Raw genomic sequence first — 43125 nt, forward strand, 5'->3', positions numbered from 1 at the left:
CTGCAGTCCGCCCCGCGTAAGCGGGGATGAGCCCTTATACCGGGGCCACATTGATGGCTATGAGCTGTCCGCCCCGCGTAAGCGGGGATGAGCCCCGCCATAAACCGCCCTATACCGCCTTATTGCAGTCCGCCCCGCGTAAGCGGGGATGAGCCTTCCATTCTGGCTAAATAAGTGGGGATACCCGGTCCGCCCCGCGTAAGCGGGGATGAGCCCGCATCATCTCCAGATCGACGCCGGGGAACCACGTCCGCCCCGCGTAAGCGGGGATGAGCCCACTTGGTGGCTCGCGTGTGGGCTTCAAGGCGTGTCCGCCCCGCGTAAGCGGGGATGAGCCCGGGACGCCCGCTACGCAGCCCAATTCCACGCAGTCCGCCCCGCGTAAGCGGGGATGAGCCTAGGAAGGCGCTCCAATCTGGACGGCTTGGCCTGTCCGCCCCGCGTAAGCGGGGATGAGCCCCCCCAACCACCACAGAAAGGAACACCCACAATGGTCCGCCCCGCGTAAGCGGGGATGAGCCCGGGCTGTTGAGCAGGGCGTTTAACTAGGTTCGGTCCGCCCCGCGTAAGCGGGGATGAGCCCCCAGACTGAACCGCCCCCACAGTCAGACCCGAGTCCGCCCCGCGTAAGCGGGGATGAGCCCCACGTTCACGTGGCATCACAGCAGCCATTGGGGTCCGCCCCGCGTAAGCGGGGATGAGCCGTTCAGTCCCATCCTCCTTGTAATAGGAAGGCGGTCCGCCCCGCGTAAGCGGGGATGAGCCTTCGACATCATCACCGACGATGAAGGCAGGGCCGTCCGCCCCGCGTAAGCGGGGATGAGCCGGGGAAAGCCCCTAAGAAAGGAAAAGAAAATGAGTCCGCCCCGCGTAAGCGGGGATGAGCCTTTTGCTGCCATCAGCCACCGCCTTATCCACGTGTCCGCCCCGCGTAAGCGGGGATGAGCCCGCCATCAACCCATGCAGACCCCAGCACACGTGGTCCGCCCCGCGTAAGCGGGGATGAGCCCCCACCCTCAAATGTGGCAGTGGGTAGCAGGAGGTCCGCCCCGCGTAAGCGGGGATGAGCCCCCTTAAGGACTTCGAGAACGCGCCAGAGGGCAGTCCGCCCCGCGTAAGCGGGGATGAGCCCGCACAATGTCGCTCACCTCGCCTACCATGACGGTCCGCCCCGCGTAAGCGGGGATGAGCCCATACACCGCCCTAGTGGACTTCCTCACCAATCGTCCGCCCCGCGTAAGCGGGGATGAGCCCCATAGCAGTCCCTCATTTCAATATCGGCCAGCGTCCGCCCCGCGTAAGCGGGGATGAGCGCTTCCATTCTGCTGTGGAAGGTACAGAAAGAAAGTCTGACCTGTGAAACGTGGGGATAAGATTTTTCTGTTAAGAAATACCCGTTTGCCCCACAGTTTTCCGCGGATTTGGAAGAGTGTTTTCTGCGGAACGTAGTTTTCAAAATCGGACCACACGGTCCCTACATCCTCATCACAAGATGCGAGCAATCCTCATTTACGCTTTTTCGCAGAGGAAGCGGATGACCTGGACGTACTCGAGTCTGTTGGAAGAAATGCAACATGGTGCTGGAGTGAAACCCTATACAGCGTCGAAGCGACATTGGTTATCTTCGCATACATTGATGACGTCCATGTTGCTACTGGGCCAGTGGAAGATCATTGCTCTAGATCTTGAATTGAGTCACCGAGCGCTGCGCGAGGCGGGGTTGTGAGGATTAGCGGTCGGATGCTCAGTGTGGTTTTAGTAAATGTATTTATCTGCCTTGAAAGTTTGAGCCGTCCCAACTTTTAACCGCCAGGGGAAGAAACTTCTGCTGCGACTTTTTGTTCATTGCGGCAGCGCTACTTGGCCGCCGTAGCTGCGTAAACAGGCAAGGTTCCCAAGCGCTGCCGGCGCTTCGGTAACACTCAAATGAGTAGTAAGAAGGCTTAGCCGGAAAAAGCAGCCCCGACGTAATCCAAGCTGCCATGCGCTACGCGCTCGTTCCCGCTATCAAGGTTGTATTCCCAGATAGCGTGGTCAGGGCGGTACTCGGGGAATCCCGTGTGTCCAGTGCGCACAAAGTTGTGGAGCCACGAGTTGAGCGTGCGCGCAGACTCGCCGTCGCGGACGCCGAAGATGAAACGTAATTCTTCGCAGTGCAAAGCAGGGCGACCACTGCAGGTAAACTCGATCATCCAGGTCGGCCCGGGGGCGTCGTCAGCTGCTTGTGCCACCCAGCGGCGAATGTTGGCATCACCAATCATGCGTCCCAAGGGACGTTCTTTGTCGATGTAGCTTGCGATCTGGCGCCACGGACCCAACGAGTTGGGTGGGAAACCAAATTTAGGTGCCATCTGGCGTAATGCAAGGCCACGTAGTGGGCTGGAGTCGATTTTTTGTGCAACGGGAATGCCATAGAACTCGTCGCGGGTCGAGCCAACCACTAGGGGAATGTCGACCATCTCAGTGGCATCGAAAGGTGCCGGCCCCAACGCCATACCAAGATTGTGTTTTTTACGGAATTTGGAATAGCCGTCCGCCAGTTTGTCTTGCGGCAGCGCTGCCAAGGATTCTCTTGTGACAGGAACACCGAGTGCGCGGCGCAGGCTGGCCCTCCGCTTTTCATTGGACTCAAGAGGAAACGCGGGCGACAGCGCCACCACGCGGCGGAAAGCACCCTTGTAGTGGTCGCGGCGCATCAGCCACAGGGCGGTGGTGGCGCCGGCGGACTGGCCGATGACGGTGACGTTTGTGGGGTCGCCGCCGAAGGACTCGATATTGCTCTGAATCCACTCCAGCGCCAGCTGGCAATCGTCGATGCCGCGGAAGCGGAAGGACTCATCGTCGTGGAACTGTGCGAAGCCCTGCAGGCCCACGCGGTAGCCGACCTGGACCTGGATGATGCCGGCGCGCGCATTGGCGGTGCCCTCCGCGCGGGGATCCTCATGGGTGCCGTTCTCGTAGCGGCCGCCGTGGATGTAGACCAACACCGGCGCGTCAGTGGCCTGCTGGGGCGCGGTGATTGTCAGCGCCACGGCGTCGGGACGCGGCGTGCGTGCGTCCTGGTCGCGGGCTGCGTTGAGCTTTACTGCGTTCTCAAAATCGCCCGGGATGAGGGAGTAATCCACGGAGTGGAAATAGTTGACGTCGCCCTCGGTGTAGCCGGTGATGGTGCCGGCGGGGCAGGAGACATGAACTGGCGTGCTAGACATACCCGTCAGACTACCGGGCAGCGAACTGGGCTAGAATCTCGCCTTATGGAATGGTGGACAAATCTTACTGGCGTGCTCTCGCAAGCCATGGTGCAAGCGCCCGTGTGGGTGCAGATGTCCGTGCTCATCGTCATCGCCGTTCCGCTTCTGGCCATCGCGGCGTGGTGCCTGATGTTCGTCATCGATTTCGTGGGCCGCCCCCGCTTCCGTGGGGCCGCAACGGGGTCCGAAATCCAGAAAACCGACTCCACGCGCTAAGGTAGTAAATCATGTCAACGCCAGAACAACCGCGGCACGACGATCCGCGCGAAGGGCTCTGGGACCCAGAACGCACCGTCCCTGCTGCCCCGCGCAAGCGCGCCCTGCCCAAGTCACGCGTGAGTCTGACCCTGTGGGCGATGATCGCGCTCGTCGTCGTGGTGGCGCTTATCGGTTTGTTTACCTAGCGCTGGCCTCAGCCACGCGCTGGAACAGCTCGTTGCCCGCTAGGTCCTCGATGAGGATGGGGGTCCCGGCGGCGTCGCAAAGCGGAATGCACCAGTTAGGGTAGAGGTCCTTCGTGGTGCCTGGCTGGTTCTGCGCGCGCACGTCACCCACCATGTCCACCAGGCTCGTGCACGTCAGCGCGGAGGGGGTTCCCGCGACGTACTTGTGCAAAGCCACCACCAGATCCGCCTCACTGCCGCGGTCGCTGCGCTCTGCCGTGCGGAAGTCGCGCTGCGGCAGGAGACCGGCCGCCGCCACCTGGTCCAACACGCGGGCCTGCCACTCTCGGTCGTCGGCTTCTTCCTCCGCCACAGAGCGGGTGAGCATGCCCAAGCGAGCGCGCAGCGAAATGTGATCGCCGCGCAGGTAAGCCAAGGTCGGCGGAAGATCGTGCGTGCCCACAGAGGAAAGCGCTAGGCGGCGGTACTCCTGCTGCGGAAGCGGAGACTCGTTGTCCTCGGAGCGCTCGAACCACACGATGGAGGTGCCCAGCACACCGGTCTCAGCCAGCGCATCCTGTACCCATGGCTCCAGCGTGCCTAGGTCCTCGCCCACGAGCACCGCGCCGGCACGTTCTGCCTCGAGGGCGAGAACACCGAGCATGGCCTCATGGTCGTAATAGACGTAGGTGCCGTTGAGCGGCGAGGTCATACGCGGAATCCAGAACAGGCGGAACAAGCCCAAGATGTGGTCCACGCGCACGCCACCGGAGTGACGCAGGATGGTCTGCAGCATCTCGCGCCACGGGCGGTAGCCAGACTCCGCCAAGCGCACCGGGTGCCACGGCGGCTGGGACCAGTCTTGGCCCTGCTGGTTGTAGTCATCCGGGGGAGCGCCCACGGAGCTCTGCGGCGCGAGGTACTCAGCGAGGTTGATGGCATCCGCGCCGCCAGGGTGCACGCCCACGGCAAGGTCGGTGACCAAGCCGATGCGCATTCCCGCCTCCTTGGCGCGGCGCTGCGCGGCGGCCAGCTGCTCGTCGCACAGGAACTGCAGCCAAGCGTAGAACTGGGCAAGGTCGCCGGCTTCTTCCTCGATGGCATGGCGCTGGCCGGTGCGGCGCGCCAACTCCTGCTCCGCGCACCATAGAGCGAAAGCGCTTAAGCCCTCGCCCTCGCTGCGCTGGTACTCCGCGAACTCGTTTTGGCGCTGCGGGGTGAAGTTGAGGGAGAAGAGCTCCTTGAGTACCTGCAGCTTGGCCTCGAAAATTGTGTCGCGCTCGATTTCGTCGGCGCTGCGGTTGCGCTCGCGGAACTCGGCGGCGAGCTCGCGGACGTCGTCCTGCAGGACCGGGTCTAGCTGCGACAGCTCCGGGATGTCCTCGATGTGGAGGTAGAGCGGATTGATGAAGCGGCGGGTGGTGGGCAGGTACGGCGAATCCTCCACTGGCGGCAGTGGCTCTGCGGCATGCAGAGGGTTGATGAGCAGGAAGTCGGAATACGGTGCCAAGGTCTCCGCGAGGCTGCCCAGGTCGTGGAAGTCACCGATTCCCCAGGACTGCGCCGAGCGCACCGAATACAGTTGCGCCATGACGCCGGCTGCCGGCTTGTCCAGGTAGGGGTCCGCGGTGGTCAGTCGCGCCGGGGTGATGATGAGCGGGCAAGAGTAGGACCCGATCTCCGGGGAGGACATGTGGATCTCGTGGAAGCCCAGCGGCAGATCACCAGGGATGTGGAAGGTGGCCTCGCCCCAGTGGATACCGGCGACGTTGGCAGTTGGCGCGTCGTTGGGGTCTTGGTAGACATCGCGCGTGCCACCCTCTTCGAGCTCAATGTGGATATCCACCGGTTGGCCGGCATGCACGTGGACGTCGAACTGCTTCTCGACGCCCTGCTTGCTCACCACGCACGGGGGTAGCGGGCGGGAGGAGCGCTCGAGGTAGTCCTCGTAGAGCAGTGAAGTCAGGCGAGACTCGTCGGCGCGGTCCTCTACGCTGACGCCCAAAGCGCGCAGGGTATAGGCAATAGTTTCATCCGTTACATGGATAGGGTAGCCGGATTGGGAGGAATACGAGCTGGCAACGCCATGGCGCTGAGCTAGTTCTTCGAGCAGTTCACGGGTAGTCACAACGCCACATTCTGCCATGGCTTAACACCGCGTGCCCGGGGATCGATTGGTAGAGTGGGCTGGAATTACCTAGCTGTGCGAAAGGACACCCGTGACACTGCAAGAAGCGCACACTCCTGCGAAGTTTGAAATCGAAGACGGCGAAACCTGTCTGACCCGCATGATGGCCACGGCGAAGGCGCGCCCACATGGCGTGATGTTTACCCGCCCGGCCAGCTATGAGTGGGTTAACGTTACTGCCAAGCAGTTCGTCGAAGAGGTCTACGCAGTGGCAAAGGGCCTTATCGCTGCCGGCGTGGAGCAGGGCGATCGCGTGGTCTTGCTGTCGAGCACCCGTTACGAGTGGTCCCTGCTGGATTTCGCTATCTGGGCTGCCGGCGCAGCTTCGGTGCCCATCTACCCATCTTCTTCACTGTCCCAGATCCAGTGGATCGTGGAGGACTCCGGCGCTGTCCTGGCCATCACCGAGTCTCGCGAGCACTCCGAGCTGGTGGCGCACCTGAAGCTGCAGGATGACGGCAAGCCGGCGCTGAAGAATTCACCTTCGCAGCTGCGCCGCATCCTGGAGATCAACTCCTCGGCCATCGACACCTTGATGTTTGAGGGCCGCGAGCTTTCTAACGACGTCGTCGATGCGCGCATTGCTGCCACCAAGACCGACGACCTTGCCTCGCTGGTTTATACATCCGGTACCACCGGCCGCCCGAAGGGCTGCATGCTGACCCACCGCAACTGGCTGGCTGAGACCTTGGGTCTGCTGACCAACCCGATTGGCGGCATTGCGGTTCCGGGCAACCACGTGTTGACCTTCCTGCCGCTGGCCCACGTGCTGGCACGTGCAGTATCCCTGGCCGTTGCCATGAGCGGTGCTTCGCAGAATCACTGGTCTGATTTCAGCACCATCACCATCGAGTTCCAGCGCTCCCGCCCTAACCTCATCCTGGGCGTGCCGCGCGTGTTTGAAAAGGTGCGCAACGGAGCCGCTGCCAAGGCTAAAGATGGCGGAGCCGTCAAGGGGGCCATCTTCCGCGAGTCGGAGAAAGTGGCCATCGAGTACTCGCGTGCGTTGGACACAGCGGAGGGGCCAGACCGCGTGCTGCGTGCAAAGCACAAGCTCTTTGACCGACTGGTGTACTCCACCATCCGTGAAGCGATGGGCGGCGAGGTGAAGTACTGCATCACCGGTGGTTCGGCGATGAGCCATGACCTGCTGCACTGGTTCCGTGGAATCGGCGTGACGATTTATGAGGGCTACGGCCTAACCGAGGTTGCCGCGGCGGCAGCCGTGGACTTTGAAAACCAAAAGATCGGCACCGTTGGCCCACCGCTGGAGGGCACCACCATTCGCGTCAATGATGACGGCGAAATCCTCATCAAGGGTGACATCGTGTTCAAGGGCTACTGGAACAATCCGGAGGCCACCGCAGAGTCTCTCGAGGACGGCTGGTACAACACCGGTGACTTGGGCGAAATCATGGACTCTGGCCACGTGGTGATTACGGGCCGCAAGAAAGACCTCATTGTGACCGCGGGCGGCAAGAACGTCTCGCCTGGCCCAATGGAAGACATGCTGCGTGCGCACCCGCTTATTTCCCAAGCAATGGTGGTCGGTGACGGCAAGCCGTTCATTGGCGTGCTGCTGACCCTGGACGAGGACGCGTTGAAGCGGTGGAAGGCTGAGCACAACATCCCGGCCAACCGCACGATGAAGGAAGTGGCTACCGACGCCACCCTGCGCGCCGAGATTCAGGACGCCATCAACCAGGTCAACACCACCGTTTCTCATGCGGAGGCCATCAAGAAGTTCTTCATCTTGGAGTCTGACCTGACTGAGGAAGACAACGAGCTGACCCCGACCATGAAGGTCAAGCGTTACGTGGTGGCGCAGCGTTATGCGGCTGCCATTGACCAGATCTACTCCAGCGAGAAATAGTTGAGGTTCCTACCGCTTGCCGGTCCCGCAAAAATCACGCCTGTGAATTTCTTCGGAGTGTCGCGCAGATCCTTCACAGGATCTGGAATAAAGTCAGCACTCGTTACAGAAAGTCTCAACCTCAACTAGAGGTTAGTTTGCGGAAAGGACCGGCATGCACAAAATCGCCGCCGAACTACGTCACCGCGAGCTGACCCAAGAGATTTACAACATCGGCGACGAAGTAGTTGAGTACATCGAGCACCTCATCGAAGCGATTGAGGACTGGGACGATGAACTTGCACTCGACTGTTTGGCAGAACTCGGCGACATCGTCGAGGACGCCCGCGTCGATTCCGGCCGCTGCGTAGGTGAGCTCATCGGGCTGCGCCACGCGCTGGTCTCCGGAGTCCGCTCCGGCACCATTTCCGCTGCCGCTTCCGGCAACAACGACATCGCCGAGCCAGAGCAGCTCACCGCGCGCAGCCTCGACGCGCAGTTCTCCATCGATTCTCCGACCATCGTGGTCTCTGAACTGGCAGCCACCCTGCGCGGCCGCACCGAAGCCGTGGCGGCTTATCTGCGCGAGCTAGTGGACTACGTGCTCGATCAAACCGACGCAGTGGCCCGCAACCTCGACATGGTCTCCCTGCCGCACCTCTACAAGCGTGCCGGCCAGTCCGCGCTCATCGCGGTTCAGGCTTGGCGCCACACGGTTGTGGAGGCCCACCCGGCTTATGTCCGTACGATGCGCGGCCGCAACTCGCCGCCTTTCCTCGAGGAGCGTGCTCGCATCAACGCGGTAGTCGCCCGCGTGCGTGCCAAGCGTGAGGCCGCCCGCCAGGCTGCGACCACCGCGTAGGCCGCGTAGACAGTGCCAGAAATAGACTTCCTTGTTGCCAACACACAAGGAGACAGCAACACCGCCGAATCCCTCTTTCGGCGGTGTTTGTCTTTTCTCCTTCCTTTAGGCGACCTGAGCTTTCGCACGCAGCACCATACGCAGCGCTTTGAGCAAAGACTCCGGCTCGGCCAGCAGTTGCTCCGGCGTAAACTGCAGCACCCGGAAACCCAGTGCGCGCAGATACTCCGTGCGCTGGGCGCGTCGCTGGAAGACGCCGTGGTGTGCGACCTCAATGATGATCTTGCCCTCGACGAGCAGTTCCGCCTCGATTCCTGGGGCCACGTGCGTGCGTGGAACTGCGGCAAAGCCTGCGTCAAGGACAAGAGCGCGGGCAGATGATTCATAGGGGGAGCGGGGCAGGCTGCTGGCGGCGTCGATGACGCGGCGTACGACTGCTGCGCCATGCACGCGGCCGAGGCTCGCTAGGGCGTCGCGCAGCGCTTGCTTCGTGGTGCCCATGCGCAGGGCTGAATCTGCTGCGATCAGGCCGGGGTGGAAGCCGTGGTAGCGAGCGACGTCAACGACCGCGCGTTCCATCGTGACCACCCGCGCGCCGTCAATGCTAAGTGGCGTTCCCACTGTGGTCTTGCGGTAGTGGCGGCCAGGAGCATTGCGGTTGTGGCGGGGCAAACTGCGCCCGGGCAGCGCGAGTTCGACGGGCTCCTTGGCGGAGTCGGTGGGCAAGAGCCAGAGGTCGTGGAGGCGGGCGGCGGACTTACTAATGAGGACTGCGGAATAGGAGCTGCGCGCGACGGCGATGCACTCGAGGCGCTTGCGTTCGCAGGCGCTGAGGGCGAGGTAGGCGTCGCGGTCGACGGCCATGCGGGGTGCTAGCTGTAGGAGTGAGCCGGTCTTGACTTCTTCGTGGACGTGAGGCTTGGTGCGGTGAAGTGTTTCTAAAAGCGTCATGGGCTTAGCTTCGCGCGCGTTGTGGTGCTGGCGCTAGACCCAGTTTCTAAAGCTGTGGATAACTTGTTGTGTACGTCAACAAAAGGCGGCTTTCAGATCTGGGTATTTGCGGGGCCAAGCGTTAGACCTGCGGGCCCGGAGCCACCTGGTCGAGCTGCTCGGTAATCTGTGGCCACAGCTGACCCATGATGTCGTCCCAGGTCAGGATCCACATTGCCTTGTCCTTGTCAGCCTTGCCCACGGCCACGAGCTGCTCGTTGCGAGCGCGCATGTGGTCCAGCGTCTTCTGGACGGTCAGCGTCGAGGACACGGTGAGCGCCGGGCGGGAGAACTCGAGGACTGGGGTTTCGGGTTCGGCTAGCAAGGTATCGCGGACGTGCACGATGCGCGGGACGCGGGAATCCTTAGGGAAGACCAGCACGCGCATGATGGACTTGCGGCGCACCAAGTCATGTAGGTCGGCCACGGTGGAGTCGGATGGCAGCGGGACAACCTGCGAGCCGAGCTCACGGGCCAGCGCACCCACGGTGGAGGCCTCGAGCTCGATGACGCCGGTGATTTGGTTCGCGGAGTCGTCATCAAGCGTGCCGGTCTCGCGGGAGTGCTCCACCAAGTGGCGCAGGGTCTCGGCGTCGTAGCCGGCGGCGCCAGCGCGGTCGACGGGCTCTTCGCCAGCCCAGATGACCATCTTGTTTGCCATGGAGTTGATCCACTTCAGCAGCGGGCGGAAGAGCCAAATGAAGCCGCGGGCTGGCACAGCAATGAGCTGCAGGGCCGTCTCTGGGTGGGTAATAGCCCAGGACTTCGGGGCCATCTCGCCGATGACCAAGTGGAGGAAGGTGACCACGAACAGGGCCAAGATGAAGGAGACCACGTCGGCCACGCCCAGCGGCAGGCCGACAGCCTCCAACGGGTGCATCAGAAGGTGGTGAACCCACGGCTTGGTCACAGCACCCAACACGAAGGTTGCGGCCGTAATACCCAGCTGGGCGCCGGCCAACATGATGGTCAGCTCGTTGAGCGAGCGCAGGCCCGCACGCGAGGCGCGGGAAGACTCAGCGGTTTCCTCCAAGCGGTTGCGGCGCGCACCCATCAAGGAGAATTCGATAATGACGAAGAAGGCTGAGGCCGCGATGATGAGCAGCGTGACGCTGACATTAAACCACCAGGTATCAGTCATTATGCTTTCTCCTCTTCCGGCTCGTGTCCGTCGGGGTATTCCTCAATCAGCTCCAGCGCTAAGGTCGACGGCACGTGGCGGTCAATCTCCTCGACGCGCATGTGCAGCTTTCGCACTGGGGCGTCGTCGCGCTCTACCCAGTCATCCGGCTCCGCCTCGAGCTCAATCGTGTACTCCTCGCCCTCCTCAGGCAGCGCGCCGGAGTGGGAAATCAGCAGGCCGGCCACGGTCTCGAAGTCGCCTTCCGGCAGGTCGTGGCCAATGGCGCGCTCGATCTCGTCGATTGGCGTATCGCCGTCGACCAACCAGTGGGAGTCATCCTGCTCGGTGATTTCCTCGGTCTCTTCTAGGTCGTGCTCGTCGGTAACGTCGCCCAGGATTTCTTCCGCGAGGTCCTCCATGGTCACGATGCCCACAAAGCCGCCATATTCGTCGATGACGCAGGCGAGCTTTTCGCTGGCGTCGCGTAGTTCGTTCACGACGTCGGGAAGCGGCATGAGCTCCGGAACCACAACGGGTTCCTGCATGACCGCGGTGGCTGCGGTGGCGTCGGGAAGCTGCGTGCCCAATACGTCGAAGAGGTGGACCACGCCGATGGGGTTGTGCTCGTCGTCGATGATGGGGTAGCGGGTGTGGTTCACGGACATCATCTCGCGGACTTCGCCAATGGTGGTCTCCGGATCGATGACGTCAACGCGGGAGCGCGGAATCATCGCGTGTCCCACGTCGTGTTCTGGGAAGTCCAGCAGGCGGTCGAGGACCAAGTAGGTGGCCTCGTCCAGCTCGCCGGCCTCGTGGGAAGCATCCACGATGGATTCGAGGTCATCGGTGGTGGCAGATGAGTCAACGTCCGCTACCGGCTCGATGCCGAAAAGCTTCAGAATGGCATTCGAGGAGTACTCGAAAAAGTGGATGAGCCAGCCGAAAATGCGCAGGTACCACATGGTGGAGGTGGACAGCCACAGGGCGGTCTTCATCGGTGCTGCGATGGTGTAGTTTTTGGGGAAGAGCTCCGCAAAGAGCATTGTGGCAATGGTGGAGATAAACAGTGCGGCCACCGTACCGATGGTGACGGAGACGGCGACGGGAACGCCGGCGTCGCCAAGCAGCTCGCCCAAACCACGGCCCACAAGGGGTTCTGCCACGTAACCGATCAATAGGCCGGTGATGGTGATACCCAGCTGCGCGCCGGAGAGCATGAAGGACGTGCGTTGGGTGATGTGCAGCGCTCTAGCTGCGGTTTTATCCCCCTCAGCGGCCTTCGATCGCAACTGCGTGCGGTCCACGGACATGAATGAAAATTCCTGCGCAACGAAGTACGCATTCGCGACGATAATCAGGCCAATGACCACAAATCCCGCAAGGATTAAAAGGATTGCTTGCAACATGGCCTACCCCGCCTGCCAATCTTTAAGGCGGGGACATCGACTCGGAGGTTCCACTGAAGGTGCCTTTCTATTTGTGAGAAACTGCTGAATAGACTACATGCTTAAACGGCGCGGTGGTCTAATTAGTTCCCTGCCGCGCTAGGCTTTAGGACATGACCGCTCCCTTTGGCCTTTATATCCATGTCCCATTCTGCTCCTCACGCTGCGGTTATTGCGATTTCAATACCTATACGCCAGGCGAATTGGGTGGCGACCTGACCGAGGAGTACCTCGACGCCTTGGAGCGCGAGCTGGGGATGGCCGCGCAACAAGTAGGCAGGCCGGCCGAGACCGTGTTCATCGGCGGCGGCACCCCAAGCATGCTGGGAGCGCAGGGGCTCGGCCGCATCCTAGGCCGCGTCAAGGAGACCTTTGGCTTGGCGCCTGGAGCCGAGGTGACCACGGAGTCCAATCCAGAGTCTACGAGCCCCGAGTACTTCGAGGGCCTGCTGGAATCGGGCTTTACGAGGGTGTCGTTGGGGATGCAATCGGCGTCGGATAGCGTGCTGCGAGTGCTTGAGCGTGCGCATACCCCGGGCCGGGCTTTCGACGCCGCCCGCGAGGCCCGCGCCGCAGGTTTTGAGCACGTCAACCTCGACATGATTTATGGCACGCCCACCGAAACCGACGACGACGTGCGCCTGACCCTGGATCGCGTGCTGGAGACCGGCGTGGATCACGTCAGCGCCTACTCGCTCATCGTGGAAGATGGCACCCGCATGGCGCGCAAGGTCAACAAGGGCCTGCTGCCTGCCCCCGACGAGGACGTGCTTGCAAGACGCTATGAGGCCGTCTCTGCGACGCTCGAAGCGGAAGGCTTCGAGTGGTACGAGGTCTCCAACTGGGCCAAGCCCGGCGGGGAGTGCCAGCACAACCGCATCTACTGGGTGGACGGCAACTGGTGGGGGGCGGGGCCTGGCGCTCACTCGCACCTGGGCAACGAGCGCTTCTACAACGTGAAGCTGCCCCGCCGCTACAACGAGATGCTGGGTCGCGGCGAGCTGCCGGTGAAGGAACGCGAGACGCTAACCGACGCCGAGCGGCACATGGAGAAGGTCATGCTCGGCCTGCGCCTGCGCGAGGGAATCCCGGCTGGCTGGCTGGGCAGCGGCGCGGAGCCGGTCATCGCGGACTACATCTGCCGTGGGTTGCTGCAGCGCGCCGGCGACCGGCTGTGCTTGACCAAGCCCGGGCGCCTGTTGGCAGACGGCATCATCACCGACTTGTTGGTTGCCGAGGAAGCTTAAAGGCCACCTTATAGGCCACAGTGAAGGTAGGTAACATAGGACGCATGTCCAATTCCACTGATGCTCGCCGCCGCGAGGTACTGCGCGCCATTGTGGCGGACTATATTGCCTCCCAGGAACCCGTGGGGTCCAAATCCCTGCTGGAGCGTTATCAGCTGGGCGTTTCCTCTGCCACCATCCGCAACGATATGGCGGTGTTGGAATCGGAGGGGCTGATTGCTCATGAGCACACCAGCTCCGGGCGCGTGCCCACGCAGAAGGGCTACCGCCAGTTCGTCGATTCGTTGCATGACGTAAAACCCTTGTCTGCTTCCGAGCGCCGCGCCATGCTGACCTTCTTGGAAGGCGGCGTCGACTTGGAGGACGTCCTGCGCCGCAGCGTGCAGCTGCTGGCGCAGGTGACCAAGCAGGCAGCGGTGGTGCAGATGCCCAACCTCAAGGTTTCGCGCGTGAAGCACTGCGAGGTCGTGGCGCTTTCCCCAGTGCGCCTGTTGTTGGTGCTCATCACGGATAACGGGCGCGTCGATCAGCGCAACGTCGAGCTCGACAGCATCATCGACCTAATGCAGACCGCGCGTCTGCGGGAGTCTCTCAATAAAGCGCTGGAGGGCAAGACGCTTACCGACGCCTCCGTAGAGCTGGCCGACCTCGTCGAGAACTCCCCGCCGGATATCCGCCCGCACGTGCTCAATGCGGCCACGACTCTTATCGAAACACTGGTGGAGCGTCCCTCCGACCGCCTGATTCTGGCGGGTACCTCTAATCTCACGCGGATAGCGCGCGATTTCCCGGAGGGGCTGCCCTCACTCATCGAGGCCCTTGAAGAGCAGGTCGTGGTGTTGAAACTTTTGGCCCGCGTGCCGGACCTGGGCAACGTCTCTGTGGTGATTGGCGAGGAAAACGAAGAGGATCAGCTGCGGCAGGCCTCCGTGGTCGCGACTGCGTACGGAGCTGGACGTGAAACACTCGGCGGCCTTGGCGTGGTGGGGCCCACGTATATGGACTACTCGGGAACAATCTCCAAGGTCTCTGCTGTTGCACGCTATGTAAGCGAAGTTTTGGCCGGCGAGTAAGCTGGCACGGATACTTTCCCGTGACTCTATATTTAGAAGGACTTTTGTTAAGTGGCTCGTGATTATTACGGAATCCTTGGTGTAGAAAAATCCGCTTCCGACGCCGAAATCAAGAAGGCGTATCGCAAACTTGCGCGCAAGTACCACCCAGACGTCAACCCGGGAGATGACGAAGCTGCCGAGAAGTTCCGCGAGGCCTCCCTCGCGCAGGAAGTGCTCCTCGACCCACAAAAGCGCCAAATCGTGGACATGGGCGGTGACCCCATGGAGGAACGCGGCGGTGGAGCAGGCTTTGGCGGTGGCTTCGGTGGCGGCGGTCTTGGCGATATCTTCGCTGAGTTCTTCGGCGGCGCGGCCGGCGGCTCGCGTGGCCCGCGTTCCCGCGTGCAGCCGGGCAACGACGCATTGCTGCGCACCACCATCACCCTGGAGGAGGCGTTCTCCGGCCTGAAGAAGCAGGTCACCGTGGACACCGCTGTGATCTGCGATCGCTGCGAGGGCACCGGCTCTGCTTCCAAGGCCAAGCCAGTTACCTGCCAGGGGTGTGGCGGCATAGGTGAAATCCAGGAGATGCAGCGCAGCTTCCTGGGCAACGTCATGACCACCCGTCCGTGCCCGCAGTGCCAGGGCTTCGGTGAGGTCATCACCGACCCCTGCAATCACTGTGGCGGCGACGGCCGCGTGAAGAAGCGCCGCGATCTCACCGTGAACATCCCGGCTGGCATCGGCGACGGCATGCGCATCCGCATGGCCTCTCAAGGCGAGGTCGGCCACGGCGGCGGCCCTGCTGGCGACCTGTACGTGGAGGTCTCCACCAAGCCGCACGCAGTCTTCGAGCGCAACGCCGACGACCTGCACTTGACGGTGCGCGTGCCCATGGTGGACGCAGCGCTGGGCACCAACTTCACCATCGATCAGCTAGATGGCGAGGAGCTCAACATCGACATCGAGCCGGGCACCCAGCCGGGCGAGTCCATCAAGGTCGAGGGCAAAGGCATGCCGCGCCTGCGCACCGATGGCTTTGGCAACCTGTTTGCCCACGTTGATGTCGTGGTTCCGAAGGAGCTCGACAAGAAGACCCGCGAGCTGCTCGAGAAGGTCCGCGATTCCCGCGACGAGGGCGCCCGCGTGCGTGAGTCCGGCGACGGCCAGGAAGAATCCTTCTTCTCCCGCATCCGCGATAGGTTCCGCCGCTAATGTCGCTGCCGGTCTTTATCCACCCCGATCTTTCGCAGGCCCGCGTGGGCGAGCCGGTGGGGCTCGAAGGTCCCGAGGGCCGCCACGCGGTGACGGTCAAGCGCCTTAGCGTAGGGGAGCGGCTCAAGCTCATCGACGGCACGGGCACCGCCGCCCTGGCCACCATCCAGTCCATTTCGGGCAAGGATCATTTGGCCGCGCTTGTCGACGCCGTGACTTTTGCGCCCGAGCCCAACCCCCGCGTGGTAGTGGTGCAGGCCATCCCGAAGTCTGAGCGCTCCGAGCTCGCCGTGGACTTGGCCACCCAGGCCGGCGCCGACGAAATCATCGCGTGGCGAGCCGATCGCTGCGTGGCCAAGTGGGATGCCAAAAAGGCACCCAAGGCCTTGGCCAAGTGGGAGGCGGCAGCGATTGCTGCCGCGAAACAGTCCCGGCGCGACCGCATCCCGGCGGTCTCTGGACCGCTTACCACGCCGCAGGTCGCGCAGCTCATCGCCGGCCAAACCGCCTACGTGCTGCACGAGGAGGCCACCGCCTCCATCAAGGACGTCCCGCTGGAGGGCACGGTCTACCTGCTCGTCGGCCCAGAAGGTGGCATCGGTGCGGAGGAGCTGGAGCGCCTCGGCGCACAGTCCATCAAGCTTGGTCCTGAGGTCTTGCGCACGGCGTCGGCAGCCATGGTGGCCCTTGCTGCAATCGGCACCCGCACTGACCGCTGGTAGCCTGTGAGAGTGCCTATTATCACCAAGAAGTTTGAGCTCGACTCCGCCTACGTAGCCACCGTGTTGGGCAGCGCGGACGATAATCTGCGCGTGCTCAATAACCTGCTGGACGCGGACCTATTCGCCCGGGGAACCACCGTTACGGTTACCGGCCCTGACTACGAGGTAGCCCGCGCCGCAAAGGTCCTTGAGGAGCTCGAGGCCATCGCGCGCCGCGGCCACTCCGTGAGCACCGATACCGTTAAGCACACCGTGGACATGGTGGCTGTTGACGCCCCGCAGTCGGTCTCCGCTGCGCTGGCGGCGGACATCGTCAAACGCCGCGGCAAGTCCGTGCGCCCGAAGACGGTAGGCCAGTCCGAGTACGTCCAGGCCATCGATGACAACACCGTGGTCTTCGGCATCGGCCCAGCCGGCTCCGGCAAGACCTACCTGGCCGTGGCCAAGGCGGTTCAGGCCCTGCAGACCAAGCAGGTCTCGCGCATCATCTTGACCCGCCCGGCAGTCGAGGCAGGAGAGAAACTGGGCTTCCTCCCGGGAACCTTAAATGACAAGATTGACCCGTACCTGCGCCCGCTTTACGACGCCCTGCGCGACATGCTTGACCCCGAGATGATTCCGAAGCTCATGGAGGCCGGCATCATCGAGGTCGCCCCGCTGGCGTACATGCGTGGCCGCACGCTGAACGACGCCTTCGTCATCCTCGATGAGGCCCAAAACACCACCCCGGCGCAGATGAAGATGTTCCTGACCCGTCTGGGCTTTGGCTCCAAGATCGTGGTCACGGGTGACATCTCGCAGGTGGACCTCCCACGCGGTCAGATCTCCGGCCTGCGCTTAGTGCGCCGCATTTTGGAAGGCGTGCCGGATATTCACTTTGCGGACCTGGGCTCGGGAGACGTGGTTAGGCACCAGCTCGTGAGCCGCATCGTCAACGCTTATGATGCCGCTGAGGCGAAAAGCGCCGCTAAGAACGCAGCGTCCAAGTACGTAGAGGAAGGCGAATAAATGTCCATCGAGTTCATTAACGAGTCCGGCTTTGAGGGCGTCAACGAGGAGATGCTCATCGACGTTGCATCCTTTGCCTTTGGAGCCATGGACATCAACCCGGACGCCGAGTGCACCATCACCGCGGTCGACTTGGAGACCATTGCGGACCTGCACGTGCGCTGGATGGACCTTGAGGGCCCAACCGACGTCATGAGTTTCCCCATGGATGAGATCACGCCGGGCGCGTTGGGCACGCGTCCCGACGCCCCCGAAATGGGCCCGGCCATGCTCGGCGACATCGTGCTCTGCCCCGAGTTTGCCCTGCGCCAAGCCAACGCGGCGGGCCACTCGCTGGGCCACGAGCTCGCGTTGCTGACGGTGCACGGTTGCCTCCACCTGCTGGGTTACGACCACGCCACCCCGGCGGAGGAAAAAGAGATGTTTAGCCTGCAGAACGAGCTGCTGGCTGATTGGTACGACGACCTCGCGGCCCGCGGTGTGAGCTACCAGCCCAAGCCCTCGGGCCCCAAGGCCTTCCCCGACGCGGCCGAGCGCGCCAACCTCGACAAAGAGGTCCCCGGCGGCGGCATCCCCCCAGTTGCCGAGCCGCGCCGCAAGGATTAGTCGAGCGGCTTAAAGCGGCGGCCATGGGCTTGAACCATGGCGGTAGTTAGAGTGACCCGCTACACAGATCGTGAAATAGCCGTGATTGCTTCTGACGGAGCATCAAACCAGACCTGCACGTGGTTGACATGCGAAAGCTGTTCCTTCTGCCACGGCCACTTTGGCGCTGGCACGAGCAGTGGCGATGCAAGCTCGATGTGAACGTTGCTCCCGTCGCCGTTTCCTAAAATCAATGTGTCTTCATCAATTGCATATCTCTCATGGTAGTAACCCCGTGACAGGGTGATGTTCGCGATTTCTCCCGCGGCAATGCTCGCTACTTCCTTACCCGCATGGCGCAGCACCAACGTCCCATCAACGAAATGTGGATAGGTGTAGGCGGCGCCAAAGACTCCCCACAGCAAGATGAGCGAATAGAGGGAAACAACGAGGATTAGCGCGCGCAGCCATGCCCACGGCACCAGAAGCTCGATCGCAATGCATTCAATCCCAGTCGCTCCTGTAACCGCAGCCGGAATCACCCACCAACCGCGATGGGAGTCGAGTACTTTGCCCGAATACCGCCGCTGCCGTAGTAGTACGAGTACACATGTCTTCAACATACGGAGCTCGGCCCTCACTGCTTGTACCGGCGCAATATCCTCGTCGCGGTTGATGAAAAGAAAAGCGGCAGCCAGAAGAAGCTCTAGAGCGATGACTCCCGTAACGATCACGGTTCCTCTTCCGCCGCCAGCAATGACGACATAGAGTTCTGCCGCCAGGACGGCACCAATGAGGACCGCGAAAACCAGCGATCTAGCCTTCATCGCCGTACCAATTCCAAGGCCACCAATTGGCCTTTACGGGCTGAGATGTCGCGCGGCTGGAGCTCCAAATATCCGGGCCGCAACGTTGCGAAAACTCCGTTCATGACGCCTTCCTTATAGGACTTGAACCACTGTTCTGCGAGTTCATCGCACTCCGGACCAGGTTCGGTCTCACCGAGCTGTTTCCACCGTTGATGCTGCGCCCTAATCCTTGAGACACATTGAGGCGAACTCAGATTTGTCTCAAGCACGCGCCACGTCTGAGCCGTAGCAACTCCGGAATAAGCCATGAGACTCCATGCATCAACTTCTTGTGCAATCTCGACTTCCGACAGCCCACTTTCGGCGAGAACTTCTTTCATAAGAACCATCAATCCGTGGGGAGCTGGCCCTGGCGGATTATCCCTGAGCCGAATGAGTCGCGCACGTTGCTCTTCCAGATTTGCGACTCGTCGCTCTATTTCTTTAAGCGCCGCATCGTACAACGTATCTTCGGGCTCCGCGGTCAGGGATTTGAGCGGAATCCCTGCCACGGCCAGCTGCCGAACCTTCACTAACGCAGCAAGGTCTGCGAGCGAATAGTCGCGATATCCGTTTGCCTTACGCTCCGGCTCCGGAACTACGCCCCGTTGGTGATAGTGGCGAATTGTGCGCACGCTGCAGCCCAACGCTCGAGCGACTTCTGAGATCCTCATAAGGCTTTTATAAACTATGACGCCGCGTCAAGGTCAAGAGATTTCAAGAATGAGCGAGGCAAACGTCCCCGAACTTCCGTGGCTTAGTCGAATTCGTAGACGAGGCTGTCCTCCCTCTCCTGCGGGCACCCGAGAAGAATTAAATCCGCGATTTCTTTTGTGCGGTCCGTGAAATAGAGCAAGATGGGTGCCATGAATATTCTTTCGATCCAGTCCCATGTCACCTACGGCCACGTCGGCAACTCTGCTGCAGTCTTCCCGCTCCAGCGCGCGGGCCACGAGGTATGGCCGGTTCACACGGTGAACTTCTCCAACCACACCGGCTACGGCGATTGGGGCGGACCACTCATCCCAGCTACTGATGTCACTAGCATTATCGACGGCATCGAGAAGCGCGGCGCCTTTGAGAAGATCGACGCAATCCTCTCTGGCTACCAGGGTGGTCCGGATATTGCAGGCGCTATTGTCGACGCCGTGACCCGCATCAAGGCCGTCAACCCCAAGGCCCTCTACGCGTGCGACCCAGTCATGGGCAACGCGAAGTCGGGCTGCTTCGTCTCGGACGAGATTCCGCCGCTGCTGCGCGATAAGGTCGTGCCGGTGGCTGACATCATCACCCCGAACCAGTTCGAGCTGGGCTACCTGACTGACCACGAGGTCGGCACCTTGGAGCAGACCCTCGAGGCCGTGAAGGCTGCGCAGGAAATCGGCCCGAAGACCGTGCTGGTCACCTCGGTAAAGCGCCCGGAAACCCCGGAGGAGACCATCGAGATGCTCGCCGTGGACGGCGACCGCGCCTTTATCGTGGCCACCCCGTTCCTGCCGTTCAAGCGCAATGGCTCCGGCGACGTCACTGCAGCGCTGTTTACCGGCCACTACGTCGAAACCCATGACGCGAAGCTGGCGTTGAAGCGCACCGCGTCTTCGGTGTACGACTTGCTGCACAACACTTATGAGGCAGACTCGCAGGAGCTGCAGCTCATTGAGTCCCAGGACGTGTTTGCGAATCCGCAGCTGCAGTTCCACGTCGAGGAGCTCTAGCGCACCCGTCCCACGCCTTTGGCAAATACCCAGACCTGGAAATGCAGCTTTCTGGTGGAAAGCGGGGCGTCGGCAAGCGCGGCGAAAAGCGAGCAGGAGGTCTGGGTGCCCAGCCCTGGGAATTTGACCATTCTGGCCGCACTTGCCGCGCGCCAGCACCCACCGCCGGTTAAAAGTAAGGCATGGACAACGCGTTACTTTTTGACACAATCGACGCCCACCTTATTGACCTTCGCCAACTATCCAACGAAGACCCGTGCTGGCTGCAGATGCACCACGGCAAAATCGTGCGTGCGGCCTGGTGCTTCGCGCTGCCGAAGCAATTCTGGAATCGGCTCAAACCCTGGGAACGCGACATAGCGCGGGTGTATATCCACGCACGGACCGTGCATAAAGCTGTGCTGATCGGAAAGCCCGCGGCTCTGATACACGGCATTCCCACCATTAGCCGCCCCACCGAATACCCAGCAGTGCTGCCCTCGGGCTCGGTGCCGCAGAAATCCAAGGGGCATTTCTTCGCTTATAAAGCTGCCCGCCTGCACGGGCAAACCACCACGGTCCACGGCATTAAACTCACCTCGCTGGAGCGTACCGCGATTGACATGGCCCGTCTGCACGGCTTCGAAGAGGGGCTGGTCGCCGCGGATTATGTGCGTGCACAGGTGGGCCGCCGTCGCATGCAGGATACGTTGGGCGCGCTGGGCCGCGTCAAGGGCGTAGCGACGGCACGCGCCGTGGTGGCTGCGACCGTGGTTGATTCTGAGTCGCCGTGGGAGTCCTATGCCCGCGCGTTGTTGCTGCGTGCGGGCATAAACGTGCGCACGCAGTACGTTGTGGGCAAGTACCGCGCTGATTTGGCAATTGACGGCTGGTTGCTCATTGAAATCGACGGCGATGTCAAATACCAAGACAAGCCTGTGGAGGCGATTCGCGCGGAGCACCGCCGCCAGAAGGAGCTGCTCAACATGGGTTATGTGGTCCTGCGCTTTAGCCCGGAGGAGTTGCGCGCCCGGCCGGAGGAGTTTGTCGCGACGGTGCGCCGAATGTTGGCGATGGGCCCTAGGCGCGCCGCATAGTTACCCAGCCCTGGAAACCCAGAGGTCCTGTTCGCGTTTCGCCGCGCTTGCCGACGCCTTCCATTCCACCAGAAAGCTGCATTTCCAGCCCTGGGTATTTGCGAGAGGAGAACGCCGGTGAAGAGGCCCACGGGCAGCCGCAAACGCGTATGTACTACTGTGACGCGGCTGGGCTATGATGACTAGCAATGAGTACCGATTTTGACGCCGCCTTTGAGAACCTCCCCGCCGACGGGGAGGTTCTCGACTACACCGACTACACCGACACCCCGGAGGGATTCCGCTCCGGCTTCGTGTCCTTCGTGGGCCGCCCTAACACGGGCAAGTCGACTCTGACCAACGCGCTGGTAGGCCAGAAGATTGCCATCACCGCCAACCAGCCGGAGACCACCCGTCACCCCATCCGCGGCCTGGTCCACCGCGAAGACGCCCAAGTTATCGTCGTGGATACACCGGGCCTGCACCGCCCCCGCACCCTGTTGGGCGAGCGCCTCAACGAGATGGTCAAGGACACGTACGCGGACGTGGACGTCATCGGCCTGACCATCCCCGCCGACGAGAAGATCGGCCCAGGTGACCGCTGGATTCTGGAGAACGTCCGCAAGGTAGCGCCGAAGACCCCGATCATCGGCATCGTGACCAAGCTGGATAAGGCCAGCAAGAACCAGGTCGGCGCGCAGCTTTTGGCGCTGCATGAGCTGCTCAGCGAGGACAACCCCGACGCCGTGGTCATCCCGGTTTCGGCCACCCAGCGCGTACAACTGGATGAGCTGACCCAAGTCATCGTCGATCACCTGCCGGAGGGCCCTAAGTTCTACCCGGATGATCACATCACTGACGAAGAGCAGGAAAAGCGCATTTCCGAGCTCATCCGCGAGGCTGCGCTGGCTGGGCTCAAAGACGAGCTGCCGCACAGCGTGGCCGTCTCCGTCGACGAGATGCTGCCGGATGAGGCTCGCCCCGACGTCCTCAACATCCACGCCGTCCTCTACCTAGAGCGCCCCGGCCAAAAGCGCATCATCGAGGGCAAGGACGGCCGCCGTTTTATGCGCATAGTCGGCACCGCCCGCAAGGAAATCATCCAGCTGCTCGGCCAGAACGTGTACCTGGACCTGCGCATCAAGGTGCTCAAGAACTGGCAGTCGGACCCGAAGATGCTCGGCCGCCTCGGCTTCTAAGCCCGTGGCGAGGGAAAACTTCCGCGACCGCGCCTTGGTCATCCGCAGCTATGACTTCGGCGAGGCCGACCGCGTGATCGTCCTGCTGACCCGCAACCATGGCCTGGTCAGGGGAGTGGCCAAGGGAGTGCGCCGCGCCAAGTCACGCTTCGGCTCCCGTCTGCAGCTGTTCGTGAACCTCGACGTGCAGCTGTATCCCGGCCGCAATCTCTACACCATTTCCCAGGCCGACACCGTGGACTACTTCGGCGCCAACATCATCGAGGACTACGAGCGTTATACCGCGGCTTGCGCAGCCCTCGAATCGGCCGAGCGCCTGGCTTTCACCGACGCCGACTCCGACCCTTACCTCTACACCGCGCTGGTCCACACCCTGCAGGTCATGCAGTACGACGACCCACTCCAGGCCCTCGACGCCTTCCTCTTGCAGGCGATGGCGCACGCCGGCTGGGCGCCCAGCCTCTTTGACTGCGCGCAGTGCCAAAAGCCAGGGCCCCACCACGCCTTCCACCCGGCTGTGGGCGGTGCGGCCTGCCACGAGTGCCGCCCACCGGGCGCGGCGGAGGTGGACCCGGAGACACTGCATCACATGTGGTTGCTGGCGCACGGGTGCCCCAGCAATCCGACCCATGAGCAGCGTCAAGAGGCACACCAGCTGACCCGCGCGCACCTGCAATGGCACCTAGAGCGCAAGGTTACCGCGTTAGGGGTTATGGACCAGTAAGATAAGGCGCGTGATTACGCCAGACCCGAACCGAGTCCTTAACCCACCCGCCATCCCGGAGGAGTTCCTGCCCAAGCACATCGCGCTGGTCATGGACGGCAATGGCCGCTGGGCCGAGGAGCGCGGCATGAAGCGCACCGAGGGGCATCGTCGCGGGGAGGCTGTGCTTCTCGACGTCGTCGATGCCTGCCTGTCCATGAACATCCCGTACCTGTCTGCCTACGCCTTCTCCACCGAGAACTGGCGCCGCAGCCCCGAAGAGGTGCGCTTCCTCATGGCGTTTAACCGCGACGTGCTGCGCCGGCAGCGCGAGTGGCTCAACGAGAAGGGCGTGCGGGTGGTCTGGGTCGGACGCCGCCCGCGCCTGTGGCGCTCGGTTATCAAGGAGCTCGAGACCGCGCAGGAGCTGACCAAGAACAACACGCGCATGACGTTGGCGATGTGCGTGAACTACGGTGGGCGCGCCGAGCTTGTCGACGGCGTTCGCAAGCTCGCCGATCAGGTGGCCAAGGGTGAGTTGAAGCCGAGCGCGATTAATGAGGCGTCGCTAAGCGCGGCTCTCTATGACCCCACCATGCCGGACGTGGATTTGTTCCTGCGCCCGTCGGGGGAGAAGCGTACGTCGAACTTCCTGCTATGGCAGTCCGCGTACGCGGAGATGATTTACCAGGACAAGCTGTTCCCCGACTTCACGCCGGAGGACCTGTACGCCGCAGTTGAAGAATATGCACGACGTGACCGTCGCTTCGGGGGCACAAAATAGCTGAAGCCATTTTGTGGATATACGGCTATTTTGTGGCTATACGGCTTTTTCGTGGTCGTTAGGCGCGGCAGTCTGCACAGATGCCGAAGATTTCGGCATCATGGCCGGTGAGCTCAAAGTCGTGCTCAGCAGCGACGGAGCTGGCCCACTTCTCGATTGGGCCGCCATCGATCTCTTCGGTGCGGCCACACTTGGTGCACACCAGGTGATGGTGGTGGTTAGCGGATTCGCAATGACGGTAGAGCGTTTCACCGGAGGGCATGTGCAGTGCGTCGACAGCATCGATGTCCGATAGAGACTGCAGCGTGCGGTAGACGGTGGTCAGACCGACCTTGTGGTTGCGTTCCTGCAAGGCATGGTGAATATCCTTGGCAGAGGCGAATTTATCAAGTTCACGCAGAACCTCAACAACTGCGGTGCGTTGTTTGGTGTTACGAGCCCCAAGCTTAGGGATGCTTTCGTGGAGAGCCATGACCGCTAGTTTATCAACTAGTTTCCAATAAAGTTAACGGCTGATGAGTGCCGAGGCGTCAGCGAGCAGCGTAAGCACGCCTGGGGCTACCAGTTTATAGAGGACTTCGCGGCCGGAGCGCTCCGAATCGACGATGCCTGCTTTCTTAAGTACTCGCAGGTGCTGGCTAACGAGAGGCTGAGATTTTCCGGTGGCGGCGACCAACTCGTGTACGTAGTGATCGCGCTCGTGCAGCTCCTGCACCAAGCGAATTCGCAACGGGGAATCCAAAGCGCTGATAACCGTTGCGGCTGCATCGACATCAAAGGGGGAAACTGCAGCGGTGGTTTTCGCCACGCAGATCACCTTCTATCTAATTTCTGTTAATCGTTTGATATTTATACGATACTCTATAGGCTGCTTAAAGTCGCCTAGGCCACAGATATATTTTCCCCCCAGCGCCCACGGGCGTTATGGGGCACGATAGACTGAGAATATTGTCCACGACTATCCCTTAACAGAGGAGTCCTTTTTATAATGGCAAGCGTCATTGATACCGTTGTAAGCCTTTGCAAGCGCCGCGGATTGGTCTACCAGGCAGGTGAAATCTATGGCGGTTCTCGCTCCGCGTGGGACTACGGTCCCCTCGGTGTTGAGCTCAAGGAAAACATCAAGCGCCAGTGGTGGCGCCACATGGTGCAGTCCCGTGAGGACGTTGTTGGCGTCGATACTTCTGTCATCCAGCCGCGCCAGGTATGGGTCTCCTCCGGCCACGTTGAGGTATTCACTGACCCACTAGTGGAGTCCCGCCACACCGGTAAGCGTTACCGCGCTGACCACCTGCTCGAGGCATACGAGGAAAAGCATGGCCACGAGCCGGCAAACGGCTTGGCGGACATCAACGATCCTGAGACCGGCCAGCCAGGTGACTGGACCGAGCCGAAGGCATTCTCCGGTCTGCTCAAGACCTTCCTGGGTCCGGTCGATGATGAACAGGGCCTGCACTACCTGCGTCCGGAAACCGCACAGGGCATCTTCGTGAACTTCAAGAACGTCATGACCTCTGCTCGCATGAAGCCGCCTTTCGGCATCGCGAACATCGGTAAGTCCTTCCGTAACGAGATCACCCCGGGCAACTTCATCTTCCGCACCCGCGAGTTCGAGCAGATGGAGATGGAGTTCTTTGTCAAGCCGGGCGAGGACGAGCAGTGGCACCAGTACTGGATTGATGATCGCTACAACTGGTATGTGGACCTGGGCATCAAGGAAGAGAACCTGCGTCTCTACGAGCACCCGAAGGAGAAGCTGTCCCACTACTCCAAGCGCACCGTTGACGTGGAGTACGCATTCGGTTTCACTGGCTCCAAGTGGGGCGAGCTCGAGGGCGTGGCTAACCGTACCGACTACGACCTGTCCGTGCACGCGAAGGGCTCCGGCGAGGATCTGTCCTACTACGACCAGACCACCGAGGAGCGCTGGGTTCCATACGTCATCGAGCCGGCAGCCGGCCTGGGCCGTTCCATGATGGCCTTCCTGGTTGACGCTTATGACGAGGAAGAGGTTCCGAACTCCAAGGGCGGCACCGACAAGCGCGTGGTTCTGCGCCTGGACCGCCGTCTGGCTCCGGTTAAGGTTGCGGTTCTGCCGCTGTCCAAGAAGGAAGAGCTGGCCAACCCGGCCCGTGAGCTGGCTGCCAAGCTGCGCATGAACTGGAACGTCGACTACGACACCTCCGGTGCTATCGGCCGCCGCTACCGCCGTCAGGATGAGATCGGTACGCCGTTCTGCGTCACCTACGACTTCGATTCCCTCGAGGACGGTGCCGTCACCGTTCGCGAGCGCGACACGATGGAGCAGGAGCGCGTGAAGATCGACGACCTTGAGGCTTACCTGGCTGCCCGCCTGATTGGCTGCTAATGGAATACACCAGCTGGGACCGCACTGACCGCGAGCACCCTGTCCTCCTCATGGAGGCAGGCCCTGCAGCGTATGGCGTCTTCTCCGCGGATTCCGCGGACGTTGATGGCCAGCGCTGGGAGCTTGCCAGTGATTTCTCCACGGGCGCGACCGCCCAAGTGGAGGACCGTGTCTACGCCTTGACAGGCAACCTGAGTCGGGACAAGCGCATCGAGGCTGACTTGAACGGCCGACCTTTTGCCTTTATCAACGAAAACAGCGGTGACTGGATTGTTGAGAACCCAGCCGGGTTGAAGGTAGCGCAGTTCTCCACGAAGAATTCGGGTGTGCGCAAGGCCATCCTCGAGTTCGATGCGGAGGCTGCCGCGGATGCGCTTTCCGACGCCGAGACAGTCGCGCTCAGCTGGTTTACTCGCCTCATCTTGGAGGCCAAGACCCAGGGCAAGGCCATGCCGATCATCGCCACTTTGGTACTGGCATCGGTGGTGGCCGTGTTGTCCCTGTTCGTCTTCTAGTTTGCGCTAGGTACTGCTTAAAGACGATGGACAGGAAGCAATTAACCTGGGAAAATGAAACCCTTAGCGATGCCGAGGGCACTGTGTGGGCAACGGTACGCGCTGATGTGCTCAACGTGAAGGAATCACAATTGGCCGCGGCGCAGGAGCGCATTTTGCTGGAGCACTCAGTGGATAGTGGTAGCCAGCGCTTTTGGGTGCGCGGTACGGCCACGACGGGCAAGACCCTGCACGTGGCTCAGCAGGGCGTAACTGTCAGCCACATGCAGGCCAAGTGCCTGGACCGTGAGTACACACTGGACCGGCCGAACCCCTTCCGTCGCGAGCGCCGTATTCGCGATGCCGAAGGAAATGAGGTCCTACGCACCCGCCCTACGTTCAAGGGGGTGCTGGAGATTTTTGACATCGCAGCGGAAAACGTTCCGGACATCGACGTGGCATTTCTTACTTATTGCTGCCTGCTTGTCGATGCCCCGAGGCGCCTGCGCGGTTAAAGGCGCGCAGGCAGAGCTAGAAGGAGCCGCCGCGGAAGCTGCTGCCTCCGCCGCCTCCGAAGCCGCCGCCACCGAAGCCACCACCGAAGCCACCGCCGTAGCTGCGGCCACCGCCGAGCATCTGGCCGATGACCATGCCGGTGATGATGTCACCTGCGGTGGATCCGGCAGCCTGGCGCTGCTGGCGGCGACGGTAGGAATCAATGTCGTCCTGGGCGCGGCGGGCTGCGGTCTGGGCGGCCGCGACAGCCTGGCGGGAGGCGTCGATGGCACCGCGCAGGTTGCTGTTTTTAAGCTGCATCGCCTGCGCATAGAGACGCTTGGCGTCCGCGAGCGCGGTACGGGCCTGCGCGCCGACCACGCGGCCGCGGGTAGAGATGACGTCCTCGGCGGCCTGGATGTTGGACTCAGCCGCCTGCATCTGCTGGGTGTAGAGGTCCAGCTGGCGGGCCTGCGTGGCGGTCGCCTCGCGCACGGCGTCGAGTCGCTCGTCGAGCTCAGAGTCGATGGCAATCAGCGTGGTGTAGTGGCCGAGCGGGTCAGTGGCCTGGCCGGCTTCGGCGGCGCTGACGGCCTGCTGGGCGCGGGAAGTGACGTCGCCTAGGGCCTCCCAGTCAGCGTCGGTGCCCAGCTTCTTGCCTTGAGCCTCGAGCTGCTGTGCTTCCTCGATCTCGCCGCGTACCTCCGCGATGAGCGCGCTCAAGTTGGAGTGCGCTGCGGCCAGGTTAGCCTCGGCGTTTTCCACGCCGGAGAGCAGTCGGTCTGCCACCTCGATGGCGTGCTCGGAGTCGCGGATGATGCCTACCAATCCGCCCTGCTGGCCGGCCGGCTGCGCGGCGAGCGTGCGGCCTTGCTCTAGTAGCTTTTCTGCCTCGCCCACGGACACGGTGGCCATGTGTGGGTTGTCCTCGATGGAGACCAGCGCCTCGGCTGGGTGCTTGGACACCAAGCCCGCCAAGGTCTGCTCGGCCTGTGTAATACGGGTGCGGATGTCCACGGTGCGCTGGGTCAGCTCGTCGAGCTTCGAGTCGGAGTTGATGAGCAGGTCGCGCATCTTGGCAAAGTCGGCGGCTTGGGCATCGAGGGCGTCGTCAGCCTGCCCACAGGAGGAGACGATTTCGATGAGCATCTGGCGGCGCTCCGCCTCGGACTCCGGGATGGAGTCATCCAGGCGCTGCTGCAAGGCAAAGGCCTTCTGCAGCGTGGTGGTGGAGTGGTTCATCGCGCGGGTAAACGGGCGGGTGCGCTCCGGGCCGAACTCGGCCGTGGCGATGTCGAGCTCCTCCTTGCCGCGGCGGATGGATTCGTCGGTGGAGACCAGCTCTTCGCGGGCCAGCTCCTGCAGGGTCTCGGTGGGAAGGGATGACAGCGAGTTGGTATCGCCCGGCTCGATGGCGCGTGCTGATTCGAGGTTCTGCGCGTTGTCCTTCTTGGTCTTGCGGCGCGAGGCTGCCCAGATGCCACCACCGGCTACTGCCAGAGCACCTGCACCACCCGCCAGCCAGCCGGCCCCCGAGCCGGAGTCGGAACCTGCGCCACCTGCGGAACCGGAAGATCCGGTGGAACCGCTCACGGCGGCGTCGGCAAGCGCGAGTGCAGAGCCCCCGAAGTCGTCCTCGGCGAGGTGCGCGGATGCGGCGTCGTACATAGCGTCCGAGCGCCCGGAAGACCAAGCGTTGCCGGTCTGCACGCCCACCTTGCGGTCTTCAACTGACACCACGTAGACCGCGGAGTTGGGGCCCTTGGCGTCAATAAACTCGTCTGCATAGTCCTGCGCGGTACCCGGCAACGTGTTTTCAAATACCACGTAAAGAATCAGTCCCTCATCCTTCTGCAGGGAGGTAATCTTCTCCTGTAGTTGGGACTTCTCACTCGAGGACAACACTCCGGCGTTATCCGTGACCTTCTGCGTCACAGTCGAGGGATCTGCCTGTGCCAGCACCATCTGCTGCGGGGAGGGGGCAGCTCCGGCTTGGGTAATCCCAGGAGCTAGGGTTCCCAGACCCACGAACAACACCGCTACTGCGGCACGGCCAATACGCGCACAAGAATTCATGCCCACCAGAATACAGTTAGCCTGGTGAGAGTGAGACGCATTATTCGCTGCGTGCCCCTGCTACGCCGCGCAGCACAACGGGGAGCCAAGCCTGCACTGAGCTTAGAAGCCAACATTGAAGCCATCATCGTTTTGGGGGCCGCGCAATACGACGGCCACCCCTCCCGCATCCTTTCTGCGCGCCTCGAGGAAGCCGTCGACGCGCATGCGCTATACCCGCAGATCCCTATTGTCACCGTGGGCGGCAAGCTGCCAGGGGATCGTTTTACCGAGGCTGAGGTGGGGCAGAGCTACCTCAGCGAACGCGTACCGGACGCATGTGTGTTGGCGATGCCCGTGGGCAACGACACCGTGGAGTCCCTGCGGGAGGTGCGCCAGCACTACGGGTATGCGAACGCCATCATCATTACGGATCCGCTACACCGGTTGCGGGCGTGGCTCATCGCGCGTGACGAGGGGATGCGCACCCAGGTGCGCGGCGCCGCGAGATATCCCACCCCAACCTTCGCCCGGGCCTGGTGGCGCTACCTTGCCCACGAGATGGGCGGGCTCGCCGTATTCGCCGCGCGCAAAGTCTTCGGCGAGAAGGTTGCGGAGCACCTGCGGAGTGCGCTGCACCGCGTGGAAGCGATGATGAGGCCCTCCCGCAGGGCTCGGCATGAGGAAATTCGCAGGAAATCTAGACCATGATCTTCCAGCGTGCGGGTGTAAAATCAGGCAATTGACAAAAATCGCAGAAAATTCCCAGTCGGTTTTGCTTCCAATACGACTGTCGATAGATTAACGTAGATTGCGCAAGTGCAAAACAACGGAAAGGAACACTTATGTTGGACGTATTCAAGAATGTCATCGATGTCGTGCTGACCACCCTCCAGGATCTGGTAAACGCGCCTTTCTACTTCGTGGAGGACCTGTCGAGCGCACTGTCTAGCAAGAAGTAAACTCGAATATTGAGTTCTCGCCCCTGCTGCCTTTCTTCGGAGAGGCGGCGGGGGCGATTTCTTATGCCTTAGGTGGTATGCCGCGGATGAGCCATGGCAGTTTTAGCGCCTAAACTGCTAAATGTGAGTTATTCCTACAGCGCGCACGACGCAGCACGTCTTTTCGATGAGAGCCCCAAAGGATCAGCCTTCAGCGAGCCAGGCACCCCAGCCGCTGAAGATCACCGCGGGGCTTTTGCTCGCGATCGGGCCCGCGTATTGCACTCCGCTGCTTTGCGACGCCTCGCGGACAAAACGCAGGTAGTCGGCCCCCACGACGGCGATACCCCGCGCACGCGACTGACCCACTCACTGGAGGTGGGGCAGATCGCCCGCGGCATCGGCTCCGGGCTTGGTTTGGACCCCGACCTGTGCGACATGGCGGGCCTGACCCATGACATCGGCCACCCGCCCTATGGGCACAACGGAGAGAACGCTCTCAATGAGGTGGCTCAAGAGTGCGGCGGATTCGAGGGAAACGCGCAGACCTTGCGCATCTTGGCTCGGCTAGAGCCGAAGGTGGTGGACGCGCAGGACAACTCCTACGGGCTCAACCTCACGCGCGCGGCGCTCGATGCCGCCTGCAAGTACCCACGCACCAAGACCAATGCGGATGGAACGGTCAACCGCAAGTACGGCTGCTACGACGAGGACGCACACATCCTGGCCTGGTTGCGCGAGGGACATACTGACGCGCGCCCCTCGATGGAGGCGCAGGCCATGGACTGGTCCGATGACATCGCCTACTCCGTTCACGACGTGGAGGACGGCATCGTTTCCGGCCGCATTTCACTCGCGGTGCTGTGGGACCTGGTGGAACTCGTTGCGCTTGCGGAGAAGGGCGCTAAGGCTTTCGGCGGCACCGCAGACGAGCTTCTCGACGCCGCCGATTCCCTCCGCGCCTTGCCCGTCATCCGGGAGGTCAGCGACTTCGATTTCTCCCTGCGCTCTTACACCACGCTGAAGAAGATGACTTCGGAGCTTGTGGGCCGCTATGTGGGGGCCACGGTGCAGGCTACCCGCGCGGCCAAAGAGCCACAGCTGGAGCTGGGCCGCCAGCACGGCAATCTGGCAGTGCCGGTGCGTGCGCAAGGGGAGGTCAAGCTGCTCAAGACCATCGCGGTGCTCTACGTCATGGACGAACCGGTGCACTTGGCTCGCCAGGACCGCCAGCGTGAGCGCATCTACCGCGTCTTTGACTACTTATCCGCGGGGGCGCCGGGCGCGCTCGACCCGATGTTTAGGCTCTGGTTTAACCGCGCCGAAACTGACGCGGAGCGCCAGCGCGTCATCGTGGACCAGATCGCCTCGATGACCGAGTCCCGCCTGGAGCGCCTGGCGCGCTCGACGGCTGAGTTTTCTGGGTTTATGGGTTAAAAGTGCGTGGCCGATACCTTAATCCATGCCTCGTTTAGTTCCGACAATTTGGGAACGCCCGGTTCGTGGAAACCACCCCAGCACAATGGAAAGTCATTGAATCTGTAAGCGATTCAGCTCGTCACCGAAAGATACGAGACGTAGACACGGCACCCCTGTTGACTGAAGAGTGAAGTTAGCGGAAGAGACGAACGCCGTTGTCCCCAAGCACCTCGAGAACCGCCGCGGTGTCAGTGGTGGACAGCTTCCATGCTGAGGCCACGATGGTTTCCACCTTGTGCTCGCGCAGGAAGTCCGCCAGAGCGTCGAGGTTGCGCGGCGCCATGCAGGCGTCACAACCGCGGATGGTGCCTAGGGCGGCGTATAGATCCTCGAGGCTTTCCAGCGGCTGCGTGATAAGTACTTTGGAGAGATTATTCAGCATCAGGGATCTCGCAGAAGGATTCGTAGTGATCGTCGGTGTAGTACCACACGTCAGGGTCGGTTTCGGTGCCGCCACCAGTGACGATGCGCTTGGCACCGCGGTGGTCCACGCCAGGCGAGTCCACCGTGTACTCGCGGTAGTAGTTTTTGGACTCCTTAGGCAGCACACCTTCGTAGTTGCCAAAGCGCTTGTTGTCATTGTCTGGGTGCTCATAAGGCCCGCCGGCCAAGATGTCCTCCGCGGTATCCTCGGCTTCCTTGGGCAAAGAGTCCATCGCGCACTGCGGATAGGCGGACTCAGCCGATCCGTCCCGAGACCCAGCAGTCGTCGGCGCAGCGGTAGTCGGCGCAGTGGCGCTCGAGCCGGCCGAAGAAGCACTGCTATCACCATCAGAGTTCCCTGCCAGGTCGATTCCGAAGTAGCCGGCTGCAAGCACCACGAGCACGCCGCCGATTGCTGCGAGCGGCTTCTTCTGAGAGGAGGGGGGATTGGCCATACCCCCATCTTTACAGGCGTAGCGCCTGATCGAGAAATCCAGTCAATCCCTTAACACCAACGCGAAGTGACTCGGAACTGCATACAAAAGACAGTGTGGCTTTCAGGCCTTTTTGCTGCCCCTTTCGGTGGGTAAACCGCCCTTCGTCACCGTTATCTGTGTAGCGGACTACTAAACGACACCATCTGGGAGACCCACCCCAAGCCCCGCGAGCCCGCGCGGGGTAATCTTTAGCGCATGGCACAAGGCAGAATTCCGGAGAGCGACATCCAAGCGATCCGTGAACGCGCGCCAATCGAGGAAATCGTGGGGGAGTACGTCCAGCTCAAGCCGGCTGGCTATGACTCCTTGAAGGGGCTGTCACCCTTCAAGGAAGAAAAGACTCCGTCCTTCCACGTACGCCCGCAGCGTGGCTACTACCACTGCTTTTCTACAGGCAAGGGCGGAGACGTATTCAGCTTTCTCATGGAGATGGAGCAAGTCTCCTTCCCAGAAGCTGTCGAGGCAGTGGCCCAGAAGATTGGGTATCACATCAATTATCAGGGCGGCAGCACAGGCAACCGTAACGAAAAGCCCGGCACGCGCCAGCGCCTCATCGCGGCAAATAAGGCTGTGCACGAGTTTTACCGCCAACAGCTGGAGACCCCACAGGCGGCCACCGCGCGCGAGTTCCTGCTGAACCGTGGTTTTAGTAGGGAGATCATCTACGAGTTTGAGTGTGGCTATGCCCCGGAAGGTTGGGATACGGCCACCAAGCACCTGCTACGCATGGGCTTTTCCTTCGAGGAACTAGAGGCCGCAGGCATCTCCAAGATGGGCAAGCGCGGGCCCATCGATCGCTTCCACCGCCGCCTCCTGTGGCCCATCAAGGACCTATCCGGCAACGTCATCGGTTTCGGCGCGCGCAAGCTTTTTGATGATGACAACTTGGGCAAGTACATGAACACGCCTGAGACTATGCTCTATCACAAGTCCAAGGTGCTCTTTGGCTTGGATCTGGCCAAGCGCAACATTGCTGAGGCCCATCAGGCAGTGGTGGTGGAGGGCTACACCGATGTCATGGCGATGTACGCGGCGGGCGTAAAGACTGCCGTGGCCAGCTGTGGAACTGCATTCGGCGGCGACCACCTGCAGGTTCTGCGCCGGCTGATGCTGGATGATTCCTACTTCAACGGCGAACTCATCTATACCTTCGACGGTGATGAGGCTGGACAAAAGGCCGCCATGCGCGCCTTCCAAGGCGAGCAGGCGTTCACGGGCCAGTCCTTCGTTTCCGTGGCGCCGGATGGCATGGACCCTTGCGATTTGCGCCTGGCCAAGGGCGACGCCGCGGTGCGTGAGCTCATCGCGGACCGCATCCCGATGTTCGAGTTCGTCATCCAATCGGTGCTTAGCGAATACCGCATTGATACCGCAGAGGGGCGTCTGCAAGCATTGCGTCGTGCGGTGCCCGTGGTAGCGCAGATTCGCGACGCCCCGCTGCAGCGTGAGTACGCCCGCCGCCTAGCCGGCTGGGTGGGTTGGCCCAACCCGGAGGAAGTCCTGCAGCAGGTTCAGCAGGAGGCTCGCCGGCCTAAGAAACAGGACAAGAGGGCACGGCTTGCCGACGCCCCGATTAAAGCCGGCACGCCCGCTCCCGCGCAACAGAACACTCCGGTCTTCCACGTGCCGAGCCCCCGTGAGACCCACCTGTGGCCGCAGCGGGAGGCCCTAAAGCTGGCCTTGCAGTACCCGGGCCTTGCCGGTTCTTACTTCGACGGGATTACCGCCGATGCGTACTCGAATGAGTCTTATCGAATCGTTCGGGAGGCTATCTCTACCGTCGGTGGCGTTGCTGCCGGAGCCAACCTGCCCAGCGTGGAATGGATCGCTGCTGTGGCAGGGGAGATGCTCGATCTCACCGCGCGCAACTTTGTCAGTGAGCTTGCTGTTGAGCCGATCAAGGTGGGCGATGAGTCCGATCCCAAGGCTTGGGAGGTCTATGCTGACAGCGTGCTTTCCCGCCTCCAGGAAGCCCGCGTGGGCGACCAAGTGGCCCAAATTAAGGCCCAACTAGGCCGCATGCGCCCCTCCGATGACGAGCAAGCCTATAACTCGCTTTTCGCCGATCTCGTCGCCCTCGAGCAGGCCCGCCGCGAGCTCAATGACAGGGCGTTTCGTGGGCCGCAGCCTAATTAATCTTCGTCGGGCTCGTAGATACGGTCTTGGCCGTCTAGCTGGTTTCCTTTGACGCGGCGGCCGCGGCTTAGATCCTTTATCTCTTTCATGCGGGGTTCTGGATCGAGCTTGTTTGCTACTGCCTTGCGGGTGGCGTTTAAAGCGTTCTTGGTTACGGGGGAGTTGATCGCTTTTTCGTATGCGCCCTTGATCTGGTGATAACGCTTGCGGCCGGCCTTGGTGCCAAAGACATAACCTGCGGCGGCGCCTACTACGAATTGGATCATGGTTGGAGTATCTCACCCTTCAGGTACTGATTTAACGCTAATAACCTCACCCAGCCTACCTGCATCAGTGGTGAAGTGGTGGGTACCCTCATTGATGAAAATTATTGTGACCGTTTCCCAACGCGGTTAAAGCACGATTGCTTAAAGACGTGACCGCTCGAACCTGTCTCTCGATTGCGGGTGGCTTTACGCAGCTCATTGTTAAACGGCTCGATAGAGTTCGTCGTGTAGATGGCTTTCCTTGCTGCCGGAGGAAACTGTAAAAACGGCACGAACCGCTCCCACGCTTCACTGTCTTCGGCGGCATCACCCCCGGATCATTTTTAGACAGGGCGAATAAGAGCAATACCGAAGCCAGCGACTAGTTCCTCCAGTCCCGAGGAAAATGAGGGCACGGAGTAAACATAACCCGCTCCGATTAGGGGACTGCGTAATGAATCCTCGGAGCCTTTCGGTGGAACTACTTAGAACGTAATGGGGCTGAGGAGGCTGCCGGACATCTTGGGCATACAAGCCCCGCGATCGCCGGCCGGCACTACATAATGCGCGCCAACAAGACCGGCGACCACAACGATAACCTCGAGCCCCTAAAGCCGTCAGTCTGAACTAACGGTACAAAATGAAGAAAGAACCGCCTGAAATCAGGCGGTTCCTGTCTGCTCCTCCAACTGGGCTCGAACCAGTGACCCTTCGATTAACAGTCGAATGCTCTGCCAACTGAGCTATGGAGGAATAATGTGTGCGGAAAGCTGTTGGAAGTGCTCTCTGCGACGTGAAGTAACTATATCTACCTTTGTAGGTTGTTACAAATCGCCAGCTCGTGCCGGGTTTTGGCTCGGAGGTGTCGGTACAATTTCAAGGCTTGAAAAGGGGCGAATTTCAGTTGCTTTAACGCTAAAACCGGTAAAGTGTTGCCGTGGTCGAGTTGGGTTCCTAACCTACCTACGTGCAGTTTTGAAACCGAGTCCCTTGTGGAAGAAGCGGCTAACAGGAAGAACTTAGCACTTTTTATGCGTCTTGTTTTGCCTTAGGGAGAAGACGAGGTGACGAGCGCGCGGAACTGTTAGGTGCTTTGTGCCACTGGGTTATTTTGTTATTTCGGTTGAAACAATGCCTTAAGACGAGGGGATTCAATTCTGAGTTTTTATAACGGGCAGGCAGTTTAAGGGGCGTTTGTGGGTGTCTTAAGCCGTGCATGTATTCTATTAGCGCACCGTCGGGTGTAAATAGGGGGCTATAGCTCAGTCGGTTAGAGCCGCGGACTCATAATCCGCTGGTCCCGGGTTCGAGCCCCGGTGGCCCCACTCTTAGGCATTCTCATCACAAAGTGCCAGCGCACAGGGTGAACCTTTGTTATTTGAAGAAGCCTTGCTTCTTCTCTCTCGGAGGTTCTCCCAAAGTCTCGCTCTCTTGGTTTGCTGGTTACTACTCTGGGCGCTGCTGCACTACTCGTAGGTTGCAGTGGGGAGGCTCCGATTCTCAACCTACGTGAGCGTCAAGTTGTTTGTGTGTGGGGTTTGGTTTTTAGAGGTATTTATTGAAGCGGTCGGGGTATGCCACAGCCATTTGGTTGATTGAAGTGCCCCGAGTTTTGTTCCTAGGCATTTGCCTTGATTTCTATTATTTTCTGTGGCGGGATCTGCTTCAAAAGGTCAAGTCCGCGTCCGTGGTTCGGGCGCTTGCCCGCATCAATATTTTTGTTTTCGTCCCACGCCGCACCCCTGCGGGCGCTGGTAGCATCTGTTTACATACCGCAACCAGCAGCTACGGGACGCCTATTCTATGGACGGCGATGTTACTGCGCTGCTTGTATGCGCCGGGTTAGTGCTTGTCATGGTGCTCTACTGGGCCTACTACATTAGGTGCGTGCGGAGGCAACCCAAGTCGGAAGAGCGGTACGACGATGTCGACTTGGTAGGCGCAGAAAGTGATGGCGTCCTTTTCATTTATCCTTACTGCTCGCTCAATATGGGCGCTGGCGGTGCCATGGGGCTGGTCGCAAGTGCCAACCCTCGCGAGTTTGTCTACACGGTGCTGAAGGTTCCGCTCGTGGCAGCTTTCGTTATCGGAGTCATTGGATTTACAAGCGCGGTCGGGGTTCCGCTTTCGTGGCCTTTTGTTCCGCGTTGGGCCGTCGATATCCGTAAAGCAAAACGTGCCCGAAGGCGTGAGCGCAGACAAGCCAGAAAAAGAGAAAAGGAAGAATAGCTACTGCAGGAAGAGGCCATTTTGTGCAGCGTTCACGGGGGTGGCAGCGTCACGCTGCTGCGAGCGTTGCATGAATCACCGCATTCACATGAGCAAATGGAATCCGCTCCTGCTCAATGCGCAGCCGGCCCGCAGTGAAGAGAAGGCGGTAGGCGCGCTGCTCTTCGGTGGTGAGGTGGGTAAGGGTGGCGGAGCCGTCGCCGGGGTCGGGGACAGCCAGGTGCTGGAATTCGGTGACGGTGGCTGTGTCCATGAGCAGTGACGTCGTGTGGGGGAAATGGGCGCGCACGGCGTTGAGGATGGCAAAGCCGGCGGCGTCGAGGTCGCCCCAGTAGGTGATGTCGATGCGGTTAAGCCAGTCCAGTGCGTGGAGTTGGTGGGCGGCGGTGCCGGCACCGAGGAGGGCGACGGTGGGAGGAGAGGTGTCCGAAAGCGTGGGCAAAGCCAGGAAAGCTTGTTTGTTCTCCACTATGAGGACGCGGGGAGGGGTATGCGGGAAAAGCGTGGCGGCGTGGGCTAGGGGGATTTCGATATCGCTGAGCGCTGGAGCGTGGTTGAGGTAGCGCAGGCGGACTCGGGTGTCGCTACGGCGCAGGCCTAAGTCTGTGATGCCAAACGGCGCGAGGAGCGTGAGGAGTAGGCGGCGGTGGGTACCAATCCACTTGCCGTCCACACCTTCGACCGGCACGGCGCGCTCCCACTCCCCGGAGTCAGGGTTGGCGCGCAGCCAAGTCAGGCACGGTCCTAGGCATTCCAGGTCATAGGCGCTTAAATCCTTCCATTGGGTATAGCTGCGGCGGACGGTGTGGGCGAAGTCGGGGGAATCGGGAAAGACGGCAGCGATGCTGTGTGCTCGTTCACGGGCGCGGGCGTACTCGAGGTTAAGGCCCGCGGCGGTGGCGATGCGTTCGGCACCGTTGATTGTGATGCGAGCCGGTATGTTGTTCGTGCCCAGGCCGGCGCGCGACCAATTGCGGGACTCGTAGATGACGTCCTCCTGGTGGGGCCAGCGCTGCCAGGCACGGATGAAGCCCTGCGTGGCGTCGATATCGCGGGCGGCAGCAGTGGCAGTGGGCGGGTGCAGGGGCCAGTCGACGCGCACAGAATCCGGGTCAGCCAGTGCTTCGGCAAAGTGATTGCGCAGGTATTTCGACGCGTGTGCTTGCAGGTCTTTAGGGCTGCGCATAGTCGGGGTCCTGGTAGGTGGAGGCGTCGATAAGCGAATAGCCCGTGCGCGCCCGCGGGCGGCCATTGATGGTGGGCTCATCGTACTTGACCACAATCGTGCCATCCACGTAAGGAGACAGCGTCTGGATGAGCTTGAAAGGCGTGGCCAGAATCATGTGGAAACCAAAGGACGCAAAGACGGACATGGCAGTGCGGGTAAAGGTGGGATCGGCGCGGTCAAAGGCCTCATCCAGAATGATGGAACCATAGGTGGGCACGTCTTGGTCCGGCTCCGCCAGCCGGAAGCGCAGGGCCGCAGCCAGGCAGAAGAAGACGAGCTTTTGTGCTTGGCCGCCAGACAGCGAGGCGGAATCCTGATAGGTATTGGCTGTCGTTCCGTCGGCGTACAACTCACGGCCGATAAAGCTCACGTGCCGGCGGGTATCTAGCACCACGTTGCGCCAGCGGAGATCCTCTGGCTGGCTCGAGCCCAAGCGGCTCAAGATCTTGTCCAACGCGTGGTAGCGCGCAAGGGCAGCCTCTGTATCATCGGAGCCGAATTCGCCCAAGCTGTGGGAGGTGGCGGCATCAAGATCCCGCTGGAAATCCTGGACCACCTGGCCGCGAGCATCCTTGACGTCGATGCGCAGGGTGCGCTCACCGTTGAAGGGAGAGCGCTCCAGGGACTTGTTGATGAATTCCATGCGCCTCTCAATATCACTGCGAGCACGGCGCAGGTCTGTGGTGAGGTGGGAGAGGTTTCGCACGGTGGAGCCGTTGAGAAGCTCGAGGAAGCGGGCGCGGAAATCCGCCAGGCGGTCGGCGCGTAGGAACTTGAGCTTCTCGATGCCTTCGCCAGCGAAGCTCGCCTGCGGCTCAAGGTCCGCGGCCTCCGCCGGCCACTGGGCCAGATATGTGTGGAGGACAGAGACAATTTTGGCGTTGGCGTCCTCGATGCGCCGCGTGGCGGTGCGGGCGGTGTTCTGAAGACTAGCCTGCACCTCATCGCGCCGGGCATCGATGTCATCAATGGTGAGCTTGCGCTTGCCCTTGTGCAGGGCATCTTCGACTGCTTTCGCGATGTCCTGGTCCTTGATGTCGGGCACAATACCGATGCTACGGCGGCGCTCGGTTGAGCGCTCAAGCTCGCCTTCGACGTTGCCCAGGTTCTTCTGGGCGGCGTTCAGCCTGGCGCGTGCGGCCTTGAGCTTGGCCTTGGCTTGCTCGTGGGCTGCGGCGAGGGCTTGGGCCTCCGGGGAGGAGGCCAGCGAGTCATACTGCTCCTGCAGATCCTGCCGGCGAGCCTCGGCGGAGGCGGTGTCGATATCCTGGAAGGAGGTTTCCAGCACCTGCTGGGCTTTATCGCGCTGGGAGCGCAGAACGTCCATCTTCCGGTTGAGGTTCTGGACCTGCTTGGCCGTGGCACGAGCAGTGGCCTTGGCCTGCGTGAGCTGGGCGCGTAAGAGCTCAATCTTGGCGGTGTTGGTGGAACCCACCCGGTACCAGGTAGTGCCGCTAAAACGCTTGCGGTCATCCTTGATGAAGCGGGTTGAGCCGTCTTTATCCTTGGGGCGGCTTTCCAGGCCATCGCGCGTTACCGCCGGGGTGGTGGTGACATGGTCCAGTTCCGCAACCGAGTCCACACACTCGTAGTTGAAGCGGCGCGAAATATGTTGGCGAACCCAGTGCGCCATGGCGTGGTCTTGGAATTCCAGTTTGTGGATAAGCTGCCGCGGGCTGCGCGCGGAGGCCTGCGGTGATGCAAACTCCGGAATGGTGCGGTACTCCAAACGGGTGCCCACGTTGCGCGAATTGACCCACTGGTTGATGGTGTCGCGGGCAGCCTCAGGAACGAGCAGGGTGGCGGCAAAGCCGTGGAGGAGCTTTTGAATCACCGGCTCCCATTCGGCCTGCTGCGGGCTGATATCGATGAGCTCGCCGGCGAAGGGAAGCTCGGATTCGGCATAGCCGGTATCGCGAGCCAGCTGCGCGCGCAGTTCAACTAGAGCCTTGTCGATGTTGGTGCGCCGCGAGCTAAATGAGCGCAGCTCGCTATCGAGCGCGGCACAGGCGGTGGCAGCGTCCCGGGCGGCCACGCCAGCTTCTTGTTGCTCGTTGATGAGGTTGGCGAAGTCAACCTTAAAATCTTCGATGCGCAGCTTCGCGGTGGCCTGCAGCTCGGCGAAGCCGTGTGGACTGAACTCGTAATCATCAGTCCACGCTCCAGCGGCCGCAGCCAACCGTTGGAATTCCTTCGTGCGGTGCTCAATTTCGTTGTCCGCAGTTTCTATCTTGGCGCTTAAGGCATCGAGCTCGCCAGCGCTGAGCTGGGTAACAGCCACCGCGGCCAGGCGCTCGGCATCATCCAGGTGTGCGACCTCAGCGTTGAGGGTCTCCGACTGCGACTGGGCCTCCGATAGCTGTGCTGTGAGCGCACGGATGCGGAAATCTAGTTCCTCTGCCACTAGGCGGGCGCGTACTGCCGGCAGCGCCTCACTCATCGCCTCTGCTTTCTCCTTATCCGCTTCAGCACTAGACCGCCGAGAGTGAAGTTGGGGCAGCGGCCCGAGCGTATCAATCTGCGCCTTGACGTCCTCAACCCGCAGGTAGGCCTGGCGCAAATCCTCAAACTGTGCCACGGCCTCATCCGCTCTGGTGAAGGTATCCGGCACATCCAGCATGTAATCCCTAAAGAGCTGGTCCAGGCTGGACAGGGACTTCGCGGATTGAGTGCGGTGAAGAAGAAGCTGGCCCTCCACATTCTTAATCCCCAAGCGTTTGCGGAAGCGGTCCGCAAACGTGGCATAGGTCGGCGTAAAGGATGCTCCGGGGCCTTTATACAGCGCCCTGATCTTGCGGCTATCCAAGCTGCGGGTGAGCAAGGGGCTGAGCTTATCGATGTCCTCATCGCCCGGCACCAACCCATACAACTTCTTGATCTGGCCTACGGAGTTCTCACCGCCGTTGAGGCGAAAAATGGCGATGAGGGTGTGCTGCTTGCCCTGGCCATTGTCGTAAGTCAACGCCACCACTGAGTTGGTCGCACCTTCACGCAGGTATTCCGGGGTAATCTCACCAGTTTGTGTATTCTCCTGCTGCCGCCACGCTCCGCGCACGTAGGAGACCAAGTTACGGCCGTTGTGCCGACCGAGGTCTTGCTGCGAGGCGGCGTTGAACTTCACGTGATTCTGGGGGACAAGGACGGCTGACATGGCATCCAGCAGTGTGGATTTACCTGATCCTGAGCCACCCGTAATGAGGAAACCTTTCCGCGCTACCGGGATGGAAAAATAGCCATGGAAGGTGCCCCAGTTAATCAGCTGGATGCGGCTGATGCGATACTGGCCTGGGTAAAGGTCCGTGTGCTTATTCATCTGAGGTGTCCTCCTCGGTATCCTCGGCTCGCGCCAGGCGGGCGTATTCATCCCGGATGGCGGTGACCGTGGAGGCATCGAAAAGCTGGCGCAGCACCGGCGAGACCTCCAACCGGCCTTCTGTCTCCGTGGTGCTGAGCAGGGAATAGTCATTCTGGATGCGCTTAATAGCCGCGTTGAAGCGCTTGGTGAATCCGGCCTCGTCGCGGTTATCCACCGCGCGGACATAGCCGATGCTCTCCCGGAGATCTTCTACGTCCACGATGACGCGCTCGCCGGGCAGAGCCAGCCCCAGCTCCTGGCGCAGGTTCAACAAGATAGCGGTATCGATGTGCTTGAGCTTGTCCGTGGCAGTGTAAATCTTTTTCAACGCGGCTGATACGCCCCGGCGATCCCCGTAGGCTACCCACCGGTTAGCGGCGCGAATCAGGTGCACGATACAGGTTTGCACCATAGAGTTCGGCCAGGTTGCCTCAACTGCCTCTGGCAGGCCTTTCAGCCCGTCACAGCAGACGATAAAGACGTCCTTGACCCCACGGTTAGAAAGATTGGCGCATACCTGCGCCCAGAATGAAGCGCCTTCTTCCTTGGCAATCCACAATCCTAAAATGTGCTTAATACCGTCGAGATCCACGCCGATTGCCATGTACGCAGATTTGTTGACTACTCGGCCGTCGTCGCGGACTTTAATGCGCAACGCGTCCAGGAAAACCACGGGGTAGAACTCGTCTAGCTGGCGGTTTTGCCAGACCATAACCTCATCGAGCACGGCGTCAGTAACCGCAGAAATCGTCTCATGGGAAATATCGACACGCATCGCCGTTGCCATATGATGCTGGATATCCCTAATTGTCATCCCACCGGCATACAAGCTGACGATCATGTCATCAACATCAGTCAAGCGCCTAGAACCTTTAGGGACCATAGTGGCTCTTCCGGTTTTAGAGTGCATTGATTTTGTGTCGGATGTTGGCGGCGTGGATCAGGCACCG

Annotated in this window: 38 protein-coding genes, 2 tRNA genes, 2 pseudogenes and 1 CRISPR repeat array; of the genes and pseudogenes, 23 read left to right on the forward strand and 19 right to left on the reverse strand. The window is 61.2% G+C overall.

Annotation, left to right across the window (positions count from 1 at the left end; genetic code table 11):
* The first annotated feature begins 5 nt into the window (after positions 1-5).
* Positions 6-1314: a CRISPR direct-repeat array (repeat unit 28 nt; unit sequence GTCCGCCCCGCGTAAGCGGGGATGAGCC).
* A 629-nt stretch (positions 1315-1943) separates the two neighbouring features.
* Positions 1944-3209, reverse strand: coding sequence for a carboxylesterase family protein (locus HMPREF3148_RS06685; RefSeq protein WP_049151745.1), 1266 nt, complete (start codon positions 3207-3209; stop codon positions 1944-1946).
* A gap of 45 nt (positions 3210-3254) precedes the next feature.
* On the opposite strand from HMPREF3148_RS06685, the gene HMPREF3148_RS06690 reads away from it, so the two are divergent.
* The gene (locus HMPREF3148_RS06690) at positions 3255-3467 is read left to right on the forward strand and encodes a hypothetical protein (RefSeq protein WP_049063068.1); all 213 of its coding nucleotides are present in this window, start codon (positions 3255-3257) and stop codon (positions 3465-3467) included.
* A gap of 11 nt (positions 3468-3478) precedes the next feature.
* Entirely contained in the window at positions 3479-3655 is a 177-nt protein-coding gene (locus tag HMPREF3148_RS13690) for a hypothetical protein (RefSeq protein WP_005528392.1), read from the forward strand.
* Here the strand turns inward: HMPREF3148_RS13690 and malQ are convergent.
* Positions 3648-5762, reverse strand: a complete 2115-nt coding sequence (gene malQ / locus HMPREF3148_RS06695) for a 4-alpha-glucanotransferase (protein ID WP_188093132.1) — start codon at positions 5760-5762, stop codon at positions 3648-3650. The two genes, HMPREF3148_RS13690 and malQ, sit on opposite strands and share 8 nt — an antisense overlap.
* Positions 5763-5853: 91 nt before the next feature.
* Between malQ and HMPREF3148_RS06700 the strand changes: the two genes are divergently transcribed.
* Entirely contained in the window at positions 5854-7695 is a 1842-nt protein-coding gene (locus HMPREF3148_RS06700; protein ID WP_049151747.1) for an AMP-dependent synthetase/ligase, read from the forward strand.
* A 154-nt stretch (positions 7696-7849) separates the two neighbouring features.
* The gene (locus HMPREF3148_RS06705) at positions 7850-8536 is read left to right on the forward strand and encodes a hypothetical protein (RefSeq protein ID WP_005528395.1); all 687 of its coding nucleotides are present in this window, start codon (positions 7850-7852) and stop codon (positions 8534-8536) included.
* Positions 8537-8641: 105 nt separating this feature from the next.
* Here the strand turns inward: HMPREF3148_RS06705 and HMPREF3148_RS06710 are convergent, their stop codons facing one another.
* The 3 genes from HMPREF3148_RS06710 to HMPREF3148_RS06720 form a co-directional block, all read right to left on the reverse strand.
* The gene (locus HMPREF3148_RS06710; RefSeq protein WP_070508915.1) at positions 8642-9487 is read right to left on the reverse strand and encodes a DUF559 domain-containing protein; all 846 of its coding nucleotides are present in this window, start codon (positions 9485-9487) and stop codon (positions 8642-8644) included.
* Positions 9488-9608: 121 nt separating this feature from the next.
* The gene (locus HMPREF3148_RS06715; RefSeq protein WP_005528417.1) at positions 9609-10667 is read right to left on the reverse strand and encodes a CNNM domain-containing protein; all 1059 of its coding nucleotides are present in this window, start codon (positions 10665-10667) and stop codon (positions 9609-9611) included.
* Positions 10667-12055: a hemolysin family protein gene (locus HMPREF3148_RS06720; RefSeq protein ID WP_049147719.1), complete on the reverse strand. Its 1389-nt coding sequence runs from the start codon at positions 12053-12055 to the stop codon at positions 10667-10669. Before HMPREF3148_RS06720 ends, HMPREF3148_RS06715 begins: the two co-directional genes overlap by 1 nt.
* Before the next feature lie 152 nt (positions 12056-12207).
* Here HMPREF3148_RS06720 and hemW point away from each other — a divergent pair, with 152 nt between their 5' ends.
* Genes hemW through ybeY form a run of 6 tightly spaced genes read left to right on the forward strand, consistent with a single transcriptional unit; the run spans position 12208 to position 17947 of the window.
* Positions 12208-13341 (forward strand): radical SAM family heme chaperone HemW, encoded by a 1134-nt coding sequence (gene hemW, locus HMPREF3148_RS06725; RefSeq protein ID WP_049151748.1) that lies wholly within the window; start codon positions 12208-12210, stop codon positions 13339-13341.
* 44 nt (positions 13342-13385) lie between these two features.
* The gene (hrcA, locus tag HMPREF3148_RS06730; protein WP_049151749.1) at positions 13386-14414 is read left to right on the forward strand and encodes a heat-inducible transcriptional repressor HrcA; all 1029 of its coding nucleotides are present in this window, start codon (positions 13386-13388) and stop codon (positions 14412-14414) included.
* A 51-nt stretch (positions 14415-14465) separates the two neighbouring features.
* Positions 14466-15611, forward strand: coding sequence for a molecular chaperone DnaJ (gene dnaJ, locus HMPREF3148_RS06735; protein WP_049151750.1), 1146 nt, complete (start codon positions 14466-14468; stop codon positions 15609-15611).
* Positions 15611-16333, forward strand: a complete 723-nt coding sequence (locus HMPREF3148_RS06740) for a 16S rRNA (uracil(1498)-N(3))-methyltransferase (protein ID WP_049151751.1) — start codon at positions 15611-15613, stop codon at positions 16331-16333. The genes dnaJ and HMPREF3148_RS06740 overlap by 1 nt, the downstream gene beginning before the upstream one ends.
* A gap of 9 nt (positions 16334-16342) precedes the next feature.
* Complete coding sequence (locus HMPREF3148_RS06745) at positions 16343-17341, forward strand: PhoH family protein (RefSeq protein WP_049151752.1); 999 nt, start codon at positions 16343-16345, stop codon at positions 17339-17341.
* Complete coding sequence (gene ybeY / locus HMPREF3148_RS06750; protein WP_049062579.1) at positions 17342-17947, forward strand: rRNA maturation RNase YbeY; 606 nt, start codon at positions 17342-17344, stop codon at positions 17945-17947.
* A gap of 59 nt (positions 17948-18006) precedes the next feature.
* Here ybeY and HMPREF3148_RS06755 read toward each other — a convergent pair whose 3' ends face one another.
* Both HMPREF3148_RS06755 and HMPREF3148_RS06760 read right to left on the reverse strand, forming a co-directional pair.
* Entirely contained in the window at positions 18007-18753 is a 747-nt protein-coding gene (locus tag HMPREF3148_RS06755; protein WP_049151753.1) for a hypothetical protein, read from the reverse strand.
* Positions 18750-19448 (reverse strand): MerR family transcriptional regulator, encoded by a 699-nt coding sequence (locus HMPREF3148_RS06760; RefSeq protein WP_049151754.1) that lies wholly within the window; start codon positions 19446-19448, stop codon positions 18750-18752. The genes HMPREF3148_RS06755 and HMPREF3148_RS06760 overlap by 4 nt, the downstream gene beginning before the upstream one ends.
* 192 nt (positions 19449-19640) lie before the next feature.
* On the opposite strand from HMPREF3148_RS06760, the gene pdxY reads away from it, so the two are divergent.
* Positions 19641-20489, forward strand: coding sequence for a pyridoxal kinase PdxY (gene pdxY / locus HMPREF3148_RS06765; RefSeq protein WP_049151759.1), 849 nt, complete (start codon positions 19641-19643; stop codon positions 20487-20489).
* Here the strand turns inward: pdxY and HMPREF3148_RS14135 are convergent.
* Positions 20486-20620, reverse strand: coding sequence for a hypothetical protein (locus tag HMPREF3148_RS14135; protein WP_256364829.1), 135 nt, complete (start codon positions 20618-20620; stop codon positions 20486-20488). The two genes, pdxY and HMPREF3148_RS14135, sit on opposite strands and share 4 nt — an antisense overlap.
* Before the next feature lie 51 nt (positions 20621-20671).
* Between HMPREF3148_RS14135 and HMPREF3148_RS06770 the strand changes: the two genes are divergently transcribed.
* From HMPREF3148_RS06770 to HMPREF3148_RS06785, 4 genes are all read left to right on the forward strand, one after another.
* The gene (locus tag HMPREF3148_RS06770) at positions 20672-21565 is read left to right on the forward strand and encodes an endonuclease domain-containing protein (RefSeq protein ID WP_049062582.1); all 894 of its coding nucleotides are present in this window, start codon (positions 20672-20674) and stop codon (positions 21563-21565) included.
* 188 nt (positions 21566-21753) lie between these two features.
* Positions 21754-22743, forward strand: a complete 990-nt coding sequence (gene era, locus HMPREF3148_RS06775) for a GTPase Era (RefSeq protein WP_070508917.1) — start codon at positions 21754-21756, stop codon at positions 22741-22743.
* Positions 22744-22747: 4 nt separating this feature from the next.
* A complete protein-coding gene (recO, locus tag HMPREF3148_RS06780; RefSeq protein ID WP_005528449.1) occupies positions 22748-23467 on the forward strand; it encodes a DNA repair protein RecO in 720 nt (239 codons plus the stop codon).
* 10 nt (positions 23468-23477) lie between these two features.
* Positions 23478-24230 carry an isoprenyl transferase gene (locus HMPREF3148_RS06785; RefSeq protein WP_005528451.1) on the forward strand — a complete coding sequence of 251 codons (753 nt, stop codon included), beginning with the start codon at positions 23478-23480 and terminating at the stop codon, positions 24228-24230.
* 58 nt (positions 24231-24288) lie between these two features.
* Here HMPREF3148_RS06785 and HMPREF3148_RS06790 read toward each other — a convergent pair whose 3' ends face one another.
* Positions 24289-24702 carry a Fur family transcriptional regulator gene (locus HMPREF3148_RS06790; RefSeq protein WP_005528453.1) on the reverse strand — a complete coding sequence of 138 codons (414 nt, stop codon included), beginning with the start codon at positions 24700-24702 and terminating at the stop codon, positions 24289-24291.
* A 33-nt stretch (positions 24703-24735) separates the two neighbouring features.
* Positions 24736-25038 carry an ArsR/SmtB family transcription factor gene (locus HMPREF3148_RS06795; RefSeq protein ID WP_049151755.1) on the reverse strand — a complete coding sequence of 101 codons (303 nt, stop codon included), beginning with the start codon at positions 25036-25038 and terminating at the stop codon, positions 24736-24738.
* Positions 25039-25218: 180 nt separating this feature from the next.
* Between HMPREF3148_RS06795 and HMPREF3148_RS06800 the strand changes: the two genes are divergently transcribed.
* From HMPREF3148_RS06800 to HMPREF3148_RS06810, 3 genes are read left to right on the forward strand one after another with little or no spacing between them, the layout of a single operon-like run.
* Positions 25219-26598 carry a glycine--tRNA ligase gene (locus HMPREF3148_RS06800; protein ID WP_046646259.1) on the forward strand — a complete coding sequence of 460 codons (1380 nt, stop codon included), beginning with the start codon at positions 25219-25221 and terminating at the stop codon, positions 26596-26598.
* Positions 26598-27113, forward strand: a complete 516-nt coding sequence (locus tag HMPREF3148_RS06805; protein WP_049151756.1) for a hypothetical protein — start codon at positions 26598-26600, stop codon at positions 27111-27113. Before HMPREF3148_RS06800 ends, HMPREF3148_RS06805 begins: the two co-directional genes overlap by 1 nt.
* A 26-nt stretch (positions 27114-27139) precedes the next feature.
* A complete protein-coding gene (locus HMPREF3148_RS06810; RefSeq protein ID WP_005528457.1) occupies positions 27140-27607 on the forward strand; it encodes a hypothetical protein in 468 nt (155 codons plus the stop codon).
* Between the two features lie 16 nt (positions 27608-27623).
* On the opposite strand, the gene HMPREF3148_RS06815 is transcribed toward HMPREF3148_RS06810, so the two are convergent.
* Positions 27624-29663, reverse strand: coding sequence for a TPM domain-containing protein (locus HMPREF3148_RS06815; RefSeq protein ID WP_049151760.1), 2040 nt, complete (start codon positions 29661-29663; stop codon positions 27624-27626).
* 30 nt (positions 29664-29693) lie between these two features.
* Between HMPREF3148_RS06815 and HMPREF3148_RS06820 the strand changes: the two genes are divergently transcribed.
* Complete coding sequence (locus HMPREF3148_RS06820; protein WP_236081545.1) at positions 29694-30353, forward strand: YdcF family protein; 660 nt, start codon at positions 29694-29696, stop codon at positions 30351-30353.
* Between the two features lie 344 nt (positions 30354-30697).
* Positions 30698-32020, forward strand: coding sequence for a deoxyguanosinetriphosphate triphosphohydrolase (locus HMPREF3148_RS06825; RefSeq protein ID WP_192831348.1), 1323 nt, complete (start codon positions 30698-30700; stop codon positions 32018-32020).
* Positions 32021-32195: 175 nt separating this feature from the next.
* Here the strand turns inward: HMPREF3148_RS06825 and HMPREF3148_RS06830 are convergent, their stop codons facing one another.
* Positions 32196-32444: a hypothetical protein gene (locus HMPREF3148_RS06830; protein WP_049159345.1), complete on the reverse strand. Its 249-nt coding sequence runs from the start codon at positions 32442-32444 to the stop codon at positions 32196-32198.
* Positions 32434-32940: a guanyl-specific ribonuclease gene (locus HMPREF3148_RS06835; protein WP_049192127.1), complete on the reverse strand. Its 507-nt coding sequence runs from the start codon at positions 32938-32940 to the stop codon at positions 32434-32436. Before HMPREF3148_RS06835 ends, HMPREF3148_RS06830 begins: the two co-directional genes overlap by 11 nt.
* 237 nt (positions 32941-33177) lie before the next feature.
* Between HMPREF3148_RS06835 and dnaG the strand changes: the two genes are divergently transcribed.
* The gene (gene dnaG / locus HMPREF3148_RS06840; protein ID WP_049062588.1) at positions 33178-35118 is read left to right on the forward strand and encodes a DNA primase; all 1941 of its coding nucleotides are present in this window, start codon (positions 33178-33180) and stop codon (positions 35116-35118) included.
* Here dnaG and HMPREF3148_RS06845 read toward each other — a convergent pair.
* The 3 genes and pseudogenes from HMPREF3148_RS06845 to HMPREF3148_RS06850 form a co-directional block, all read right to left on the reverse strand.
* Positions 35115-35384 carry a hypothetical protein gene (locus tag HMPREF3148_RS06845; RefSeq protein ID WP_049062589.1) on the reverse strand — a complete coding sequence of 90 codons (270 nt, stop codon included), beginning with the start codon at positions 35382-35384 and terminating at the stop codon, positions 35115-35117. The genes dnaG and HMPREF3148_RS06845 overlap by 4 nt on opposite strands.
* Before the next feature lie 170 nt (positions 35385-35554).
* Positions 35555-35671: pseudogene (locus tag HMPREF3148_RS13525) on the reverse strand (transposase); the annotation flags it as partial.
* Positions 35672-36043: 372 nt separating this feature from the next.
* Positions 36044-36116, reverse strand: a tRNA-Asn gene (locus HMPREF3148_RS06850).
* 498 nt (positions 36117-36614) lie between these two features.
* Between HMPREF3148_RS06850 and HMPREF3148_RS06855 the strand changes: the two genes are divergently transcribed.
* Positions 36615-36688 (forward strand) — tRNA-Ile (locus HMPREF3148_RS06855).
* Positions 36689-37166: 478 nt separating this feature from the next.
* The gene (locus HMPREF3148_RS06860; protein ID WP_049062249.1) at positions 37167-37592 is read left to right on the forward strand and encodes a hypothetical protein; all 426 of its coding nucleotides are present in this window, start codon (positions 37167-37169) and stop codon (positions 37590-37592) included.
* Positions 37593-37641: 49 nt separating this feature from the next.
* On the opposite strand, the gene HMPREF3148_RS06865 is transcribed toward HMPREF3148_RS06860, so the two are convergent.
* The 3 genes and pseudogenes from HMPREF3148_RS06865 to HMPREF3148_RS14140 form a co-directional block, all read right to left on the reverse strand.
* A complete protein-coding gene (locus HMPREF3148_RS06865) occupies positions 37642-38778 on the reverse strand; it encodes a DUF3322 domain-containing protein (protein ID WP_049062250.1) in 1137 nt (378 codons plus the stop codon).
* On the reverse strand, positions 38765-42133 hold the full coding sequence (locus HMPREF3148_RS06870; RefSeq protein ID WP_070508918.1) for an ATP-binding protein: 3369 nt from the start codon (positions 42131-42133) through the stop codon (positions 38765-38767). The genes HMPREF3148_RS06865 and HMPREF3148_RS06870 overlap by 14 nt, the downstream gene beginning before the upstream one ends.
* Positions 42126-43058, reverse strand: a pseudogene (locus HMPREF3148_RS14140) (IS256 family transposase); the annotation flags it as partial. The pseudogene HMPREF3148_RS14140 and the gene HMPREF3148_RS06870, both read right to left, overlap by 8 nt.
* Positions 43059-43125: the final 67 nt, after the last annotated feature.

It is taken from the genome of Corynebacterium sp. HMSC05D08, from assembly GCF_001807215.1.
GTDB lineage: Bacteria > Actinomycetota > Actinomycetes > Mycobacteriales > Mycobacteriaceae > Corynebacterium > Corynebacterium striatum.

Excerpts from the sequence above, each read along its gene's own strand:
- HMPREF3148_RS06685 (WP_049151745.1), bottom strand. The coding sequence starts at position 3,209 with ATGTCTAGCACGCCAGTTCATGTCTCCTGCCCCGCCGGCACCATCACC.
- HMPREF3148_RS06690 (WP_049063068.1), top strand. The coding sequence starts at position 3,255 with ATGGAATGGTGGACAAATCTTACTGGCGTGCTCTCGCAAGCCATGGTG.
- HMPREF3148_RS13690 (WP_005528392.1), top strand. The coding sequence starts at position 3,479 with ATGTCAACGCCAGAACAACCGCGGCACGACGATCCGCGCGAAGGGCTC.
- HMPREF3148_RS06705 (WP_005528395.1), top strand. The coding sequence starts at position 7,850 with ATGCACAAAATCGCCGCCGAACTACGTCACCGCGAGCTGACCCAAGAG.
- HMPREF3148_RS06710 (WP_070508915.1), bottom strand. The coding sequence starts at position 9,487 with ATGACGCTTTTAGAAACACTTCACCGCACCAAGCCTCACGTCCACGAA.
- HMPREF3148_RS06715 (WP_005528417.1), bottom strand. The coding sequence starts at position 10,667 with ATGACTGATACCTGGTGGTTTAATGTCAGCGTCACGCTGCTCATCATC.
- HMPREF3148_RS06720 (WP_049147719.1), bottom strand. The coding sequence starts at position 12,055 with ATGTTGCAAGCAATCCTTTTAATCCTTGCGGGATTTGTGGTCATTGGC.
- hemW (WP_049151748.1), top strand. The coding sequence starts at position 12,208 with ATGACCGCTCCCTTTGGCCTTTATATCCATGTCCCATTCTGCTCCTCA.
- hrcA (WP_049151749.1), top strand. The coding sequence starts at position 13,386 with ATGTCCAATTCCACTGATGCTCGCCGCCGCGAGGTACTGCGCGCCATT.
- HMPREF3148_RS06740 (WP_049151751.1), top strand. The coding sequence starts at position 15,611 with ATGTCGCTGCCGGTCTTTATCCACCCCGATCTTTCGCAGGCCCGCGTG.
- ybeY (WP_049062579.1), top strand. The coding sequence starts at position 17,342 with ATGTCCATCGAGTTCATTAACGAGTCCGGCTTTGAGGGCGTCAACGAG.
- HMPREF3148_RS06755 (WP_049151753.1), bottom strand. The coding sequence starts at position 18,753 with ATGAAGGCTAGATCGCTGGTTTTCGCGGTCCTCATTGGTGCCGTCCTG.
- HMPREF3148_RS06760 (WP_049151754.1), bottom strand. The coding sequence starts at position 19,448 with ATGAGGATCTCAGAAGTCGCTCGAGCGTTGGGCTGCAGCGTGCGCACA.
- pdxY (WP_049151759.1), top strand. The coding sequence starts at position 19,641 with ATGAATATTCTTTCGATCCAGTCCCATGTCACCTACGGCCACGTCGGC.
- HMPREF3148_RS14135 (WP_256364829.1), bottom strand. The coding sequence starts at position 20,620 with ATGGTCAAATTCCCAGGGCTGGGCACCCAGACCTCCTGCTCGCTTTTC.
- HMPREF3148_RS06770 (WP_049062582.1), top strand. The coding sequence starts at position 20,672 with ATGGACAACGCGTTACTTTTTGACACAATCGACGCCCACCTTATTGAC.
- era (WP_070508917.1), top strand. The coding sequence starts at position 21,754 with ATGAGTACCGATTTTGACGCCGCCTTTGAGAACCTCCCCGCCGACGGG.
- HMPREF3148_RS06790 (WP_005528453.1), bottom strand. The coding sequence starts at position 24,702 with ATGGCTCTCCACGAAAGCATCCCTAAGCTTGGGGCTCGTAACACCAAA.
- HMPREF3148_RS06800 (WP_046646259.1), top strand. The coding sequence starts at position 25,219 with ATGGCAAGCGTCATTGATACCGTTGTAAGCCTTTGCAAGCGCCGCGGA.
- HMPREF3148_RS06805 (WP_049151756.1), top strand. The coding sequence starts at position 26,598 with ATGGAATACACCAGCTGGGACCGCACTGACCGCGAGCACCCTGTCCTC.
- HMPREF3148_RS06810 (WP_005528457.1), top strand. The coding sequence starts at position 27,140 with ATGGACAGGAAGCAATTAACCTGGGAAAATGAAACCCTTAGCGATGCC.
- HMPREF3148_RS06815 (WP_049151760.1), bottom strand. The coding sequence starts at position 29,663 with ATGAATTCTTGTGCGCGTATTGGCCGTGCCGCAGTAGCGGTGTTGTTC.
- HMPREF3148_RS06825 (WP_192831348.1), top strand. The coding sequence starts at position 30,698 with ATGGCAGTTTTAGCGCCTAAACTGCTAAATGTGAGTTATTCCTACAGC.
- HMPREF3148_RS06830 (WP_049159345.1), bottom strand. The coding sequence starts at position 32,444 with ATGCTGAATAATCTCTCCAAAGTACTTATCACGCAGCCGCTGGAAAGC.
- HMPREF3148_RS06835 (WP_049192127.1), bottom strand. The coding sequence starts at position 32,940 with ATGGCCAATCCCCCCTCCTCTCAGAAGAAGCCGCTCGCAGCAATCGGC.
- dnaG (WP_049062588.1), top strand. The coding sequence starts at position 33,178 with ATGGCACAAGGCAGAATTCCGGAGAGCGACATCCAAGCGATCCGTGAA.
- HMPREF3148_RS06845 (WP_049062589.1), bottom strand. The coding sequence starts at position 35,384 with ATGATCCAATTCGTAGTAGGCGCCGCCGCAGGTTATGTCTTTGGCACC.
- HMPREF3148_RS06860 (WP_049062249.1), top strand. The coding sequence starts at position 37,167 with ATGGACGGCGATGTTACTGCGCTGCTTGTATGCGCCGGGTTAGTGCTT.
- HMPREF3148_RS06865 (WP_049062250.1), bottom strand. The coding sequence starts at position 38,778 with ATGCGCAGCCCTAAAGACCTGCAAGCACACGCGTCGAAATACCTGCGC.
- HMPREF3148_RS06870 (WP_070508918.1), bottom strand. The coding sequence starts at position 42,133 with ATGAATAAGCACACGGACCTTTACCCAGGCCAGTATCGCATCAGCCGC.